53 protein-coding genes and 1 riboswitch (2 of these 54 running past the window's edge) are annotated in these 56,233 nt (G+C 63.8%); of the genes, 28 read left to right on the top strand and 25 right to left on the bottom strand.

Translation table 11 applies throughout. The features are described from left to right. Positions 1-897, top strand: partial view of an EAL and HDOD domain-containing protein gene (locus AC1DZ5_RS18205; RefSeq protein WP_477891623.1) — the 3' portion only. 345 nt of this gene lie to the left of the window's left edge; 897 of the gene's 1,242 nt are visible here — the last part of the coding sequence; its start codon lies off the left edge, out of view; it ends in the stop codon at positions 895-897. A gap of 11 nt (positions 898-908) precedes the next feature. On the opposite strand, the gene xerD is transcribed toward AC1DZ5_RS18205, so the two are convergent. Both xerD and AC1DZ5_RS18195 read right to left on the bottom strand, forming a co-directional pair. After that, positions 909-1,817 carry a site-specific tyrosine recombinase XerD gene (xerD, locus tag AC1DZ5_RS18200; protein WP_477891621.1) on the bottom strand — a complete coding sequence of 303 codons (909 nt, stop codon included), beginning with the start codon at positions 1,815-1,817 and terminating at the stop codon, positions 909-911. Beyond that, complete coding sequence (locus tag AC1DZ5_RS18195) at positions 1,814-2,773, bottom strand: tripartite tricarboxylate transporter substrate binding protein BugE (RefSeq protein WP_477891619.1); 960 nt, start codon at positions 2,771-2,773, stop codon at positions 1,814-1,816. The genes xerD and AC1DZ5_RS18195 overlap by 4 nt, the downstream gene beginning before the upstream one ends. Positions 2,774-2,887: 114 nt before the next feature. Between AC1DZ5_RS18195 and AC1DZ5_RS18190 the strand changes: the two genes are divergently transcribed. After that, positions 2,888-3,799, top strand: coding sequence for an AEC family transporter (locus AC1DZ5_RS18190; protein ID WP_477891617.1), 912 nt, complete (start codon positions 2,888-2,890; stop codon positions 3,797-3,799). Between the two features lie 7 nt (positions 3,800-3,806). Here the strand turns inward: AC1DZ5_RS18190 and AC1DZ5_RS18185 are convergent, their stop codons facing one another. After that, positions 3,807-4,817, bottom strand: coding sequence for a M14 family zinc carboxypeptidase (locus AC1DZ5_RS18185; protein ID WP_477891615.1), 1,011 nt, complete (start codon positions 4,815-4,817; stop codon positions 3,807-3,809). Positions 4,818-5,056: 239 nt separating this feature from the next. Between AC1DZ5_RS18185 and AC1DZ5_RS18180 the strand changes: the two genes are divergently transcribed. Both AC1DZ5_RS18180 and AC1DZ5_RS18175 read left to right on the top strand, forming a co-directional pair. After that, the gene (locus AC1DZ5_RS18180) at positions 5,057-5,185 is read left to right on the top strand and encodes a hypothetical protein (protein ID WP_477891613.1); all 129 of its coding nucleotides are present in this window, start codon (positions 5,057-5,059) and stop codon (positions 5,183-5,185) included. A 15-nt stretch (positions 5,186-5,200) separates the two neighbouring features. Next, positions 5,201-6,217, top strand: coding sequence for an MBL fold metallo-hydrolase (locus AC1DZ5_RS18175; RefSeq protein WP_477891611.1), 1,017 nt, complete (start codon positions 5,201-5,203; stop codon positions 6,215-6,217). Here the strand turns inward: AC1DZ5_RS18175 and AC1DZ5_RS18170 are convergent. Both AC1DZ5_RS18170 and queG read right to left on the bottom strand, forming a co-directional pair. Further along, positions 6,210-7,010, bottom strand: coding sequence for a cysteine hydrolase family protein (locus AC1DZ5_RS18170; RefSeq protein ID WP_477891609.1), 801 nt, complete (start codon positions 7,008-7,010; stop codon positions 6,210-6,212). The two genes, AC1DZ5_RS18175 and AC1DZ5_RS18170, sit on opposite strands and share 8 nt — an antisense overlap. 14 nt (positions 7,011-7,024) lie before the next feature. Then, positions 7,025-8,086, bottom strand: a complete 1,062-nt coding sequence (gene queG, locus AC1DZ5_RS18165; RefSeq protein ID WP_477891685.1) for a tRNA epoxyqueuosine(34) reductase QueG — start codon at positions 8,084-8,086, stop codon at positions 7,025-7,027. A gap of 45 nt (positions 8,087-8,131) precedes the next feature. Here queG and tsaE point away from each other — a divergent pair, with 45 nt between their 5' ends. The 3 genes from tsaE (at position 8,132) to AC1DZ5_RS18150 (ending at position 10,962) form a co-directional block, all read left to right on the top strand. Continuing rightward, complete coding sequence (gene tsaE, locus AC1DZ5_RS18160) at positions 8,132-8,641, top strand: tRNA (adenosine(37)-N6)-threonylcarbamoyltransferase complex ATPase subunit type 1 TsaE (protein ID WP_477891607.1); 510 nt, start codon at positions 8,132-8,134, stop codon at positions 8,639-8,641. After that, positions 8,638-10,050, top strand: coding sequence for an N-acetylmuramoyl-L-alanine amidase (locus AC1DZ5_RS18155; protein WP_477891605.1), 1,413 nt, complete (start codon positions 8,638-8,640; stop codon positions 10,048-10,050). Before tsaE ends, AC1DZ5_RS18155 begins: the two co-directional genes overlap by 4 nt. A gap of 132 nt (positions 10,051-10,182) precedes the next feature. Beyond that, a complete protein-coding gene (locus AC1DZ5_RS18150) occupies positions 10,183-10,962 on the top strand; it encodes an N-acyl amino acid synthase FeeM domain-containing protein (RefSeq protein WP_477891603.1) in 780 nt (259 codons plus the stop codon). A 15-nt stretch (positions 10,963-10,977) separates the two neighbouring features. On the opposite strand, the gene AC1DZ5_RS18145 is transcribed toward AC1DZ5_RS18150, so the two are convergent. The 4 genes from AC1DZ5_RS18145 to AC1DZ5_RS18130 all read right to left on the bottom strand — a co-directional run bounded on the left by AC1DZ5_RS18145 (position 10,978) and on the right by AC1DZ5_RS18130 (position 16,053). Continuing rightward, positions 10,978-13,917, bottom strand: coding sequence for a putative bifunctional diguanylate cyclase/phosphodiesterase (locus AC1DZ5_RS18145; RefSeq protein ID WP_477891601.1), 2,940 nt, complete (start codon positions 13,915-13,917; stop codon positions 10,978-10,980). A gap of 68 nt (positions 13,918-13,985) precedes the next feature. Then, on the bottom strand, positions 13,986-14,630 hold the full coding sequence (locus AC1DZ5_RS18140; RefSeq protein WP_477891599.1) for a VTT domain-containing protein: 645 nt from the start codon (positions 14,628-14,630) through the stop codon (positions 13,986-13,988). A gap of 70 nt (positions 14,631-14,700) precedes the next feature. Continuing rightward, complete coding sequence (locus AC1DZ5_RS18135; protein ID WP_477891597.1) at positions 14,701-15,162, bottom strand: hypothetical protein; 462 nt, start codon at positions 15,160-15,162, stop codon at positions 14,701-14,703. Positions 15,163-15,252: 90 nt separating this feature from the next. Next, entirely contained in the window at positions 15,253-16,053 is an 801-nt protein-coding gene (locus tag AC1DZ5_RS18130) for a sterol desaturase family protein (RefSeq protein WP_477891595.1), read from the bottom strand. Positions 16,054-16,125: 72 nt separating this feature from the next. On the opposite strand from AC1DZ5_RS18130, the gene mutL reads away from it, so the two are divergent. From mutL to AC1DZ5_RS18100, 6 genes are all read left to right on the top strand, one after another. Continuing rightward, positions 16,126-18,108, top strand: coding sequence for a DNA mismatch repair endonuclease MutL (mutL, locus tag AC1DZ5_RS18125; RefSeq protein WP_477891593.1), 1,983 nt, complete (start codon positions 16,126-16,128; stop codon positions 18,106-18,108). Between the two features lie 73 nt (positions 18,109-18,181). After that, entirely contained in the window at positions 18,182-18,307 is a 126-nt protein-coding gene (locus AC1DZ5_RS18120) for a hypothetical protein (protein ID WP_477891591.1), read from the top strand. 59 nt (positions 18,308-18,366) lie between these two features. After that, the gene (locus AC1DZ5_RS18115; protein WP_477891589.1) at positions 18,367-19,170 is read left to right on the top strand and encodes a gamma-glutamyl-gamma-aminobutyrate hydrolase family protein; all 804 of its coding nucleotides are present in this window, start codon (positions 18,367-18,369) and stop codon (positions 19,168-19,170) included. Between the two features lie 24 nt (positions 19,171-19,194). Next, positions 19,195-20,346, top strand: coding sequence for a YbdK family carboxylate-amine ligase (locus tag AC1DZ5_RS18110; protein WP_477891587.1), 1,152 nt, complete (start codon positions 19,195-19,197; stop codon positions 20,344-20,346). A gap of 5 nt (positions 20,347-20,351) precedes the next feature. Next, positions 20,352-21,080 carry a DNA alkylation repair protein gene (locus AC1DZ5_RS18105; RefSeq protein WP_477891585.1) on the top strand — a complete coding sequence of 243 codons (729 nt, stop codon included), beginning with the start codon at positions 20,352-20,354 and terminating at the stop codon, positions 21,078-21,080. Between the two features lie 13 nt (positions 21,081-21,093). Next, the gene (locus tag AC1DZ5_RS18100) at positions 21,094-21,612 is read left to right on the top strand and encodes a tetratricopeptide repeat protein (protein ID WP_477891583.1); all 519 of its coding nucleotides are present in this window, start codon (positions 21,094-21,096) and stop codon (positions 21,610-21,612) included. A gap of 22 nt (positions 21,613-21,634) precedes the next feature. On the opposite strand, the gene AC1DZ5_RS18095 is transcribed toward AC1DZ5_RS18100, so the two are convergent. From AC1DZ5_RS18095 to AC1DZ5_RS18085, 3 genes are read right to left on the bottom strand one after another with little or no spacing between them, the layout of a single operon-like run. After that, on the bottom strand, positions 21,635-22,681 hold the full coding sequence (locus AC1DZ5_RS18095) for a cytochrome d ubiquinol oxidase subunit II (protein WP_477891581.1): 1,047 nt from the start codon (positions 22,679-22,681) through the stop codon (positions 21,635-21,637). After that, positions 22,674-24,008 carry a cytochrome ubiquinol oxidase subunit I gene (locus AC1DZ5_RS18090; RefSeq protein WP_477891579.1) on the bottom strand — a complete coding sequence of 445 codons (1,335 nt, stop codon included), beginning with the start codon at positions 24,006-24,008 and terminating at the stop codon, positions 22,674-22,676. Before AC1DZ5_RS18090 ends, AC1DZ5_RS18095 begins: the two co-directional genes overlap by 8 nt. Continuing rightward, positions 23,995-24,585 (bottom strand): GbsR/MarR family transcriptional regulator, encoded by a 591-nt coding sequence (locus AC1DZ5_RS18085; RefSeq protein WP_477891577.1) that lies wholly within the window; start codon positions 24,583-24,585, stop codon positions 23,995-23,997. The genes AC1DZ5_RS18090 and AC1DZ5_RS18085 overlap by 14 nt, the downstream gene beginning before the upstream one ends. A 700-nt stretch (positions 24,586-25,285) precedes the next feature. Here AC1DZ5_RS18085 and AC1DZ5_RS18080 point away from each other — a divergent pair. Then, entirely contained in the window at positions 25,286-26,410 is a 1,125-nt protein-coding gene (locus AC1DZ5_RS18080; protein WP_477891575.1) for a dipeptidase, read from the top strand. Between the two features lie 591 nt (positions 26,411-27,001). On the opposite strand, the gene AC1DZ5_RS18075 is transcribed toward AC1DZ5_RS18080, so the two are convergent. Further along, positions 27,002-27,436 (bottom strand): hypothetical protein, encoded by a 435-nt coding sequence (locus tag AC1DZ5_RS18075; protein WP_477891573.1) that lies wholly within the window; start codon positions 27,434-27,436, stop codon positions 27,002-27,004. Positions 27,437-27,466: 30 nt separating this feature from the next. Further along, positions 27,467-30,280 carry a bifunctional diguanylate cyclase/phosphodiesterase gene (locus AC1DZ5_RS18070; protein ID WP_477891571.1) on the bottom strand — a complete coding sequence of 938 codons (2,814 nt, stop codon included), beginning with the start codon at positions 30,278-30,280 and terminating at the stop codon, positions 27,467-27,469. 113 nt (positions 30,281-30,393) lie between these two features. Here AC1DZ5_RS18070 and AC1DZ5_RS18065 point away from each other — a divergent pair, with 113 nt between their 5' ends. From AC1DZ5_RS18065 to AC1DZ5_RS18045, 5 genes are read left to right on the top strand one after another with little or no spacing between them, the layout of a single operon-like run. Further along, complete coding sequence (locus AC1DZ5_RS18065) at positions 30,394-31,287, top strand: DMT family transporter (RefSeq protein WP_477891569.1); 894 nt, start codon at positions 30,394-30,396, stop codon at positions 31,285-31,287. Between the two features lie 35 nt (positions 31,288-31,322). Then, the gene (locus AC1DZ5_RS18060; RefSeq protein WP_477891567.1) at positions 31,323-32,738 is read left to right on the top strand and encodes an MATE family efflux transporter; all 1,416 of its coding nucleotides are present in this window, start codon (positions 31,323-31,325) and stop codon (positions 32,736-32,738) included. Next, positions 32,735-33,709 (top strand): tRNA (adenosine(37)-N6)-dimethylallyltransferase MiaA, encoded by a 975-nt coding sequence (gene miaA / locus AC1DZ5_RS18055; protein WP_477891565.1) that lies wholly within the window; start codon positions 32,735-32,737, stop codon positions 33,707-33,709. The genes AC1DZ5_RS18060 and miaA overlap by 4 nt, the downstream gene beginning before the upstream one ends. Further along, on the top strand, positions 33,706-34,380 hold the full coding sequence (locus AC1DZ5_RS18050; protein ID WP_477891563.1) for an ABC transporter ATP-binding protein: 675 nt from the start codon (positions 33,706-33,708) through the stop codon (positions 34,378-34,380). Before miaA ends, AC1DZ5_RS18050 begins: the two co-directional genes overlap by 4 nt. A gap of 45 nt (positions 34,381-34,425) precedes the next feature. Further along, positions 34,426-35,262 (top strand): substrate-binding periplasmic protein, encoded by an 837-nt coding sequence (locus AC1DZ5_RS18045; protein WP_477891561.1) that lies wholly within the window; start codon positions 34,426-34,428, stop codon positions 35,260-35,262. Positions 35,263-35,320: 58 nt separating this feature from the next. On the opposite strand, the gene AC1DZ5_RS18040 is transcribed toward AC1DZ5_RS18045, so the two are convergent. The 9 genes from AC1DZ5_RS18040 to AC1DZ5_RS18000 form a co-directional block, all read right to left on the bottom strand. Beyond that, positions 35,321-36,070, bottom strand: coding sequence for a PEP-CTERM sorting domain-containing protein (locus AC1DZ5_RS18040; RefSeq protein ID WP_477891559.1), 750 nt, complete (start codon positions 36,068-36,070; stop codon positions 35,321-35,323). A 97-nt stretch (positions 36,071-36,167) separates the two neighbouring features. Continuing rightward, positions 36,168-36,836: an ABC transporter ATP-binding protein gene (locus AC1DZ5_RS18035; RefSeq protein WP_477891557.1), complete on the bottom strand. Its 669-nt coding sequence runs from the start codon at positions 36,834-36,836 to the stop codon at positions 36,168-36,170. Beyond that, a complete protein-coding gene (locus AC1DZ5_RS18030) occupies positions 36,829-38,409 on the bottom strand; it encodes an ABC transporter permease (protein WP_477891555.1) in 1,581 nt (526 codons plus the stop codon). The genes AC1DZ5_RS18035 and AC1DZ5_RS18030 overlap by 8 nt, the downstream gene beginning before the upstream one ends. Before the next feature lie 31 nt (positions 38,410-38,440). Continuing rightward, positions 38,441-39,472 (bottom strand): thiamine ABC transporter substrate-binding protein, encoded by a 1,032-nt coding sequence (locus tag AC1DZ5_RS18025; RefSeq protein ID WP_477891553.1) that lies wholly within the window; start codon positions 39,470-39,472, stop codon positions 38,441-38,443. A gap of 60 nt (positions 39,473-39,532) precedes the next feature. Further along, positions 39,533-39,625: riboswitch (TPP riboswitch) on the bottom strand. A 41-nt stretch (positions 39,626-39,666) separates the two neighbouring features. Next, a complete protein-coding gene (locus AC1DZ5_RS18020; RefSeq protein WP_477891551.1) occupies positions 39,667-40,143 on the bottom strand; it encodes a DUF2269 family protein in 477 nt (158 codons plus the stop codon). Continuing rightward, complete coding sequence (locus AC1DZ5_RS18015) at positions 40,140-40,505, bottom strand: DoxX-like family protein (protein WP_477891549.1); 366 nt, start codon at positions 40,503-40,505, stop codon at positions 40,140-40,142. The genes AC1DZ5_RS18020 and AC1DZ5_RS18015 overlap by 4 nt, the downstream gene beginning before the upstream one ends. A 3-nt stretch (positions 40,506-40,508) precedes the next feature. Then, positions 40,509-41,627, bottom strand: a complete 1,119-nt coding sequence (locus tag AC1DZ5_RS18010; protein ID WP_477891547.1) for a saccharopine dehydrogenase family protein — start codon at positions 41,625-41,627, stop codon at positions 40,509-40,511. A gap of 4 nt (positions 41,628-41,631) precedes the next feature. After that, positions 41,632-43,110: a DUF1501 domain-containing protein gene (locus tag AC1DZ5_RS18005; protein WP_477891545.1), complete on the bottom strand. Its 1,479-nt coding sequence runs from the start codon at positions 43,108-43,110 to the stop codon at positions 41,632-41,634. An 8-nt stretch (positions 43,111-43,118) separates the two neighbouring features. After that, positions 43,119-44,942, bottom strand: coding sequence for a DUF1800 domain-containing protein (locus AC1DZ5_RS18000; RefSeq protein WP_477891543.1), 1,824 nt, complete (start codon positions 44,940-44,942; stop codon positions 43,119-43,121). 107 nt (positions 44,943-45,049) lie between these two features. On the opposite strand from AC1DZ5_RS18000, the gene AC1DZ5_RS17995 reads away from it, so the two are divergent. Further along, positions 45,050-47,635: an ABC transporter permease gene (locus AC1DZ5_RS17995; RefSeq protein WP_477891683.1), complete on the top strand. Its 2,586-nt coding sequence runs from the start codon at positions 45,050-45,052 to the stop codon at positions 47,633-47,635. Here the strand turns inward: AC1DZ5_RS17995 and AC1DZ5_RS17990 are convergent. Then, positions 47,619-48,812, bottom strand: a complete 1,194-nt coding sequence (locus AC1DZ5_RS17990; protein WP_477891541.1) for a GGDEF domain-containing protein — start codon at positions 48,810-48,812, stop codon at positions 47,619-47,621. The genes AC1DZ5_RS17995 and AC1DZ5_RS17990 overlap by 17 nt on opposite strands. Positions 48,813-48,951: 139 nt before the next feature. Continuing rightward, on the bottom strand, positions 48,952-49,485 hold the full coding sequence (locus AC1DZ5_RS17985) for a DUF2917 domain-containing protein (protein ID WP_477891539.1): 534 nt from the start codon (positions 49,483-49,485) through the stop codon (positions 48,952-48,954). A 115-nt stretch (positions 49,486-49,600) separates the two neighbouring features. Between AC1DZ5_RS17985 and AC1DZ5_RS17980 the strand changes: the two genes are divergently transcribed. The 8 genes from AC1DZ5_RS17980 to AC1DZ5_RS17945 all read left to right on the top strand — a co-directional run. Continuing rightward, positions 49,601-50,602, top strand: coding sequence for a LysR substrate-binding domain-containing protein (locus tag AC1DZ5_RS17980; RefSeq protein ID WP_477891537.1), 1,002 nt, complete (start codon positions 49,601-49,603; stop codon positions 50,600-50,602). A gap of 40 nt (positions 50,603-50,642) precedes the next feature. Beyond that, entirely contained in the window at positions 50,643-51,239 is a 597-nt protein-coding gene (locus AC1DZ5_RS17975) for an SH3 domain-containing protein (protein WP_477891535.1), read from the top strand. After that, entirely contained in the window at positions 51,236-52,180 is a 945-nt protein-coding gene (locus AC1DZ5_RS17970) for a M48 family metalloprotease (protein ID WP_477891533.1), read from the top strand. Before AC1DZ5_RS17975 ends, AC1DZ5_RS17970 begins: the two co-directional genes overlap by 4 nt. A 12-nt stretch (positions 52,181-52,192) precedes the next feature. After that, entirely contained in the window at positions 52,193-53,281 is a 1,089-nt protein-coding gene (locus AC1DZ5_RS17965) for a lipocalin-like domain-containing protein (protein WP_477891531.1), read from the top strand. A gap of 148 nt (positions 53,282-53,429) precedes the next feature. Continuing rightward, entirely contained in the window at positions 53,430-55,208 is a 1,779-nt protein-coding gene (locus tag AC1DZ5_RS17960) for an ABC transporter transmembrane domain-containing protein (RefSeq protein ID WP_477891529.1), read from the top strand. 95 nt (positions 55,209-55,303) lie between these two features. Then, complete coding sequence (locus AC1DZ5_RS17955) at positions 55,304-55,498, top strand: hypothetical protein (RefSeq protein WP_477891527.1); 195 nt, start codon at positions 55,304-55,306, stop codon at positions 55,496-55,498. Between the two features lie 35 nt (positions 55,499-55,533). Next, positions 55,534-55,953, top strand: coding sequence for a hypothetical protein (locus AC1DZ5_RS17950; RefSeq protein WP_477891525.1), 420 nt, complete (start codon positions 55,534-55,536; stop codon positions 55,951-55,953). Positions 55,954-56,057: 104 nt separating this feature from the next. Further along, a protein-coding gene (locus AC1DZ5_RS17945) for a Glu/Leu/Phe/Val family dehydrogenase (protein ID WP_477891523.1) crosses the window boundary here: on the top strand, positions 56,058-56,233 show its 5' end (the start). Its footprint extends 1,150 nt past the window's final position; the window shows 176 of its 1,326 coding nt (coding positions 1-176); its start codon is at positions 56,058-56,060; its stop codon lies beyond the right edge, outside the window.

Here is a 56,233-nt window from a genome sequence, read left to right as displayed (position 1 = left end):
ACCATTCGCGACCGCGGTTTCCGGCTGGCGTTTGACTACTCGGTGCTCACCCGCTCCTACGAAGACTGGCTGCCCCTGGCCTCCTTTATCAAGTTCGATCTGTCGGTCCTCAAGCCGCAGGCGGTAGCCTCATTCATCAAGCTGGCCCGGGCAAAGTCCAGTGCCGTGCTGATTGCCGAAAAGGTAGAGACCGCGCAGCAGCACGAGATGCTGCAGGAGCTGGGCATCACCCTGTTCCAGGGCTACTGGTTTGCCAAACCGGTGCTGGTGGAGGGCCAAACCATTCGGCCCGCGCAGGCCACCATCCTGCAGCTCATCAACCTGGTGCGCAAACAAGCCAGCACCAATGAGATCGAGGAAGTGCTCAAGCGCGACCCTACCCTGTCGTTCAACCTGCTGCGCTTCATCAACTCGGCGGGCTTTGGCCTGCGCACCGAAGTCACCTCCTTCAAGCATGCGGTCATGCTGCTGGGACTCAAGAAGCTGTTCAAGTGGGCCGCCTTGCTGCTAACCACCTCGCAGGCAGGTGACACACCACCTGCCGTAGGCACCACCGCCGTGGTGCGGGGCCGGCTCATGGAACTTCTAGCGGGCGAAACTTTGCCCGCCGATGAATGCGATAACGCGTTCGTGGTGGGCGTGTTTTCGCTGTTGGATACCTTGCTGGGCATTCCCATGCCTGCCGCCCTGGCCACACTCACACTGCCGGAATCGGTCACCAACGCCCTGCTCTACCGCACCGGTCCGCTGGCGCCCTACCTGCTGCTCACGGAAGCCTGCGAATCGGGGGACGATGACGCCTTTGCCCAAACCACAACGGCCTTGGGTCTGAGCAGCAACCAGGTGAACTGGGCCCACCTGCAGGCACTGGCCTGGGCCGAAACCTTGCTCGAATAAGCGCTACGCCGCTAGCCGCGCGGATGGTGCTGGGCGTGCAGCGCGGCCAAACGTTCGCGCGCCACATGGGTATAGATGGTGGTGGTGGAAATATCTGCATGGCCCAGCAGCATCTGCACCGAGCGCAAATCGGCCCCGTGGTTCAGCAAATGCGTGGCAAATGCATGGCGCAGCGTGTGTGGCGACATCGGAACGCGAATACCCGCCGCCAGCGCATATTTTTTCACGATACCCCAGAACATCACGCGGGACATGGCGCTGCCCGCCTGCACGCCGCGCGAGGTGATGAACAAGTCCTGCGTTTGTTTGGGGCCCAGCAACTCCGCGCGCGCCTGGCCCAGGTAGCGCTGCAGCCACTGTGCCGCCACTTCGCCAAACGGCACCAGGCGCTCCTTCGATCCCTTGCCCAGCACGCGCAGCACGCCCTCATTCAAGCCCAGGTTCAGCGTGCGCAGCGTCACCAGTTCACTGACACGCAGCCCGCTGGCGTACATCAATTCCAGCATGGTGCGGTCGCGTATTCCCAGCGCAGTACTGGTATCCGGCGCGGCTAGCAGGGCCTCTACCTGGGCTTCAGTCAGGGTCTTGGGTACGCGCAGAGCCTGCTTGGCGGCCTGCAGTTTCAGCGTAGGGTCGGCCGCCACCAGCCCCTCGCGCAGGGCCCAGCGGAAGTAGCGCCTGAACACGGTCAAGCGCCGGTTGGCCGTGGTGGCTTTGGTGCGTGCGTGCTGTGCGCCAAAGTAGGCCTGGATGTCGTGCTCCTGCACGCTTGGCAAGCTGCGCCCCTGCAGCCATTGGGCAAACAGGGTCAGGTCACGCCGGTAGGCCTGCAGGGTATTTTTGGACAGGCCCTCTTCCAGCCACAGAGCATCGATGAAGGCGTCCACCGACGCGGTGTCGGCGGCGACACGCTCGGTCATTCCAATTTCAGTTTGGCAGTCTCCACCACTTTCTTGTACACCTCATACTCGGCTTTGATCTGGGCCGTGAATTGCTCGGGCGTATTGCCCACGACCAAGGAGCCCGTCTCTTCGATGCGCTTTTTCACGGCCGGATCTTCCAGCACCTTACGCACCGCGGCATTCACCTTGTCCACCACTTCCTTGGGCAAGCCCTTGGGGCCGTAAATGCCGTAGAACGCCATGCGGTTTACCGGCTCCAGCCCCACCTCCTTGAAGGTGGGCACATTGGGCATCTGGGGCAGGCGCTGGGGCGCCGCCACCACGATGGGCACCAGCTTATTGCTCTGGATAAAGGGCAAGGCCGATGGCAGGTTGTCAAAAATCAGCGGCACCTGGCCGCCCACCGTGTCGTTCAGGGCCGGGCCGGCGCCGCGGTAGGGAATGTGCGTGATGAACACACCGGCCAGGCTCTTGAACAACTCGGTCTGCATGTGACCAATGCCCCCTGTCCCCGACGAAGCGTACGAATACTGCCCGGGATGGCTTTTGACCTCAGCCAAGAAGCCCTTGTAGTCCTTGGCCGGGAAGCTGGGGTGAACCGCAATCACATTGGGCGTGGCCGCAATGTTGACGATGGGCGTGAAGTCGGTGAGCGGGTTGTAGGGGTTCTTGGGGTTGATGGCCGGATTGGCCGCCACGGTGGACACCGTAGCAATGCCCAGCGAATACCCATCGGGCACTGCCTTGGCCGTTTCGTTCGCACCCACTACACCACCACCACCCGCCTTGTTTTCCACAATCACGCTTTGGCCCAACACCTTGCCCAGCGGATCGGCGATCACGCGGGCAATGATGTCGGTGGTGCCACCGGGTGCAAACGGCACCTGCAGCTTGATGATTTTGTTGGGATAGCCCTGTGCCAGCGCAGCACTGGAGGCGGCCACCAGGCCCAGGGTGAACAGCAGACGACGCATGTGATTTCTCCTGTGGAATTTGCCGAATGGTACCCCGCGCGCTTGCTTTCGCCATGCTGATTTGCGCGTACGTGGAAACCCGGGTGCCTGCACCCTGGCTGCTATCCTTGGTCTGTGAATTACGCCCAACTCCTCTTCCCTGATTTCTCCCTGATCCTGTGCGGCTACCTGGTGTGCCGCTACACCGCATTGAACCGGCCCGTGTGGGAGCAGGTGGAGTCGCTGGTGTATTACTTTCTGTTCCCGGTGCTGCTGTTCCAGTCCATCGTCAAGAGCCCGTTGGATCTGGGTGCGGCCTCCAGCCTCATTGGTGCGGGTTGGGCCAGCGGCCTGGCGGGCATTGGGCTGGCCTATGCCATTCCGCACCTGCCCTGGCTGCGCACCCATGTGGATGCGCGCGACCATGCCTCCAGCGCGCAGATTGCATTTCGTTTCAATTCCTTCATCGGCCTGGCCATTGCCGATCGACTGGCTGGTCCGCAGGGCGTGCAGCTCATCGCGGTGCTGATTGGTGTCTGTGTGCCGGTATTCAATGTGGCTGCGGTATGGCCCATGGCGCGCCATGCGCAGCGTGGCTTTGCGCGCGAGCTGCTGCGCAACCCGCTGATCATTGCCACGGCCACCGGCCTGGTGGCCAACCTGCTGGGTTTTGCAATTCCGACATGGCTGGAACCCACGGTGACACGCCTGGGCGCAGCATCGCTGGCACTAGGGCTGATGGCTGCTGGGGCCGGCATGCAGCTGGGTGCGCTGGCACGCGGCAAGGTGCTGGCCGTGGCGGTGATTGCCATTCGCCACCTGCTGACCCCTATCGTGGCCTGGGCCATTGCACGCGCCCTGGGCCTGAGCCCCACCCAGACCACCATCCTGCTGGCCTTCTCGGCCCTGCCCACAGCCTCCAGCTGCTATGTGCTGGCCGCGCGCATGGGCTACGACGGCGCCTACGTGGCCGCCCTGGTCACCGTGTCCACGGTGATGGGCATGGTCAGCCTGTCGTTTGCCCTGGGCGTGTTACAGCGCCTCTGATGCCGCGCTAGTACCAGTGCTGCAGCGCCTCGGCGTGCAGCACATGGCGCTGGCCATCTTGCGGCGCCCAAGACTCTGCGCTGCACGCCGCACGGGTCAGAAAATCCAGCATCCACAAATGCCGGCGCAACACACGCTGTTGGCGGTGGCCAATCAGCGGATTGAAGATGCCATGGCGGCTGAACAGCTGGCGCGGGTTCTTCTTGATCCACAACCATGAGCCCATTTCCAGCGTCAGCGGCAGAAACACGCGCTCTGGCGCCTCGCGCGACTGCAGATACAGGTGGTCCCACAGGTCGCCATGGGTCAGGTACTGCAGACTTTGCGGCTCAAACAGGTAAGGGTGGTGGTTGTAGGTCTGGCGAAAAATCACCTGCAACGCGTACATCTCGGCCAGGTGGTGCAGTGGCTTGCGCGTGTGGGCAAAGGGGAACCAGAGTCGGTCGCTGAGCCCAAAGCCCGAATGGCAATCCACAGACATGCTGAAGGGCCGTGGCAACAGCTCCTGCGCCACCACCTCGCACACGGCCTGGCTTTCCTCTTCCATGGGTGCGCCCGCCACACCGCGGTACCAGGGCAGGCGCGAACTCAGGCGCTGGCCGCCCACCCAAGTGGGCACCGGCTCCAGCGCGTCCACCGGCGCATTGCGCATCAGGTCCACGCCACGCGGGTTGGCGCGTGTGCCCAGCGCCATACCACCGGGGTTCACCAGCGGCATGAACACCAGGCGCAACGACTCCAGCTGGCGGTGCAAGGTGTGGTCCCAGTTCAAGCGCATGACGATGCTGAGCAGGTAGGCCAGCACCACCTCGGCCCCAATGCGCTCCAGCCCATGCACACCACCAAAAAAACCGATGGCGGGCACCTGCGGGTCCGGGTTGCCCAGCGCAACGGTGTAGACCGGCAGATTCACCCCGCGGCAGTCCACCTGGCGCACCACGCGGGTCTCCACACGGTCCCCCGCGAGCTGGAGAATCCGCTCCAGTTCGGTCAATGCGGCGAGTGCGCGGTGTTGCAAAACCTGGCTCCTTGTTGGGCGCCAGCATAGCGGCACGGCACGAATTTTCAGCATCCTGAACGCACTTGATGACAATGCACCACACTGCCATGAAACCGTCACACAGGACTCCTAGAGTGGCTGCATCTGCAACCCACCGGGAGCCCACCATGATCCTCAAGCTACTAGGACTGCAACGTTTGCTGGATGAGCTGTTCGAAGACAACTGGCTGGAGCCAGTGGCCTTGATCGAGGTCTGAATGCGCAAGCGCTCCACACCCTCGCGCCCCTTTCTGCTGCCCTGGCTGGCCGTCACTCTGGCGCTGGTGCAGGGCGTGGGTGAACTGCTAGCCTTGCAACGCACCCACCTGCCCCGCAAGCGCCGCTGACCCTACACTGCCCGCATGAAAATTTTCAAGCGGCTGGTTCTGGGGTTGTTGGTATTGCTGGTTGTCGCAGTGGCGGCGCTGGCTTGGATGCTGGGCCACCCGCCCAGCCTGCGCGGCCTGGACCGCTTGCGCTGGTCCGCCCCCCCTCCTCCGCCCCAGGCACCATTACGGGTCAGCTTCCTGGGCGTGGCCACCGTGCTGCTAGACGACGGCGAGACCGCCCTGCTCACCGACGGATTTTTTTCCCGCCCGGACAAGCTCACCACCTTCCTGCGCAAGGTGGAGCCCGATGTGGCCGGCATTGCAGCCGGATTGCAGCGCGCTGGCATCCCCCAGCACACCGGCAAGCTGGCAGCGGTGATTCCCCTGCACTCGCATTACGACCACGCCATGGATGCGCCTGAAGTCGCCAAGCGTACCGGTGCCCTGTTGCTGGGCTCGTCCTCCACCGCCATGGTGGGCCGCGGCTGGGGCCTGCCCGAGGCGCAAATACGTACCGCGCAGCTTCGCACGCCCTATACCTTTGGTCGTTTCACCGTCATGCTCTACCCCGCACTGCACACGCCCACCGGTTTTACCGGGGGCGAGATCACCACGCCGCTGGTGCCACCCGCCCGCGCAACCGACTACAAGGAGGGCCAGAGCTATGTGGCCCGCGTCGAACACGATGGCCGCACGCTGCTGATCACCAGCACCGCAGGCTTTGTGCCCGATGCGCTCAAGGGCGTGCAGGCCGACGTCGTGATGCTGGGCATAGGCGCCATGGGCCCGCGCAGCGACGAACACAAGGAGGCCTATTGGCGCGAGACCGTGGCGGCTGTGGGTGCGCGCCGCGTGATTCCCATCCACTGGGATGACTTCTGGATTCCGTCCACCCTGCCCATGCAACCCATGCCTCCACCGCTGGACGACTTTGAGGCCTCCATCGCCTTTCTGCAACGCAAGGGCGCGCAGGACGGCGTGGAGATTCGCCTGCCTCTGGAGTGGAAGGCGATGGACGTGTTTGCCGGGCTGCCGCCGCGCCTCAAGTAAGCGAGGCCAGCGGCACTGTAGCCAGGCCAGCCGCGCGTGCCTGTTGCAGAAACGCCTGGCCCGCCGCTTCAAAACCGCTCACAGGGCTCATGCAGTCGGTCAGCAGCACGATCTGCTGCAGGCGGGGCGTTGGCAAGTTCGCCATCATGTCCGTCACAGACGCAGCCACACAGTGGCTTAACGCCTCGCCCGCTACCAAAAGCGTAGCGCCTGGCGCAGACAGCGTGCGGACTAGCGACTGATTGAGCAGTGTGCGGTCATCATCGGCACGCGGCACCTCGGCCTTGAAGGCACTGTACTGCTCGGTCATGGGGTTCTGCCCCTTCAACACCTTAAGGCAGATGCGGCCGGTTTCCTGCTCCCAGCGGGCAATCGCCTCGCCCAAGCCGGCGTGGATGTTGTGGCCCCAGGTGCCCAGCACACAGTGCACCGGCCACACGATGAGCTGGCGCTGGCTTGTGGCTTCCAGCGCTTGCAGGTAGGCCACCACCTCGTCGGTGCGCCCGGCATGGCGCGGCTGGTAAGTGCCCCGCTGCACCTGCGCCACAGTGATCAGCGTGAACGGCGCCACCGCGCTGCCGTCGGCCTGCTGCCAAAAGGTGGTGCGCTCCACGCCCACGCTGGCATGCGAATCCAACGTCACAGTCAGGCTGCGCACCTGCGCCGCGTGCGTGTGCAGCCACGCGGCCAGGCGGTCCATGTCGGCGTTGGCGCCGGGCACGGGCAAGGCAGCGCCTGCAACGTCCAGAAAATCGTTTTGCGGGTCAATCACCAGCAGGTCGTACAGCGCCATGGCGTCATTCCTCTTCAAGGGGTTTGTTGCAGGGCCCACTGCACGTGCTCTTGCACCAGCGGGTCGGGGTGGTCGGTGCGGCGTTGCAAGGACTGCACCAGGGTCTGGCGCTGTGCTGCAGGCAGTGAACTGCCCGCCAGCGCGTTGCCCATGGCCACGGCCACATTGCGCAGCCAGCGCACGTGGCCGATGCGGCGGATCGGGCTGCCCTCGGTGTGCCGCAGGAACGTGCCCTCGGTCCAGTCCAGCAGCGTGGCCAGCTGCATGCCGGTCAGCCCCTCGCGGGCGTCGAAGTCGGGCAAGGCGCTGCGCTGGGCAAACTTGTTCCAGGGGCAGACCAGCTGACAGTCGTCACAGCCGTAAATGCGGTTGCCAATCAAGGGGCGTAATTCCAGCGGGATGGTCCCGGCGTGCTCGATGGTCAGGTAGGAGATGCAGCGCCGTGCATCCAGCCGGTGCGGGGCGATGATGGCCTGCGTGGGGCACACCGTGATGCAGGCGCTGCAGCTGCCGCAGTGCGGCTGCACGGGCGCGCTGTCGGGCAAGGCCATGTCCACATAAATCTCGCCCAGAAAAAACATGGAACCGGCCTCGCGGTTCAGCAGCAACGTGTGCTTGCCACGCCAGCCCTGGCCGCTGCGCGCGGCCAGTTCGGCCTCCAGCACCGGCGCGCTATCGGTGAACACGCGGTAGCCCAGCGGTCCCATGTGGGCGGCCATGGTGTCGGCCAGCTTCTGCAGGCGGCTGCGGAGCACCTTGTGGTAGTCCCGCCCGCGGGCGTAGACCGACACAATGCCCTCGCCGGGGCGCTGCAGGCGCGCCAATTCGGTGTCCTGCCAACCCTCCGCCGTGTCGCGCGGCAGGTAGTCCATGCGTGCAGTGATCACGCTTACCGTGCCCGGTACCAGCTCGGCCGGGCGAGCGCGTTTGAGGCCGTGGTGGGCCATATAAGCCATGTCACCGTGGAATCCTTGCGACAACCAGGCCAATAAACCGGGCTCGGCCGACGACAAATCCACACCAGCCACGCCAATTTGGGAGAATCCAAGTTCCCGGGCCCAGGCCTGGACCTGCACAACCCACGGGTTGCCCTCTTGCCCACTGTCAGATTGAGCGTTGATTTGAGTGCTGTTGATCGTCACCACCCCATTGTAGAAAGCAGCCTGACCCTCGCATGGGCGGACGAATCGGCCACCCACGCGTTTGCCGCCCACTGGGCCGCGCAGCCCGCGCTGGCCAACGCCTTCATCGCGCTGCATGGCGACCTAGGCGCCGGCAAAACCACCTTGGTGCGCCACCTGCTGCAGGCACTGGGCGTGACCGGCCGCATCAAGAGCCCCACCTACGCCGTGGTGGAGCCCTATGAGCTGGACGCGCTCAACATCTGGCACTTTGACTTCTACCGCTTCAGCGACCCACGCGAGTGGGAAGAAGCCGGCTTTCGCGACATCTTCGCCAGCCCCGGCCTAAAGCTGGCCGAGTGGCCCGAGAAGGCCGCCGGCATGCTGCCCGTGGCCGATGTGGACCTGCACATCCGCACGCTGGACGACGCGAGCCGCTTGGTGACTCTGACGTCCCACACCGCCACCGGTACCGCCTTGGTGCAGCCCCTATCTAGGGCAAGCGCATGAAGCGGCGCACGCTATTGCAGGCCGGCAGCGTCGTGCTAACCCTGGGCGCTGCTGAGCTGGCCCGCGGCGCCACCATCATGACCGTGCGGGTCTGGCCCGCGCCGGAATACTCGCGCGTCACCATCGAGTCGGATGCCTCGCTGGTGACCAAGCAGCTCTTTGTGCCCAGCCCGCCACGCCTGGCGGTGGACATTGAGGGCATCACGCTGAACCCCGCACTCAAGGAGCTGGTGGCCAAGGTGCAGGCGGACGACCCGAACATTGCCGGCATCCGCGTAGGCCAGTTCACACCCACGGTGGTGCGGTTGGTGGTGGACCTGAAACACGCCATCCGCCCCCAGGTGTTTTCGCTGAGCCCGGTGGCTGCCTACCAGCACCGGCTGGTGCTGGACCTGTACCCGGTGAACGAGGTGGACCCGCTGGAGGCCCTGATTGCCGAGCGCCTGACGGACAACGCCAAAGCCGCGGCAGCCAGCCCACCCAAACCCGCCGCCAGCAACGACCCGCTGGACGCGTTGATCGCCATGCACACGCAGCGCGCGGCATCCAGCCCCGTGGTGCCGGGTACGGCCACCGCCCAGAATGCTCCTAAAACAGGAGCTACTCGCGCAGATTCCACGGGGGTTAGCGGCCAAAATGGCACTAAACCCCCGTTACCAGCCAGCCCCACAACGCCCACCACCGAGCGACTGATCATCATCGCGCTGGACCCCGGCCATGGCGGGGAAGATCCGGGCGCCATCGGCCCTGGCGGCACCAAGGAAAAGGACGTGGTGCTGAAGCTGGCCCACCTGCTGCGCGAGCGCATCAACAACGCCAGCGTCAATGGCAACGCCATGCGCGCCTACCTGACGCGCGATGCCGACTTCTTTGTGCCGCTGGGCACGCGCGTGCAAAAGGCGCGCCGCGTGCAGGCCGACCTGTTTGTGAGCCTGCATGCCGACGCCTTCTTCACCCCCGACCCGCAAGGCGCCAGCGTGTTCGCGCTGAGCCAGGGCGGCGCGTCGAGCAGCGCGGCGCGCTGGATGGCGGCCAAGGAGAACAAGGCGGATTTGATTGGCGGCCTGAACGTGAAAGCCAAGGACGCCACGGTGCAACGCGCGCTGCTGGACATGAGCACCACCGCCCAGATCAACGACAGCCTGAAGCTGGGCAGCAACCTGCTGGGCGAGATCAAACGCGTGGGCAAGCTGCACAAGCCCAAAGTCGAGCAGGCCGCGTTTGCCGTGCTCAAGGCGCCCGACATTCCCAGCGTGCTGGTGGAGGCCGCCTTCATCAGCAACCCCAGCGAAGAGGTCAAGCTCAACAGCGAGGACTACCAAAACCAGCTGGCCGATGCACTGATGCGCGGCATTGAGAGCTACTTCGCCAAGAACCCGCCGCTGGCGCGTAACCGCACGACCAGCTAACCCTCCAGCCTGCTCCGCAACCAGCCGCGTCAGACCCGAAAAGGCGGCCAAATTACCGCTTAATTCGGCGATTACAACTAGGTGCTAACCCTAGACTGATTCCCTCAATAACGTTACCGAAGGGAGGTTGTCATGGTTCAGGCAAGCTGCGTTTCAACGCTGGGGTTTCCATCCGAGATTTTGCCGTTCAAGGTGGAGATCGCGTCCAGGGCGCAGATGGAGGGAGTGATCCAACTCCGCGCTGCCTCCTACGGCAAACACCTCCCCGAACTGGGCGCCAAGCTGCGTGAAGCCGAAGCCGCGGACTTTGAGCCCGGCTGCGAAGTGTTCGTCGCCACCTCCAAGCTGGACGGCTCCATGCTCGGCACCCTGCGCACGCATGCCAACCAGATCAAAGCCCTGCCCTTGCAGCATTCGCTGAAACTGCCCGCGCGCTTTCACGGCAGCCGCATGGTGGAAACCACCCGACTGTGCGTGAAGGGCAACCCCCAGTCCTCGCTGGTGCGCACGGCGCTGTTCAAGGCGCTGCACAGCTACTGCCTGGCGCAAGACGTGGACTGGATGATGGCCACGGGCCGTCGCCCGGTAGACCGCATTTACGACAGCCTGTATTTTTCTGACGTGGGAGAAGCGGGTGTCTTCTACCCCATGACCTTCACGGGTGGTGTACCGCACCGGGTGATGCAACTGGCGCCCCGCGCCGTGCAGCCACTGTGGCACGCATCGCAGCACAGCCTGCACCGCTTCTTTTTTGAAGCCCATCACCCGGACATTGACCTGTCCCGGGCCAAGCCCCTGGTACAGCCCTGGCACTGCCCAGAGATCGATGCCCCGCACACCACCACCGAGGACAGCATGGTGCTGACGGACAGCGAGGCCGAATGGAAGGTTTCTGCCGCCATGGCCCTGTAAGCGAGAAGCGTGGGGTCAGTGCAGGGTGCCCAGAGTCGATTCCGGGAACAGGGACATGGTGGCATCCGCATTGGCTTGCAGCAGCTTGACGAAGGCGAGGATCTCGGGGTCCTCGATGAAATCGGCACCGCTTTGGGCTGCCAGGATTTTCTCGGGCATCACCGGCTTGCTGATGCCATAGCCCTGCGCGTAATCAATGCCAGCATCCGCCAGCGCACGGATGGTGGCCAGGTCTTCAGCAAACTCGCCCACCGACTTCATGCCCAGGCTGCTCACCAGGCCCCCAATGGCCACAATGATGGCCATGCCGGACTGGCTACGTGCCGCGTCGCGCACCAGTGAACCATCGAGCTTGAGGGCATCCACCGACAGCCCCTTGAGGTAGCCGAACGAGGAATACCCGGCACCGAAGTCATCCAGCCCCACCTTGGCGCCCATGGCGCGCACGCGGTCAATAAAGCGCTGCATGTTGCGCATGTCGGTGATGGCCACGGTCTCAGTGATCTCGATGCAGATCTTGGACAAGGCCAGCGGGTGCTGCTCGAACAACGCAAACAGCTCGGCCGTGAACGACTCGTCGTTGAGCGAGCCACCGGACAGGTTCACGCCCACAAAATGGGTCTGATGCAGGTTCTGGGCATGCTGCTCCAGCCAGTCAATGGCCGTGGTCACCACCCAGCGGTCAATGATGGCGGTTTTGCCATGGGCCTCAGCCGCTTCGATGATGGTGCCCGCGCCCACCACACTGCCATCGGGCTTGCGCAGGCGCACCAGCATTTCAAAATTCAGCGAATCAAACGGCCGGCTCAATGACAACTCGGGCTGCATCATCAAGAAGAGGCCCTGGGGCGTTTCGCCGCGCTCCAGGCAGTTGATCAGGTCCAGCTCGTCCTGGTGCTGCTGGAAGAAGCGGTCGCCCGACTCCATCACCACCAAACGCTGGTTGCTGCGCTTCTTGGCCATGCGGCACAGTGTGTCGGCCGCCGACACGATGTCTTTCAACGGCGACTGGCTGAACTGCGCGGTCTCCACCAATCCGCCCGACACGTCCAGCGAAAAGCTTTGGTTGTCAATCTGGAACGGGGCCGAGCCAATCAGCATGGCAATGCTGTTGCAGCTGGCCTCGCTGTCGGCCATGTTGGCGCGCGAGAACACCACCACAAACTCGTCCCCCCCCACACGGGCCAACATGTCGTGGCGCTGCAGCACGCTGCCCATGCGCTCGGCCACCTGCATCAGCACGTTGTCACCGGCGGTGTGGCCATACAGGTCGTTGATGAGCTTGAAGCGGTCCAGGTCAAAGTAGGCCAGCGCGGTGAACTGGTAGCCCACCTTGGCTGTCTCCAGGGCCAGGCCGCGCAGGTTCAGGCAGCCGGTCAGTGGGTCGTGGCTGGCCAGGTACTCCAGGCGCTCGGTCACCTGCACGCGCTCGGTGATGTCCTGCAGCGAGCATTCGATGGTGTTGCCATCCACCGTCGAGGCCTTGATGGCAAACCAGCTGTTGCCCGTGGCACGGGGCAGCAGGGTCTGGGTTTGCAATTCAATCGAAGTGCTAGCCCGCGCGCTGTGCAAGGCCACAATTTTTTGCACCAGGTCCGCATCGAACAACTGCTGCAGCGACAAGGGGCCATCCACCGCAATGCGCCGAACCATGGCATGGAAGGCCGGGTTGGCCTTCATGATCTGCGCGCCCACGCCAATGGTGAACAAGCCAATGGGCGAGTCCTGGTAAGCCGCTTCCAGTAGCTTTTGTGCGCGCTGGTTTTGCAGGCGGTGCGAGCGCATGTGCTCTGCCACCGCGGCAGACGCCAGCAGCGCCGAGGCGATGGCGGCGGTCACGCTGTTGAGTCCGGACAGCAGCAGGCGCTGCCCGGTGGCCGCGGCCACCACTTCGTTCATGCTGGCCACCAGCGTGACGATGATGGAGGCGGCATACCACGCCGCTACACGGGAATGCGTGTGGCGCAGGATTTTGGCCAGGTAGACAATCATCAACATCACCACCGAAGCAGTGGCAACCCACAGCGTCGGCAAGACGCGTTCGTACGACAGGAACGGGCACGCCACGATCACGGCCACCGCGCTGAGCTGGTGCAACCTCAGCAGCCAGCCGGCCTTAACGTCCTGCAACTCGGCTTTGAACAGCGCACTGAACAGGCCAATCGTCATGGCGTAGTACATGCACAAGGTCCATTGGCGCATGGGCGTGAACCAAGCCGGGTCGAGGGCCCCGCCAAAGAGCTCTATGTCGGTGCCTGCCGACAGGCCCGCCATGCGCATATTCAGCAGCAGCCAGCCCACAAAGGTCCAGTACAGCGCGCTGCGGTTCACCACGGCGGTGAGCAGCATGAAGATGGCCAGCACGCCAATGCCGGCCTCCAGCATCACACCGGTTTTCTGGTGCGACACCTGCGCCATGTCCAAGGCATGCGGCTCCCAAGCATCCGCAGAAATCTTGGCAGGCCCCCGATAAACGGCCCGGCACAGCAGGCTCCAGGGCGCAGCAGACTCAGCGGGCTGCAGTGAGAAACCAGCGCGGCTGCGCTGCATGCCACCAGAAACGGCAAAGCGATTGGCATCGCCCAGCGGCAGGCCGGTCTGCAGGTTCCAGCAGCTCAGTGCGGTGGCGTGGCGCGACGGGAAATCAATCTCCCATGGGTGATCCACCGGGCTTTGGGGGACCTGCACCGCAAACCAGAAGTTGTTGGTAGAGAGATGGGTTTCTGCGGAAGCCGTGGCTGGCACGGCTTCCAGATGCTGGCGAACACGGTCCAGGGCCGCCACATCCACGGGTTCGGATTCCTCCCACACCTGGATGGGCAAAGGAATGCCTCTTGCAATGTCCGAGTGCCCCAATTGCCACAACAGCGCCAGACCAGCCAGCGCGACCAGCACGGCAGGAAACACCAGGGTGGTTAATCGGTCCAGCAGGGTTTCAACGACTTTTCCCGCCATGCTTTTTTTTGGTTCGTGGAAGTAACGCGTTACCGCGCCTGTCTTCTACTATGCCATGAGAAAGAAGCTCAATTTGCGGTCTTGAGGCGCGACTTGAGTGCACCAGCACAGATGATCAGGCCCGGGATCAGGATCATGGCCCAGATGATTTTGTCCAGATGCGCTTTCACCCAAGGGAAATTTCCGAAAAAGTAACCGATGGTGACAATGCCGCCCACCCACAGCGCCCCCCCCACCACATCAAACAAAGTGAACTTGGAGCGTGTCATCTGCGCCACACCGGCCACAAAGGGCGCGAAGGTGCGCAGGAACGGCATGAAGCGCGCGGCAATGATGGTGACGCCACCATATTTTTCGTAAAACGCATGGGCCTGGTTGAAGGCCTGCTTGTTGAAGAAGCGCGAGTCTTCCCACTGAAAGACCTTGGGGCCGACATAACGGCCAATGGCGTAGTTGCTCTGGTTGCCTAGCACTGCCGCCGTCAATAGCAGCCCCACCGAGGTGGTGTAGTCCATGAGCCCCACGCCACACATGGCGCCCACCACGAACAGTAGCGAGTCACCCGGCAAAAACGGCATGATGACCACGCCGGTCTCAACAAAGATGATGGCAAACAGCAGCGCATAGACCCACAGGCCATAGCTCTGCACAAACACTTCCAAGTATTTGTCTACATGCAGGATGAAGTCGAGAAGCGAGGCGATGAGTTCCATGGACGTGGATTATCCCTGTCCGTCACGGCATGGCCATGACACCCCAGCCACCGTGGGGCTTATCGCGGATTCAGGCGAAAACGTTGAGCTTGGCAACCGCTTGCTTGAAGCCACCAAAACGGCTGGCGGGCAGCGCTTCGGCGCTGCCGCCCGAGGTCGATGCGACGCCCATGCCCAGCTTGTTCGCATCAAAGTCACGCAGGGTGTTCACCGCTGAGGCCACAAACTGCTCGGCCGGGGTCTGGTCCACCGCGGCACTGGCGCGGCCGGCGACCACGCCGCTGCGCGTGTAGACGCCGCTGGCCGCTGCTTTCTGGGCGCTGCCCAGCTCCAGCGTCACGCCGGCGGGTGCTGCGGTTTCAGGGGTGTTGCTGGGCTCCACCGCGGCCACCGCCTTGCGGGCAGGCGGTGCGGCCAGGCCTGCGGAGCGCGCGCTGCCCGCCTCGGGCTTCAGCGCGTCAGGCTGCGCCGATGCGCCAGGGGCACCGGGTGTGGTGGGAGGAAAGATCAGGTTCAGGCGGTTGATTTGCATGGCGGGCCCCACAAGGGATGTGCTCCCCCACAGTGTCGCCAGGGCTGCGGCCGCCCAGCCGCAAAATAAAGCCCGAAAAGCGCCGTTTTTCTATCCCTTGGGCTGGGACGTAACCTGCGCAAAGCGCTGCTGGTAGTGCGGGTTTTCGGTTTTGAAGACACGGTCCCACCAGGTGAACCACAGGCCGTAGTTGCCGTGGGCTGTCTCGTGGTGCAGGTGGTGGTGGGTGGTGGTGGTGAAACGCCCGCCCAGCCAGTGGGTGGCGAAACCGCGCGGCATGGTCTCCACCGCGGCGTGGCCGTGGGCGTTGCGCGTGATCTGGTGCACCGCAAAGGCCAGCAGCACGCCCACGTGCAGCGGCACCACCAGCAGGGCCAGCGGCGTGACCAGCGCATTCACCAGTGCCTCCAGCGGGTGAAAGGCATAGGCGGCCCAGGGCGAAGGGTGGCGTGACCGGTGGTGCAGGCCATGCACATGGCGGAACAGCCAGCGCGTGTGCAGCAGCCGGTGGGTGACATAGAAGTAGAAGTCGTGCCACAGCAGCATGGCTGGAAAGCTCAACACCAGCCACCAGATGCCATATTCAGTGGGCCGGAAATACACCGTCACCCGGTTGCTTACCACCGCCGCGGTGATGACCATGGCCAGCGCGGAAAAAATCAGCAGCGTGGAGATGGAATAGCGCATTTCGCGCCGGATGTCCTTTTGCGCGGGCCACTGGGCAATCAGGCGGTGCGCCAGGCGCTTGCGCAGCAGCACATGCAGCAATAACCATACGCCCAGTACGGCAGTCAGGTAGAAGGTGCCTTCGTGGATCAGGGCCTGGCTATACACATGGGCCAGCCAGGCCAGCGCCTCGGGGTTCTGCCAGTTGCTGAAATCAGGAAGCATGCCGCGCCTTTGAAGTCGCCACAACGCTGTGGCCGGCGCATGCTACCCGACTTCGCCCCCTAAAATGAGGCGGTGAACGCTTCGTTACCTTCTTCTATCGCAGCCGCGGCCCGCCGCCCCATCCGCGAACTCCCCGACGAACTCATCAGCCAGATTGCGGCCGGTGAGGTGGTGGAACGACCGGCCAGCGTGGTGCGCGAACTGGTGGACAACGCGCTGGACGCCGGTGCCACACAAGTGACGCTGCGGCTGTTGGCCGGTGGCGTGCGCCTGATCAGCGTGGAAGACGACGGCCAGGGCATCTTGCGCGACGAGCTGCCCATTGCCTTCAAACGCCACGCCACCAGCAAGATCGGCAGCCTGCATGACCTGGAGAGCGTGGCCACCATGGGCTTTCGCGGCGAGGCGCTGGCCGCTATTAATTCCATAGCTGATTGCGCAATCTTGTCGCGGGCTAGCGGCCTGAATGATGCGTATCTGCTGGACGGCCGTACCGGCGAACTCAAACCCGTGGCGCGCAGCCAAGGCACCACGGTCGAGGTGAAAGAGCTGTTCTACAGCACGCCAGCGCGCCGCAAATTCCTCAAGACCGACGCCACCGAGCTAGCCCATTGCATCGAGGCCGTGCGCCGCCACGCATTGGCCCGGCCCGACGTGGGCTTTGCCATCTGGCACGAAGGCAAACTCGTAGAACAGTGGCGAAAGTGTGAACATGCCGACCTGCTGGCCGCTCTGGACCAACGGCTGAGCGACGTGCTGGGCCCCGAGTTTCTGGCGCAAAGCGTGCGCGTGGACTGGCATAGCAAGCAGGCCAACGAATACGGCCAGCCTGCACTGCGCGTGTGGGGCCGTGCCGGAGTGCCGGACGCCGCCCGCTCGCGTGCCGACCAGCAGTTTTGCTATGTGAACGGCCGCTTCGTGCGCGACAAGGTGCTCACCCACGCCGCCCGCAGCGCCTACGAAGACGTGCTGCACGGCCACCGCCAGCCGGTCTACGCGCTGTACGTGGCCATGGACCCGACGCGCGTGGACGTGAACGTGCACCCCACCAAGATCGAAGTGCGCTTTCGCGACAGCCGCGAAGTGCACCAAGCCGTGCGCCACGCCGTGGAAGACACCTTGGCTGCACCGCGTGCCGCGGCAGCAGCAGGTGCAGTGGATGGTCAGGCGCAAGCCCCCTCGCTACTCGCCCAGCCCGGAACTTATGTACCTAAAGTGCCTGTAGCCCCCATGTACAGTGCGCAACCAGCTATCAAATTTGAAGCAAATACAGGCTTAATAGGCCACCGCGTAAGCGACGTAGGCGCCCTCTGGCAGCGCAGCACAACGCCGACGCAAGAAGGCTGGGCGGCAGTGGGCTCTGCGCAGGTCAAGGAGGAGCCCGCAAAGCGGGCGGGGGACACGGAGCAGAGCACGCTGCCGTCCAGCCGCCCCGCGAGCGAAGAAGAAGCTTGGCCCCTAGGCCGCGCCATCGCCCAGCTGCAAGGCGTCTACATCCTCGCCGAAAACAACCAAGGCCTGGTCATCGTAGACATGCACGCCGCGCACGAACGCATCGTCTACGAACGGCTAAAAACCCAAATCAGCCTCACCGCACCCGACGGCACCGTACACCCACTGGCCAGCCAGCCCCTGCTGATTCCGGCCACCTTTGCCGCCACGCCCGACGAAGTGGCCACGGCAGAGGCGCATGTGGCCACGCTGAACACACTGGGCCTGGAGATCAGCCCCTTCTCGCCCAAGACCCTGGCCGTGCGCGCCGTGCCCACCACGCTGGCACAAGGTGATGCGGTAGAGCTGGCGCGCAGCGTGCTGGCCGAACTGGCCCAACACGACGCCAGCACCGTCATCCAGCGCGCGCAGAACGAAATATTGGGCACCATGGCCTGCCACGGTGCCGTGCGCGCCAACCGCAAACTCACCATCGAAGAAATGAACGCGCTGCTGCGCGACATGGAAGCCACCGAACGCAGCGACCAATGCAACCACGGCCGCCCCACCTGGCGCCAGCTCACGCTCAAGGAGCTGGACACGCTGTTTTTGCGCGGCCGATAGACGAGTCCACAATGGGCCGAAACAACCGGAGGCCCTTCCACGACTTTGCGCGCTGCTGTTTTACTGGCCGTCTTTGCCTGCCCAAGCCGCTGAAGCCAACCAGCGTGCCTTGTCGGAAGCGACCCACTCGCTCAGCGCGCATCTGGGTGAGATGGACGACAAGCTGGACAAAGCCATTGCCTCGTCCACCCGAAACTGACGATTGGCGGACAAACCTACACCGAGCCGGGTTTTCATTGGCTTGCGTATAGTGGTGCCATGCCTTTTCAATCACCGGCATTACTCATAGGTGTTTCGGCGCGCATCTATTACCCGTCCGGCCCAGTGCTGGACCTGGGCGGTGTGTGGACCAAAACACTGCACTTCCTGGAGCAGTCCGTGGCCCAGTGGCTCATGCGCGGCGGCGCGCTGCCCGTGATGGTTCCTGCGGTGGATGCGCAAAGCGTGGTGCAGACCGAAGAACTGAACCTGGGCCACTACGCGCAAGCATTGGACGGGTTGGTTCTGCAAGGCGGAAACGACGTCGCTCCGGCCTCTTACGGCGAAGTGCCAATAGCCCCTGAATGGGCCGGCGACCCGGTGCGTGATGCATACGAGAAGAGCCTGATCGAGGCCTTTGTCAAAGCGGGCAAGCCCGTGTTTGGCATTTGCCGCGGTCTGCAAATGCTCAATGTGGCTTTTGGCGGAACCATGTGGCAAGACATTGGAACGCAGATGCCGCAGGCCTTGCCGCATGTCCGCTCCGAGATGTATGAACGCAACGTCCACGCAATCGAAATTGTGCCAGGTACGCACATGGCTGCGTTGTACCCCGGTCTGCAGCACGGGATGATCAACAGCATCCACCACCAGTCCATCAAGGACTTGGCGCCGGATTTTGTGGTCGAGGCGCACTGCCCGGATGACGGCGTGATCGAAGCCATTCGCCGTCGCGGGCCAGGCTTTGTTGCCGGGGTGCAATGGCACCCGGAGTTTCGCCAGAAGAACTGCCAGGTTATCTTTGATGACACCCCGCTGCTGCGCGACTTTCTCGCATTCGCTCGGGCTCAACAAAACATTTAGTCAGTTGATAAAAAAGGAGTTCCGATGGAATTCAAAAAATCGCAAGCCCTCACCTTCGGAATGGAACTGGAGCTGCAAATTGTCAACGGCTCCACAGGCACGCTGTCCCCCTCCAGCCTGGAGTTCTGGGAGATCGTCAAACGGCGCACGGATGCGGAGCGCTTCTCTCTGGAGGCCACGCTGTCCACCATGGAACTCAATACCTCGGTGCATACAGATGCGGACGAGATGGCGGCAGAAGCCATGGCCCTGACGCAAGTGCTGTGCGATGTGGCCGCGCCCATGAATCTGATGATCCGGGGCGGCGGAACGCAACTGACGCAGTTTTGGAACGAGCGCGTGCTCGCGCCCACCGACCGTGCGGCCGAACTGAGTCGCCGCTTTGGCTATTTGCCAAAGCGCTTTTCCACCTACGGTATGCACGTCCATATCGGCGCCGCCAGTGCCGATGACGCCATCCACATGGGCAATGGCTTGCAGGCCCTGGTTCCCCTGTTCATCGCCATGTCTGCTGCGTCGCCCTATCTGCAACTGGAGGACACGGGGTTCTGCGCCTCCCGGCCTTTGGAACCCCTGATCTACCCCCATGGTGGCCCCATGCCCAGATTTAAGAACTGGACAGAGTTTGAGTGCCATGCCCAAGATATTTTCTCCACGCAACTGGCCACTTCCCTCAAGGACGTGTACTGGGATGTGCGCCCCAAACCAGAGTTCGGCACCATCGAAGTGCGCGTGTTTGACACGCCGCTGTCTGTCGCCAAGGCGGTGGGCCTGGCGGCATTCACCCGCGCCTGCGCAGCCTTGATACTCCACGGCAAACTGGCACTGCCGACCACGCCATCGCCACCGACAGCCGAACGCGTGAGCCGTTTTTTTGCCTGCCGCGACGGACTGGACGCGGAGTTGTTCGATCCCTTCACCCAGCAATGGAAACCCGCACGAGACTGGTGTGCCAGCCTGATCCAGAGCATTGAACAGTCGCCCGTGTGCGAGGCCGATGTAGAACACATCCGCCGCCTACACGCCCACATCGACAACGAACAGGACGCCACCCTCATGCGCAATACCTGGGAAGAAACTTTGAATGTGGACCATCAGGTCCAGTCCAAAGACGATGGCCTGGTGAACAACTCCAAAGCACTGAGTCAGCATTTGCTGGCCCCGATGCGAGGCTAGGGGCCATGGACTCCGGGGCCGACGCCAATGCCGTGCTGGCCGAGGACGCCCTGCGTGCGCTGGCCGACCCCGGCAAGGCCCGCACGGCGGCCGCCTATTTCAAGACTGGCCCCGGCGAGTATGGTGAGGGCGACCGGTTCTACGGCATCCGCGTGCCGCAGGTGCGCGAAGTGGCGCGCCAGTTCAATACCTTGTCACTGGACGACTGCGCGGCCCTGCTGCAGTCCCCTTACAACGAAACGCGGCTGTTGGCGTTGGACATCCTGACGCGCCGCTTTGCCAAAGGCAAGCCCGAGGTGCAAACTGCGGTGTACAACACCGTGCTGCAACACCGCCACCGCATCAATAACTGGAATTTGGTGGACGGCGTAGGGCCATACATCACCGGCCCGTATCTGCTCAAGCGTGACCGCAGCATCCTCTGGCAGTGGGCAAAGTCCCCCGTGCTGTGGGAGCGGCGTTTGGCGGTGCTCAGCACCTTTGCCTTCATCCGTGCGGGCGACTTTGGCGACGCGCTGAAGCTCTATGCCCAGCTGCTCACCGACCCGCACGACCTCATGCACAAGGCCTGCGGATGGATGCTGCGCGAGCTAGGCAAGCGGGACGAGGCACGGCTGCTGGCGTTTCTGCAAACCCACTACGCCGCCCTGCCCCGCACCACGCTGCGCTACGCCATCGAGAAGTTCACGCCGGTGCAGAGAAGCCAGATGTTGAAGGGTTACTTCCACGCATAGCATGACGACAACAATGCACCGACTCCACCCGCCCCTCATCTTCACGCTGTGCCTCTCGGCTCTGCTCGCCACACTGGCCCTTTGCAGCATGTCGGCCCACGCCCAGACCCTGAGCTACACCCAGGCCCAGCAAGCATTGCAAGCGGGCCAGTACAGCGCGGCCTTCAATGCCTTCCAGACCCTTGCAAGCCAGGGCGACGCGGCCAGTCAGTTCCAGCTCAGCCTGCTGTACCGCACTGGCAAGGCTGTGGCACCCAATGGACCACTGGCCCTGCAATGGCTGCAGCGTGCTGCACAGGGCCGGTATGGGGAAGCGTTGTCCAACCTGGGTGGCGAATACGCGCGGGGGCAGGCACTGCGCCAGGACAAAGTGAAAGCGCTCGCGCTCTTCTTGCTGGCGCAAACCCAAGGTGTGGATGTGGCTGGCACCAATGCGCAAACGGTGGCGCGCACACTCAATGCGCCCCAGATTGAGCAGGCCAAAGCGCTCGCGCAGACCTGCGCGCAGGGCAGCATGCGGCCCTGCCTCTGAGCCCGCTACACCGCCGGGCCGCTCAGTACTTCAGCGCCGTGCTCTTGCCCCAGAACACGCGGTAGGCATACACCGTATAGCCAATGATGACCGGCAACACCACCACCACGCCATAGAAGATGACCTGCAGCGCCTCGGGTGCGCTAGCGGCTTGCCAGACCGTGAGCTTGTCCACCACCAGCCAGGGGAACAGGCTGTAGGCCAGGCCGTAGAAGGCCAGCAGAAAGATGCCCACGGTGCTGGCAAATGGCACGGCTGCGCCGTACTGGTTGTTTTGCGCCAGGCGCGTGGGCAGGCGCTTCAGGCTGCGCGCAATCACCACAAACAGCGCCACCGTCATGGCAGGAATCGGCAACAGCATCACCACATTGGGGAAGCTGAACCACTTGTCAAAAATGCGCTGACTGACCCAGGGCGTGGCCAAAGAAATGGCGGCCACGCCAGCGGCGGTGAGCCACAGGCTGCCCTGCGCCCAGCGCACGGCCTTGAGCTGCAGCGCGCCCTCCGTCTTCATGATGAGCCATCCTGCGCCCAGCAGGCAGTAAGCCGCCACCAGGCACAGGCCAATCAACGCATTGAACAACTGGCTGCCCCAGTCCGTCGCAAAGCCGGTGACCAGGCCACCGAGCATGAAGCCCTGCGACCAGCCGGCCAGCATGGAGCCCACATAGAACGCGCGGTCCCACAGCGGTTTGTGCTTGTCGCGCGCCTTCACGCGAAAGTCGAACGCCACACCGCGCAGCGTGAGCGCCACCAGCATCAGCGCCACGGGCAGATACAGCGACCCGAGGATGACGCCATGCGCCATGGGGAAGGCCACCAGCAACACACCCACGCCCAGCACCAGCCAGGTTTCGTTCGCATCCCAAAACGGGCCGATGCTGGCGATCATGGTGTCTTTCTGCTCCACGTCATCGGCCCGGCGTAGCAGCACGCCTACGCCCAGGTCGTAGCCATCCAAAATGACGTAGGCCAGCATGGCCAGCGCCATCACTAGCGCGAACACCAGGGGCAACCAGCCTGCGGGCTGGCTCAGGTCAGGCATGGTCAAAGCGGTCGTATCAAGCATGGGCCACCTCCGGCAAAACGGGTTCTGGGCTACTGGCCTTGCGGGCCAGATAAAACAGCACACTCACATAGGACGTGAGCAGCACGGCGTACAGGCTCAGGTACATCACCAGCGTAAAGGCGATGTTGCGAGCGGGCACTTTGGACGCGGCCTGCGCTGCCGTCAGCACACCCTGCACCAGCCACGGCTGGCGGCCAATTTCGGTCACATACCAACCCGCCACCAGCGCCACCCAGCCGGCAAAGGTCATGGCCACCAACACGCGTGCCAGCCAGGGTTGCAGCGCGTCCTTGCGCACTTGCCAGCTGCCCAGCCAGCTCACTGCCAGCATCAAGAGCCCGACGCCCACCATGATGCGGAACGCCCAGAACACGGGTGCCACGGGCGGGTGCTGGTCGCCAAATTCCTTGATACCCTTGATCTCGCCATCCCAGTCGTGCGTGAGGTACAGCGAGGCCAGCTTGGGGATGGCAATCTCGTACTTGTTGGTTTGCGTGGCCTTGTCTGGCATGGCAAACAGCACCGCGGGAGCGCCCTTTTGTGTTTCCCAAATGCCCTCCATCGCCGCAATCTTGGCGGGCTGGTGGTGCAAGGTGTTCAGGCCGTGCTGGTCGCCCACCAAGATTTGCAGCGGGATCAGCGCAGCCGCTACAAACAGGCCCGTGCGCAGCGAAGCCTGTACCGCCCTGCCCTTGTCACCCTTGAGCCAGCGGTAGGCACTCAGCCCCGCCAGCAAGAACGCTACGGTGAGGCCCGATGCGATCAGCATGTGCGTCAGGCGGTAGGGGAACGAGGGATTGAAGATCACCTCCAGCCAGCTCGTCACATGCGCCTTGCCGTCAATCATCACAAAGCCGGTGGGCGTGTGCATCCACGAGTTGAGTGCCAGAATCCAGAAGGCCGACAGGGTGGTACCCGCTGCCACCAGAAAAGTGGCCGTGGTGTGCACCCGTTCGCTCACGCGCCCGCGGCCAAACAGCATGATGCCCAGCATGGTGGCCTCTAAAAAGAAGGCCGTCAGCACCTCATAGGCCAGCAGCGGCCCGGCCACGTTGCCCACGGTGTTCATGAAGCCCGGCCAGTTGGTTCCGAACTGAAAACTCATGGTGATGCCGCTGACCACGCCCAGCGCAAAGGTCAGCGCAAACACCTTGACCCAGAACTGGTAGGCGTCCATCCAGTGTTGTTGCGCGGTGGCGATGAAGCGCGTCTTGAAGAACAGCAGCACCCAGCCCATCGCGATGCTGATAGTGGGGAACAGGATGTGGAAGGTCATGTTGGCCGCAAACTGGATGCGGGCCAGCACGACGGGGTCAAAGCTGTCCATGGTCGGCTCCTTCGGTGCTGGGCTTGGCGGGGGTGAACACGCTCTTCACCCGATCTTTCATCTCCAGCAGTTTTTGCACCTTGGCGCCCATCTGCATCAGGCTGACCAGCGTTTCAGAATCCATTTTCTGCACATCGTCCAGCCAGTCGGTCATCAGCTCAATGAAGGCATGCATCTGCTTCATGCGTTCCTGTGCGTGGATATCTTCGGCCACGCTGGGCTGCTCCATGAGTGCGTCGCGCAGCATCGAAAGCGTCGGGTCAATCTCGCGCTTGCGCCGCTCGGCCGCCAGCGTGCGGAAGATGGCCCACACATCCTCGGGCGCCTGAAAGTACTCGCGCCGGTCATTGGGCTGGTGGATCAGCCGCACCAGGTTCCACGACTGCAATTCTTTCAGCCCCATGCTCACGTTGGAGCGGGAAAACGCCAGCGCCTCCCCGATCTCGTCCGCATTGAGCGGCTTGGCCGATACATAGAGCAACGCGTAAATCTGGCCCACCGTGCGGTTGATGCCCCAGCGGCTGCCCATTTCGCCAAAGTGCAGCACGAAGCGCTGCGTGAGCGGAGGAAGGTTCATGGCTCTGGTCTTTCCTGAATTTTCAGTATTTTCTGAAATATCAGGAATTAACGGAAATAGGCCTGTTTAACCTTGACTTGGCACAAGGGGTATTCATTGGGCAGTTTGGGGATGGAATTGGCCTCTATCCCCCGTGGAATATGCGCTAGCAGCTATTGAATCTGTAGCATCCAAAGCGACCCGAGCCACCTGCTCGTCGTCATCGCCCCCAGCCCCGACAACATCCCGGCCATTGGCCGCGGCCTGAGCCAGGGGCGCGATGCAGCCACCAGAGTGCATGCACAGCAGAGTGGCCGGTGGTCTTCTGATGCATTGGCACCGAAGGCGATAGTCGACCCAAAGTAGAAATCCTTCAAGTCAAATTCGACGTCTAAATGCAGACATTCGAGAGTGCAGAGCCAGTTGTTGGGGCCGATTGGCTGCAAATAAAAGAGGGCAATGGACAGGCTATCGCTCCCCCGGGGAGTGTCAATGCAGTCAATCAATACTGCAGCTTCATCATCAAATTCCACGCCGAACAATTGCCGTTTGCGGGCGTCCCCCTTGAAGTTCTACAACGACAGTCAACTGCAACCCACGTTGGGATTCATCGTTACCATGCAATTGGAGGAACGCTGGGACAACAATTAGAGGTCGCATAATTAAAAACCAAAGTGGGACGAAAACCAGTGGCAAGTCCACTTCGCTGAAGGAGAGCAGTATGACGCTTGCATACGATGATCAAATTCCATCCACTCTTTTTAATCGACGTCGCCTTCTAATGGGGGCTGCGAGCTTCGCTGCGGTATGCGCTGCCGCTCCCAAAACAAGCTGGAGTCAGACTCTCACTAAACCAATGATCATTGCGGACATGCATTCGCACCTTGGCTTGCATGATCGACAGAGGTTTCCTGGTGACCTTGCGGCCGAAATGCGAATCAACGGTGCAACCTTAGTTTCGTGGGCGTTGTCAAGCGATAGTCCGTGGATTGTTGCAACCCCAACTGGCATAGAGCAGCGCGGTTTTCCCACGGCCGCCGAGTTACTGGCCTACTTTGAGAAACAATTTCGTGAAATGGCTGCCTACGCGCAACGAAACCAACTCAGCATAGTCAGGAACGTTGCGGATGTGGACCGTGCACTTGCCGGGCAAGCTTCGGTTGTGTTTGCAAGTGAAGGTGCCGATTTTTTGGGTGGGCAGGTTGCAGGGCTTGGCAAAGCCTTTGACATGGGACTTCGTCATCTTCAGTTAGTGCATTACATCCGTTCTTTAGTGGGGGACCATTCAACAGAAGCTCCGGTGCACGGCGGGCTGAGCGCCATGGGGAGAGACCTCATTCTGGCTTGTGAGCAAACGGGCATTCTGGTCGATTTGGCGCACTGCAGTGACATGGCTATCACACAAGCCCTGCAAGTCGCCAAAAAGCCCATGGTTTGGTCCCATGGCTGGGTGGAAGGGGACGGAGGCTCCTACCAGGATCGCTACGGGTTCCTCAAAAGACGGCTTTCCGTAGTCCAAGCCAAGAAGATTCGAGACAGTGGTGGAGTCATAGGCCTGTGGAGCCTTGGCCTGGATCGACCGGGACTGGGCTGGAATGTGTCGCGTCGCGATGCCGAAGGCTATGGGCGTGAACTCGCGAAGCTCATCAATCTGCTTGGTCCTGACGGTGTCGCGCTTGGCACGGACATCGCCGGTGTTGGGGACAACTGGTCTGTGGGCAGTTATGCGGATGTTCGCAAAGTCATAGATTTTCTTGAAATGCAAAAGCTGGATGCCGCCACTATTGAAAAAGTCTCCTGCCTGAACTTCGCTAGGGTGTTAAAAGCAACGCTGCCAACGACTTGACGCCGCCATGTTCGTCGCGATGCGGGACTAAATGTCGTACAGCTTGTAGTCACTGCCTGGATTACCGCACGGCAGTCCAGCTATTGATCTAAACAACTATCCACCGATGGAAGTGACCAATGCTACAGAGTCAGTAACACAGAAAGCCGTGCCTGCGGCACAGCTCTCCAACTGATAGAGTCCGCTTCAGCTTCACGCATGAAGCCAATTGCGTATTCCTGTTCAAAGCAGCCACCGATTCCAATCCAGTCACTTGGGTAGCCGCAATTGCGCGGAAAACCCACCGGCGACACGACGAAAGTTGCCAGCATTGATCGTTGCGATAGAGGGTCTAGCCTTGTCGACGGGCAAATACTGGATCGGCTGCCGTATACGAGTAACTCGCCTATGACTTCATCTGGCCCCGAGCTGAAGCAAATACGACCGATCAACACCTGCTCGCAGCCTAAGTGCGTGACAGCCTTCGGTGTCAACAACCGCCGCACTGAATTGCTTGCGAGATGGCGCATCCAAGATCAATTCGAAAAGAGTATGGGGCGCAATAGTCGTGAGAGCGTAACCCCAAGCAGCGCGGCAACTCATCGTCAGGTATTAAGGCTGGAGACTTGCGATCAAGTAGCGCAGTACCAGTCCCGCTGCGTGGCTACCGCCGCCAATTTCCAGAAGGTTGCCTTCCTTATCGCGCTCTTCCATCTCGCCATCGGCATTGAAAGAAAACGTCCCCAGATGTTTGATGGGGTCCACTGAAAATTCGTTCCTCACATAGGCGTTGACATAGCCCCTGGTCGCTCCTTGCGCATCGATACCAACCGTCAGCACAAATTGAACGACAGGACCATGGCGAAGTCGTGCGCTGAATCGGCCTGGCTCCAAATCCAGCTTGACTTCAATGTCGCGAATCTGAAAGGCTTTGCCTGTCAACACCTCGTGCGCGCGCACCGCAAATTCTTCGAACTCTCGTGACAGCTTGTTCATCTTTTCACTGGCGCTGACTCCCGTGTTGATGAGTGCATCAAGATCTAGCATGGCGGCTCCTTGTGACGTTGCGGACCGATCTCACGGTACCACATGGGCCTGCCTACTCTCAAGCCCGATGTGCAACACCGACGCCTCAAACGCCGCTACATCCATGGGCCGCCCAAACAGATATCCCTGATAAGCAAAGCAGCCTTGGGCTGCCAAAAACTCACGCTGGGCTGCGGTTTCCACGCCTTCGGCGATCACATTCAGGTTCAGGCTGTCAGCCAGTGCGATGACCATCTTGGCGATGGCGGCGTCGTTGTTGTCCACCAATATGTCGCGCACAAAGCCCTGGTCGATCTTGAGTTGGTCCAGCGGCAGCAGCTTCAGGAACGAAAGCGACGAATAGCCGGTGCCAAAGTCGTCCATCGAGAAGCCGATGCCGCGTGCGCGCAGCGCGTGCATCTTGGCAATGGTGTTGTCCACGTCAGACACCAGCACGCTCTCGGTCAGCTCCAGCTTCAGCCGCTTGGGGTTGGCGCCGGTCGATGCCAGGATCACCTGCACCATGTCAACAAAGTCGGCCCGCATGAGCTGGCGGGCACTCACGTTGACCGACACCGTGAGCTGCTGCAAGCGGGGGTCGTTGGCCCAGGCCGCAATTTGCAGGCACGCGGTCGCCAGAACCCACCGCCCCAGCGGCACGATGAGGCCGGTGTCCTCCGCCAATGCAATGAACTCGGCTGGCGACACCATGCCGCGCTGCGGATGGCACCACCGCACCAGTGCCTCCGCGCCCGTGACGTGGGCCTGGGCATTCACCTGCACCTGGTAGTGCAGCACAAACTGCCCTTGCACCACGGCCTCGCGCAGGGCGGCCTCCAGGTTGGCTCGGTGCGACACCGCAGCTTGCATGTGGGCATCAAAAAATCGCAGTGTGTTGCGCCCGGCAGCCTTGGCCTGGTACATGGCCAGGTCCGCACGTTTGAGCAGTTCGTCCAGTGGCTCCTGCTTATCACCAAACAGGGTGATGCCGATGCTGGGTGTGCTGCGGTAGCCAGCCTCGGTCAGCATGTAGGGCTGGTTCAGCACCTCCAACACCTTTTCGGCCACCTGCTCGGCCTGGGTGACGGCGACATAGTCGTCCTCACTCAACTCCTCCAGCATGACCACAAACTCATCGCCCCCCAGCCGGGCCACGGTGTCGCCCTCACGCACACACGTCAGCAGGCGCTGCGCCACCTGTTTGAGCAGCTCGTCGCCCTTGTCGTGGCCCAGCGTGTCGTTCAGGTCCTTGAAGTTGTCCAGGTCCAGAAACAGTAGCCCGCCCTTGCGCTTGTGGCGCGTGCTGTGCGTCAGCGCGCGACCCAGGCGGTCCATCAGCAGGCGCCGGTTGGGCAGGCCGGTCAGCGGGTCGTAAAACGCCAGGTTGCGGATCTCGTCCTCGGCGGCCTTGCGTTCGGTGATGTCCGTCATGGTCACCACGTAATGGGTGACCGCGCCCTGGTCATCGTGCAGCGCCGTGAGGATGAGCCAGATGGGAAAAACCACGCCGTCCTTGCGGCGGTCCCACACCTCGCCCTGCCAACTGCCATCGCGCTCCAGGCTGGTGGTCATGGCGGCGTAAAAAGCATCGTCCTGCCGGTTCGAGCCCAGCAGCGTCTGCGGGAGCTGGCCCAGCGCTTCGGCGGGGCTGTAGCCGGTCATTTGGGTGAAGGCGCGGTTGACCTTGAGGATGGCCCAGCGGGCATCGGTCACAAAAATGCCCTCTTGCGACTCGAAGGCCGCTGCGGCTATGCGCAGCTCGGTTTCGCGCTCCTTGAGGGTGGCCAGCAAGGCGTTGAAACCCTGGATCAGGTCACCGATTTCATCGTCTGACTCCACAGGCAAAGGGCGTGTGGGCCCAGCCGCATGCCGCTGCTGGGCCAGGCTGCTGGAGGCCATCAGCAGAGGCGCCAGTTGGCGGCGCAACAGGTGCCAGGTCAGCAGCCCCGCCACAGCGGACAGCAGCAGCGTGGCCAGCCCCATGCGCCACCGCACCGCATTCACCAAGGCAAAGGCCTCCTGCGCAGGCATGCTCACTATCACGTACCAGTCCACGGCGCTCAAGCCCTTGGCCGACACCAGCACCTCCTGGCCCAGTGCGTTCACCGTCAGCCCCGCGCCCTCGCCACCGGCGATGAAGTGGTCTATCAAGGGGCTCACACCCGGCATGGCCGCAGGCGTCATGACGCGTGCTCTGTCGGTGGCCGTCACCACCATGCGGCTCTGCCGCGAGACCAGCAGGTAGCCGCCCGTCTCGCCGTAGTGGTTCTTCATGATCTGGTCCAGAAAGCCGGACTCTCCCAGATTGACCACACCCACCAGCACACCCAGCGCCACCCCCTTGGGGTTGCGAATAGCCACGGCCACGGCAGTCACCGGTGTGTTCAGCCGTCGGCCAATGATGGGCTCCGCTACCACGGGCTGGCTAGACCGCAAGGCGTGCTGAAAATATTCGCGGTCCTGGTACGACACCCCGACGCGCTGCGCCGATTCGGGCAGAGAGGCCAACGTCATGCCCCGCGCATCGGTGATGAAGGTGCCTCCATTGAATTGGCCCTGCAATATCGGGTGGTGCTCCAGATAGCGCTGCAGACTTGTGCCGTCCAACGGGGCAGTCTCCAGTTCATTGGCTATCAGCTGCAGCGAGCGCTTGCGTTCTTCGATGTGATCGCTGAGTTCATTGGCCACCAGCCGCGCGATGGACGACTGCTGGTCCATGGCCTGCTTTTGCAGGCTGTCGCGCATCACCTGCGTCACGTAAAAGGACAGCGCCCACAGGCTTGCCAGAAAGCAGGCCAGCATGGACAGGGTGACCCGTGTACGAACCGAGCGCCACAACGGAAGCACAGCTTTCAACCCGGTCATATGTCTCAAATTCCCCGAAATATGCAACCCCGACACCGTAACCGATTTGTAACGGACGGAGACGCAACATCGCTGGAAATTTGTGGCCCAGCCTGCATGACAATGACCCATCCATGAAAACCAAATACTTCGCACAACTGGTTGTGCTCTCGGCCCTATGGGGCGCCTCCTTCCTTTTTATCCGCATCGCCAGCCCCGTGTTTGGCCCCAATGTGCTGGCGCTGCTGCGGGTGAGTCTGGCCACGGCCACACTGGCGGTCCTGATGCGTGCCATGCGCCAGCCCTGGGCCTGGCAGCACTGGCGCACGCTGGCCGTCATCGGTGCGCTGTCGGTGGCAGTGCCATTTTTGCTCTTTGCCTGGGCCGGGCTGCAGTTGCCCGCGGGCTATAGCGCGCTGCTGAATTCCACCGCGGTGATCTTTGGCATGTTTGCCTCCGCCCGCATGGGCGAGGACACCATCACCACGCGCAAGGTGCTGGGCTGCGTGTGCGGTTTTGCGGGGGTGGCTTTCATCGTCAGCCTGGGGCCGGTGCAGCTTTCCTTGCGGGTGATGCTGGCGGTGCTGGCCTGTGTGCTTGCATCGGCCTGCTACGGTTTTTCCACCCCCATTACCAAGCGGGCCGTGGGCTACATGCAGCCGCTGCAAATTGCGGCTGGCATCCACGTGCTGTCGTTGCTCATGCTGCTGCCCGGTGCGGCCTACAGCTTGCCGCAGGCGCGCTTTACGCCAGCCGCTCTGCTGGCGGCAGCGGTCATGGGCATCGTGACTTCGGGCCTGGCCTACTGGGCGCACCTGCGCATCATGCGCCACGTCACCCCCGTGGCCGCCATGAGCCCGATCTTCATGATTCCGGTGTTTGGTGTGCTGTGGGGCCATCTCTTTCTGGGTGAAGAGCTGGGCAGTGGCCTGCTGATCGGCGGCGCGCTGGTGCTGGTGGCCAGTGCCCTCATCACGGGCTTCAACCCACTGCAGCGCTGGCTGGATTTGGTCGACGCCAAGCCCTGAGTGCGGCCCAGGTGCACTCGTAGAATGGCAGGCCGATGACCCTTGCCTCCCCTCTCACACCCCCCAGCCGCACGACCCGCGCCCGCACTGAACTGCTCGCCCTGTGGCAGCTGGCCTGGCCCATCCTGATCGGGCAGCTGGCCAACGTGGGCATGTCGGTGGTGGACGTGGCCATGGCGGGCCATGCCTCCGCGCACGACCTGGCCGGCATCTCGCTGGGCGTGTCCATCTGGAACATCACCATCATCACCCTCATGGGGCTAATGATGTCGGTCGCGCCCCTGGTGGCCCACCACGTGGGTGCCAAGGAATTTGACAAGGTGCCGCACCTAGTGCGCCAGGGCCTTTGGAAGGCGCTGGGCGTGGGCCTGTGCGCCATGGTGCTGGTGAATGTGGCGGCGCAGGTGTTTGACCACATGGACATCGAGCCCCATGTGCGCGAGGTGGCCAGCGGCTTTGTTTTCATCATCAGCTTTGGCCTGCCAGCCTTCACCTGCTACCGCGTGCTCTACGGCTACAGCGCCAGCCTGAACCAGACCAAACCCATCATGGTCATGTCGCTGGCCGCGCTGGGGCTGAATGTGCTGGTGAACTGGTTGCTGGTGTTCGGCACTGGTCCGTTCCCCCGCCTGGGCGGCCTGGGTTGTGCCTGGGCCACGCTGCTGTGCGTGTGGCTCAACTTTCTGGGCCTGCTGCTGTGGATGCGCTTCGCACCGGCCTACCGCAGCACCTGGCCCTTTGGCCAATGGGAATGGCCGCACCCCGAAAAGCTTAGCGCGCTTTGGAAGCTGGGCTTTCCCATTGGCGTGACCTACTTTGCCGAGACCAGCGCGTTTGGCCTCATCGCCCTGCTGATTGCCGGGTTTGGCAGCCGTGAGGTGGCCTCGCACCAGATCGCGCTGAACTTCACCTCACTCGTGTTCATGGTGCCGCTGAGCCTGGGCATTGCCCTGCTCACGCGCGTGGGCCAGTCGCTGGGCGCGGGCGACCCGGTGGCCGCGCGCTTTCGGGCGTGGGTGGGCGTGAATGCGGGCTTGGGTTTCGGATTAGCGTCAGCCATAGGCATCGCGCTGTTTGCGCACCAGATTGCCGGGGCCTATACCAATGACCCCGCGGTGGCCGCGCTGGCCGCCCACCTGCTGTTCTTTGCTGCGGTGTTCCAGCTGTCCGACTCCGCACAGGTGGTCATCAGCTGCGCCATCCGCGGCTACAAGGTCACACGCGCACCCATGGTCATTCATCTGACTGCCTTCTGGGTGTTCTCGCTGCCGCTGGGTTGTGTGCTGGGCCTGGCCCCGCAGTGGCTGCCCTGGCACCCCGCCCAGGCTATGGGCGCGCAGGGCTTCTGGATCGCGCTGGTGGTGGGCCTGACGGTGGCCGCCGTGGGCCTGGTGTTGCTGCTGCGCAAGGTGGCGCTGGACCACCTTCCCCGGCAGGCCCGCAGCGCATGAGCACGCCCCTGCCCTTTCACATTTGCCTGGCCGGCCCCACCGCCAGCGGCAAGACAGCCGCCGCGCTGGCGATTGCCAAGCGGCACCCCTGCGAGATCATCAGCGTGGACTCGGCGCTGGTATTCCGCGGCATGGACATTGGCACGGCCAAGCCCAGCGCGACCGAACTGGCCGCTGTGCCGCACCACCTGATCGACATTCGCGATCCGCTGAACGCCTACAGCGCCGCGGAGTTTGTGCGCGATGCGCAGGCGCTCATCACCGATATTGCCGCACGCGGCAAGCTGCCACTGCTGGTGGGCGGCACCATGCTGTACTTCAAGGCCCTGTTCGACGGGATAGATGACATGCCCGCCGCCAACCCCGAGGTACGTGCCGCGCTGGACGCCGAGGCCACGGCCAAAGGCTGGCCCGCCATGCATGCGGAGCTGGCCTTGGTCGATCCCATCACTGCAGCCCGCCTGGCCCCGGCCGACAGCCAGCGCATCCAGCGCGCGCTGGAGGTGTACCGCATCTCAGGCCTGCCGCTGTCGCACTTTCATGCGGCCACATCTGCTATCAAAACAGAAGCTGCTCGCGCAGATTCCACGCGGGCTAGAGCCCTAATTTCCTTGGAGCCGGCAGACCGCGCCTGGTTGCACGGCCGCATTGCCCAGCGCTTTGACGCCATGCTGGCCCAAGGTTTTATGGACGAGGTGCAAGCCCTGCGCGCGCGTGGTGATTTGCATCTGGACCTGCCCAGCGTGCGCTGCGTGGGCTACCGCCAGGCCTGGGAGGCACTGGACGGCCTGTGGCCCCTGGCCGAGCTGCGCGACAAAGGCATCTTCGCCACCCGCCAGCTGGCCAAGCGGCAAATCACCTGGCTGCGCTCCATGCCGCAGCGGCAAGTGGTGGCTGCGGATGCACCCGATGCGCTGGCGCAAGTGCTGGCGTTGGTGGACGCCACGTTGGCAAAGCAAGCCGTCCCATGACCCTGCGCGTCCAGAACCTAAGCAAGCACTACGGCAGCACGCCCGTGTTTGCCAATGTCTCGCTGGATGTGGCACCCGGCGAGTTTGTCGCCATCGTGGGCGAATCAGGCGTGGGCAAGTCCACGCTGCTGAACTGCATGGCCGGACTGGACCACTGGGACAGCGGCAGCGTGCAGCTGGCCGGGCAGGACCTTGCTGCATTGAACGACGACGCACGCGCCCTGCTGCGTCGTGAGGCCGTGGGCTTTGTGTTCCAGGCCTTCCACGTGCTTCCGCATCTGGACGTGGCGCAAAACGTGGCGCTGCCCTTGCTGTTGCTGAACCGGCCCGACCCGGCGCGGGTCGAGGCGCTGCTAGAAGCCGTGGGCCTGGGCGGCTTGGGCGCACGCCTGCCGCAGCAGCTCAGCGGCGGGCAGTTGCAGCGTGTGGCCATTGCGCGTGCGCTGGTACACCAGCCCGCCCTGCTGCTGGCGGATGAACCCACCGGCAACCTGGACCCGACCACAGCCGCCAAGGTGATGGACGCGCTGGTGGCGCAAACGCGCCAGCATGGCACGGCGCTGGTGCTGGTCACCCATTCGCTGGCCGCCACGGCCCAGGCCGACCGCGTGCTGCACCTGCGCGCTGACGGCATAGCGCCACAAACAGCCACCACTACGCCCCGCCACTGAGCAGTTGGCAACACAGACCGCGACGCTTACGCTAGACTGGTTTGCATGGTGAAACACCGCCTTGTAAACACACCGTTCCGCGCCCTGCTGATACCAGCCCTCTGCGCGCTGGCCACTGCTGCTGCACAGGCAGGTTGCAGCCGCCCGATGAACGTACCCATGTCGGCCACGGGGCAAAGCGTGATGATTGCCGACAACGAGATCACCGGCATTTACCCAGAGCTTCTGCAGTCCCTGACCAAAGAGGGCTGCGAATTCGTCCTCACCGCCGTGCCTCGCGCCCGCCAGGAACTCATGTTTGAAACTGGCAAGGCCGACCTGCTCATTCCGGCCAGTAAAACGCCACGGCGCGATGAGCTCGGCATCTTTGTGCCACTGATCCGCAGCCGGGCCACCGTCATCTCGATTGACAGCAAGCGCCCCCCGCTCAAAACCGCCTACGAACTGCTGGAACGCAAGGACACCCGCGTGGTACTGGTGCGCGGCTTTGACTACGGCGTGCCCTACCAAGAACTGATGGAGGCGCTGGCCAGGCAAAACCGCCTACTGCTGGAGTCCGATCCGATTGCGGTGGCCCGCGTGCTCAAGGCCAACCCTGGCGACGTGACCATCATGGCGCCGAACATCTTTACCGGCGCCATCCAGGACGACCCGCGCGTGAGCGACTTGGCCGACAAGCTGCGGCTGGAGCCCATCAACGAACTGCCCTGGGGCGAGAGCGGTGTCTACCTGTCTAGGGCCGCGCTCAGCAAAGAAGATATGGCCACGCTGCTGACCATCCTGAACCGCGCATCACAGTCGGGCGCCGTGTGGAAGAGCTTTCAAACCTACTACCCGGCCAACGTGCTCAAAGAGAGCATCAAGCCGCGCGACGCCAAATAAAAACGGCCCTTGCAAGGGCCGTTTTCTTATCTGTGCCAGAAGAACTGGCCCAAGCGTATCAAGCCCGTTTTTTGCGGCGTGCCACCACACCGATAGCGGCCAGACCGGCGAGCATCAAGGCGTAGGTCTCGGGTTCTGGCACCGCGCTCACGCTGATCAGCGTGTAGTCAGACTGGTTGGTGCCTGCACCGCCGGCAGTGCCTTTGACACCGGCCACGGCTCCAAACGCAATCGATTTGACCAGCGCATTGCCGAAGGGGTTGCTCACCTTCCAGGCGCCACCTTGGCCGTCAGACGCAGCGCTGAGGTTGAGTACCGAGCCATTGCTGCCCGACCAGATGGCGGTGTTGATGCCGGTGGCCTTCAGGGTGAACGACGCCACGGAATTGTTGGCAAAGGTCACACTGATCTTGGCCACTTCGTTCACGTCGCTGTACTCGGGGCCGTCAAACAACAGGCCCAGCGTGAAGCTGGTGACCTTGATGCCGCTGGAAAAGCTGCCCACGATGGACTCGCCGATGTCAATCTCGCCCGAGGTGCGTTCGCTGCCTGTGAAAGGCGAAACGCCCATGCCCTGGTAGCCACCCTGGCCGGCCTTGGTGGTGAACTTGGCGGCCGAGGTACCCACCAACGCGTTGAAATTGGCCGTCACACCGCCCAGAAAAGTGGTGCTGTAGCTGCTGCCCGCACCGAAGTTCACACCGTACAGCGTGTTGTTGGTGTTGGTGGGGTTGGACGCCGCAGCGCCAAAGCTCAAGCCGGCAGCCAACAGGGCCACGGCGGTGGTTTTGAGAAAAGAGGTGTTCATGGTCCCTGCGATCAAGTGGTTTTATATGTAACTGTACGTTACACATATTTACAGGTTCTGGCGATAGGCCAATCGGACTAGGCCGCCACATTCTCTGTCACCACTGCGGTGCCAGCGCCCCGTCCACCAGCCGGTAGCCGCGTGTGCCCATGGCGCGCGCTTCAGTTTCGTCGTGGGTCACCAAAATCGTTGCCATCTGGAACTCGGCAATGCGCTGCACAAACTCCTGGCGCAGTTGCAGACGCAGCTCGGCGTCCAGCGCCGAGAAAGGTTCGTCCAGCAATAGCACGCGCGGCTGGGTGATCAGCGCACGCGCCAGCGCCACACGCTGCTGCTCACCGCCCGAGAGTTGCCACACCTTCGATTTGGCGTATGCCTGCAGGCCAAAGCGCTCCAGCATGACCACGGCCTGCGCGCGGGCATCCGCCTTGCGCCGGCCCTGCTCCACCAGACCGAAGGCCACGTTGTCTTGCACGTTCAAGTGCGGGAACAGCGCAAAGTCCTGGAACATCAGCGCAAAGCCGCGCCGCTCGGGCGGGGTGTGTGTGATGTCCTGGCCGGCAAATAACACACGCCCGCTTTCGGGCGGCTCCAGCCCGGCCACGATCTTGAGTAGCGTGCTCTTGCCACTGCCAGACGGCCCCAAAAGCGCCGCCGTTTCGCCAGGGCGCACCTGCAGCGCCAGGTCTTGCAGTAGCGGGCGTGGCGCGGCGTGCCGGGGGGCATAGGGCTGCCAGTGTTTGCAGATGGCCTGCAGCTCAAGCATGGTCGCGATCCTCAGAGGGCTTGGTTTCAATCAGCACAAAGGCCAGCAATGCCAGCCCCATGAGCACACAGGCCAGCACCAGCGCGGCGCTGCGGTTGGCCGCACCGGGACGGCCCAGGTGCTGGTAGATCAGGGTGGTGAGTGTGGCCCATTCGGGGCGCGACAAAAACAGCGTGACCGCAAACTCGCCCACCGCCGTAGCCGCAGCAAACGCCATGCCGCGGCGCAGCGCAGGCGCCAGCAGCGGCAGCGTGACGCGCACAAAGGCGCGCCAGGGGCTGGCGCCCAGGCTGCGTGCGGCGTCCAGGTAGTGCTCTGGCAGGCTGTCCAGCGCCGAGGCGATGGACTTGGCGACAAACGGATACGCCAGCAAGGCATAGGCCGCCACCAGCAGGCTGAAGCTGCCGGTCCACGCGGGGTACAGCAGCAGCAAGCCAAACGCCACCATCACCGGCGACACCATAAAGGGCAAGAACACCAGCGCCCGCAGCCACAGCACGCGCCGCGCCGCCAGCGCATGCGCGAGGCCCAGCAACGTGGCCAGCAGCAAAGACAATGCGGTGAAGCGCGCGGTGTTGTACAGCGCAGCCAGCGTGTCGTCTTCCAGCAGTACGGCCCATGCTTCCGCTCCTGAATTCATAGCGCCTTGCACAATGGCGACGAGGGGTAGCGCACAAATCAGCATGTAGACCGCGACCATGGCGAGCACCGCGATCCATTGCACCGCACCCTGAGGCTGCACGCGCGGCACGCGATCGGCGCGGCCGGGCGCAGCCAGGCGGCGTTCGATGGCGGCGTAGGCCAGCGCCACCAGCGCGGTCAGCAGCAGCATCCACACTGCCAGCACACCGGCCTGCTGCAACTGCAGCTCGTGCGCCACCAGGGTGTAAATCTCCACCTCGGCCGTGGCGTAGTCTTGCCCGCCCAGCACCAACGCCAGGCCAAAGCCTGCAAAGCAATAGAGGAACACCAAACACAGCGCCGAGGCCAGCCAAGGCGCAATGGCCGGCCACTCCACGCGCCAGAAAGCGCGCCAGGGCGTAGCGCCCAGCGTGCGCGCCGCGGCCACGCGCGAGGCACTCACCTGCCCCAGCGCGTCCGCGCCCGCACGCACCACCACGCAGAGGTTGAAAAACAAGTTGCCGTAGAGCAGCAGCCAGGGCGTGTCTTGCAAGTCCGGCCCACCGAAACGGACCAGCAGGCCCTGCGGCCCCAGCAGCGCCAACACCCCCATGGCCGCCACCAGCGTGGGCACGACAAAGGGCAGCATGAGCCCGCGCAGGATCAGCGTGCGACCCGGGAAATCAAACCGCGCCAGCACCCAGGCCATGGGCAAGCCGAGGATAAGAGAGGCGATGCAGGTGATGGTGGCCTGCCAGAACGACCAGGCCATGCGCCAGCGCAGGTACGGGTCTAGCCACGGCGCCAGCAAGGTGCCCACACCGGCATCGCCACGCCCACCTTCCACCAGCAGGCGCAGCGCAGGCGCTACCAGCACCACTAGCAAGAACACCAAGGGCAGCACAGGCAGCACCCAAGCCGCCCAGGGCTGCGCCGGGTTGCGGCTTTGCATGATCAAGCCTGCAGACTTGCGTTGCGGGGATTTACTTCAGCACCACCTTGGTCCAGCGCGCCACCCATTCGGCGCCCTTGGCGGCAATGTCGGCATCGCTGGGCGCGTGGAAGGCGGTGGGTTCAGGCGCGAACTTGAAAGCGTCGGACTTGGCCACACCGGCTTCTGTGGGGTACATCCACATCTCGGTTTGCATACCCTGCTGCACCGCGGGCGAACGCAGGAATTCGACGAACTTCTCGGCCGCCGCACGCTCCTTGCCGCCCTTCACCAGCGCCACGCCTTCCACTTGGCGGAACACGGCGCCGGGCAGGCTCAGCGATGCGGTGGGTGGCTCGGCCAACTTGGTCTTGGCGTAGAACACCTCAGCCGCTGGGCTGGCGGAGTAGCTCACCACGATGGGGTGCTTGCCGCCGTTCTGGCTGAACTCGGTGTAGTAGGCCTCGCTCCAGCCCTTGGCCACTTTCAGGCCGTTGGCGCGCAGCTTGGCCCAGAAGTCAAAGGCCTTGTCTTCACCCATGGCGCCTATGGTGGCCAACAGGAACGCATAGCCGGGGCTGCTGGTTGCGGGGTTTTGCACGACAAGCAATTTGGCATATGCGGGCTGGGCCAGGTCTTCCAACGCCTTGGGTATGGCCACGCCGTTCTTGGCAAACCAGGCTTTGTCGTAGTTGAGCGTCACAAAGCCGTAGTCCACGGGCACCAGCGGTGCGGGCAGCTCAGCGGCGGGCTTGCGGCTGGCAGCGGCTCCGGCGTAGCTGTCCAGCACGTCGGCCGCCAGGGCCTTGGGCGCCAGCGCGTTATCGATGCCGTAGACCACATCGGCAATCGGATTGGCCTTGGTGAGGATGAGCTTGTTGAGCATCTCGCCAGCGTCACCAGCCTTGGTGATGCGCAGCTTCACGTCGTTGTCTTTTTCAAACTGCGCCAGCAGGGGCTTGGGCACGGTGAAGGAGCTGTGGGTGAGTACGCGCAGGTCGGCAGCGTGGGCGGCGGTAAGACCCGCAGTCAGCAGGGCTGCGCCCAGCGTGGTCTTCAGAAAGGAAAAAATCCCGTGTTGCATGGTGTGCTCTCTTTCAATGCGCCAGCCTCGGGTCGCATCAAAAACCGGCACCCGCAAAGGGAAACAGGCTTCTCACACTTCCTACGCTGGCATAACCCAGATCAGGTACATGGGGTATTTCTCAGTCCTGGCAGGACACCCCCGGTGGAAGCGTGGATTGTAGGCTTTTGGGTCGTTGAGGCACCTGCGCAGGCCTAAGCCCACAAGGCTGGCTTGGCCACCATGAGATAGAACACTACCAGCATGGCGATGAATGCGGGATAGCCCAGCGCCTCCCAGCGGCGCGCGTACTGCCAGTACATCTCCGGCAAGGGTTCGTTCTTTTCATGCGCGGTCTTCGCCATATCCGCCATGCGCAGTTGCAGTGCCACCACGGGCGTCCAGCAGGCGCCAGTGAACAGATAGAGCGCAACCGTTAGCAGCAGCCACGGTGTGGTCCAGGGGTAGCCAGCCAGGTAGGCCATCCACAGGCCCGTGACCGGTTGGATCACCACGGCGGGCGACGTGAACCACATGTCCGCTCGCACCACCAGGCGCGACACCACGGCCTGCGCAGCCACGACTCCACTGCGGTTGGCAAAAAAGAAGAAAAACGCCGTGCCAAACCCGGTGCCCACCAGCACCACGCTGGACAAGATGTGCACCCACTTCAGAAACAAATACAGACTCACTGCGACCTCCGCATCAACATCCACAACACCACCGCGATAGGCACGTTTTTGGTCAGGGGGCCCAGCGGATGCAGCCACAGTGCAGGCAGCATCACCGTCGCCACCACCGTCATGCCCAGCATCACCAACAAGGCCAGGCCGTAGACACGCCGCACCGGCCACACCAGCAAGAGCAGCCCCAGCAGGGCATCCACTGCGGCCCCCGCCCACACCAGGGCATCAGCCACGCGCAGGTCGCTCACCCCACTGGCCACCAGCAGCGCCCGGCTTTGACCATGCAACTCCTGCACACTGACCAGCGCCGTGGCCAGCCACACAAAAACCAGGCTGTAGCGCAGCCAGCGCGACTCACCGTGCTCCATGGATCAACCCTCTTCCACCACATCCGTCACCATGCCCCACTTGGCGAACTCGGGGGTGAATTCGCTGAGGGCATGCAGGCCCACGCAGGGTCGGGCTCCGGGTGGCATGGCCTCGCCCGCGGCCAGACGTCGGGCCAGCAGGATGGCGGCCATGCAGGGGATTTCGGGGCCGTGGTCGTTGTCGGCGGCGATATGCCAGGCGCGCTTGGTCGGTGCGCCGTCGGTGTTCAAGCCTGCTACGCGCACCACCATACCGCCCAGCGCAGAACCCAGGGGGTCGAACAGCTTGGCACCTGCGTTCAGCAGCCCCGCCAAAGAAGACGGATTCTTCAGCCAGCCGTGTTGACGCAACCAGGCCAAGACCGCAAACGCCCGCTGGGACAAGCCCACCTCCAACGCCGCGCGAAACACTGTGCGGCCCTGCACTTGGTAGTGCGCGGGAAACAGCTCCAGATCCGGGATGTCACACACCGCGCCCAGCCGGGCCTTCAGGCGCTGAAACTCCACCCGCTGCGGATGGGCCCAACCGATCTCTGACTGCCACTGCCCTTTGCGCCAAACCTGCACCGGCACCCCGCAATAGCTCAGCACGGCCTCCAGCGTGGCCACACCACGCGGCGCTGTCTGGGCGGGCGCAATGCAGATGTCGATGCTGTCAACACGTTGCCACCTATGGCACAAAAAATCCACCACGGCAGAGGACAGCGCGGGCACGGTACTGGCGCCACTGATGGCCACGCGGTCGGCCGCAGCGAATGGCGCTTGCATGGCCTGTGCAAAGTCGCACACAAAGCGCCGACCATCGGCCAGGTCGATGTAGTGCGCACCAGCCTGCGCGCACGCCTGCGCCACCGCATAGTTTTGCCCCTGAAATGGGCCCGCCGTGTGAATCAGTAGTTCCACCCCATGCCCGCGCAAGGCTTGCGAAAAATGCGAGCTCTGCCAGTCCACGGCCACACCGCTGGCCTGGCCACCATGGGACCGGTTCAACTCCGCGGCAAAGGCGGACGCCCGCGTTGCGTCCCGCCCACCCACCAGCAGATCGATAGACGCATCTGCCACCAGCGCCCGGCAGATGCGCGCACCAAAGTTCCCGTAGCCGCCCAGCACCAGCACGCGCATACGGTCAGCCCAGAAAACCGAGGTTCACCGGATAGTCCGGCCGCTTGGCTATGTCGCCAAAATGGCGCAGGTTAGGCAGGATGGTGAGCATCTCTTTGGGCCCCACGCCAAACCAGCGCGCCAGTGTGGCGGCGTACTGGTCGACCGAGGTACTGGGTAGCAGGCGGCCCTGGCCTACGTGCCACTGGTCTTGCGGGGCTGCCGTGTTGCCCACGCTGACGGGGGGCGGTGCGCCGTAAAAGGCCTGCCCTTTGACCGCGCCGCCGACCACGATGTGGTGACCGCCCCAGCCGTGGTCAGAGCCGTCACCATTGGAGGTGAGCGTGCGGCCAAAGTCGGACGCAGTAAACGTGGTCACGCTGTCGCTCAGGCCCAGCTCTTCGGTAGCCTTGTAGAACGCGGTCATGGCATCGCTCACCCGGCCCAGCAACACGGGCTGCTGGGCGATGAGGTTGTCATGCAGGTCGAACCCACCCAGCGACACCAGAAACACCTGGCGCTTACTGCCCAGCACCGATCGGCCCTTGATCAAACGGGCCACCATCTTGAGCTGATCAGCCAACGGATTCTGGGTGGGGAACTCGGTGGCCAGCGGGCTACCCGTGGCGCCTGCCTGGCTTTCTGCCAAGGCAGATGAAATGTGCACCTCAGCCTCACGCGCACGCTGGGTAATGCGCACGTATTCGTTTTCCAGCATGTGGCCGCTGGGCTGAGAGATCATGCTGGAGAGCAAATTCTTCACTGCGGACGATCCGTACACCGCGCCATCGGTGGCACCGCGCACGCGCACCGCACCACCGGTGCTGACCTGGTACTGCAGGGCTGCGTCGCCCGACAAGAACACGGCGTTGCCGGTGACCGACACGCAGGTGAACAGCGACTTCTCGTTGCTCGCCATGGCCATGTCGCCCAGGTGGCCGCCCCAGCCCACGGTGGAGCCCTCAGGCGAAGACGACTGCCAGATGGACTGCTGGTCGTTGTGCGAGAACAGCTTGGGGGGCAGCGGGTAGGTCTTGCGGTCCGGGCTGTTGTACTGCTCGCGTGTGAGCGGCACCACCAGCGGGCCCACGTTGAACTGCACCGCCGCCTTGCCCGCGTTGAACAGGTCGGCCAGCCCGGTCATAGACGGATGCAACGCGTACTGCCGGCCACCGGCCAACGGCGTGCTCGGCTTGAGCAGTGTGCGCTCCAGGTCTGCCCGCGCCAGCGCAATGCCGCCACCGGCCTCACCTGCGCCGCCGCGCACCGTGGCGTACTGCGCATAGCTGGGCTCGTCATAGGTGACCACGGTGTTGGCGTAGTCGTTGCCCCCGTAGAGGAACACGCACACCAAGGCCTTGTAGTCGTTGGCACCGGCCGCGGCGGCTTCGCCCAGGGCAGCCAGGTTCATGGCCATGGGCAAGGCGGTGCCCGACAGGGCCAACTGGCCGGCACGCTTGAGGAAGGCGCGGCGGCTGTGGGGAGGAAGTTGCAGGAAGTCCATGGGGGCTCCTATTTTTGAACCAGGTACTGGGGTGCCGCCATGGCCAGGAACACCGCCGCGGCCACGCGGTCCAACCGCTTGTCGGGCGGGCTGGTGGCGGTTAGCGGCATAGCGTTGAGCGCGGTCACCATCTGCCCTTGCAGCACTGCTGGCAGTTGCCCCGCGCACAGCAGCAGGTTCAGGCGTGCTACCAAAGCTTTGGCGTCCGCAGCCAGCGCCAGCTCGGTGCTGTAGCTGGCCTTGATGTCGTAGCCGTTCTTCGGATTTCTGGAGTTGTTGATGTTGTTGGGCAAGTCCGGGTCATTCACGTAGATGCCATTGCGGATCACGTTCTGCATGAAGTTCAGGTAGCCCGCCACACTGCTCTCGGTCACGATCTGGAATTCCGGTGCCATCGCACCGGTGCTGGCCATTTGGGTGGACGGCGGCACATAGCCGGGGCGGAAGAAGTTGAACACCGAAGGCGAACGCAGCGGGCTTTGGCCCAGCTGGGTGGCGGGGTTGCTCAGGTCGTTAATCTTCCAGCTGCCCTGGGCCGACGTGACACCAAAGGTGCGCCCCCATTGAACAAAACGCAGCATGGGCTCGCGCAGGCGGCCAAACTGGGCCTGCTGCAGCCCCGTGGGGCTGCGCGCCTCGTCGTCCAGCAGGATGGCGGCGAACACCGCACGCAGGTCGCCGCGCACGCCGGCGCCGTTATCGGCAAACACGGCCGACACCCGCGCCACATAGGCCGGGCTGGGGTTGCTGGTGACCAGGCGCTGAATCATTTGCTTGCCGAAAAAGGGGCCGACGTTGGGGTGGTTGAACAGCGTATCCAGCGCAATCTTCAGCGCCTGCGGGCCCGGTGTGTTGGCGGGAATGCTCACGCCCAAGAACTGCGCCGGCAGGTCGGAGTGCCGATTGGCCGTGAGCGACATGCGCTGCCTGGCAAAGTTGGTGTTACCCACCTTGCGCTTACCTTCGGGGTCAAACGGCGTCACCACGTTTTGGCGCTGGTCAAAGTCGTAGCCGGTGAACACGCGGGCCAGCTGACTCACGTCGTTTTGTACATAGGTTTCGATCCGCGCGCCAGTGGCGTTGAGCTTTTCGCTGCCATCGGGATTGAGCTGGTACAGGCCAATGGAGAACAGCTGCATGACCTCGCGCGCATAGTTCTCGTCAGGCACGCGGCCCGTGGCGGGGTTTTCTTTCTGGTTGCCCTTGGTGTTGAGGTAGTGGCCCATGGCGGGGCTCAGCGACACCTCTTCGAGCAAGTCGCGGAAGTTGCCCAGCGCGTGCTGCACCAGCGTGTCCCAGTAGTAGGCCATGGCGTGGCTGCGCCAAGCCAGGTCCAGCCCCGTGAGCGACACCACGAAGAACTCCGAGAGTGCCAACGCCAGCCGCTTGCGCACGGCATCGGGCGCAGTCATGAGCTGGTTCCAGATCATGTAGTCGCCGGGGTAGAAGTGGTCAAAGTAGCGCGTGTCGTTGGCAATGGTGCCGTAGCCGCGCGCGTTCAACCAGTCCCAGCCGGTTTGGCCCAGCGGCGTGGCAAACTGCTGGGCCAGCCAGTCGGCATAGCCCTGTTTTTGCACCGCGGCAATCTCGGCGTCCGACGCCGAGAACTGTGCTTGCAGCAAAAAGCGGGCGGCCGCTTCGGGTGTGCTCGCATCGGTGTAGTGCTGGCTGGGCCGCTGCAGCGGTACGCCACGGCCAAAGCGTGCACCTGGTGCGGCGCAGGCCGCCAGCAAGGCGCTGAGCCCAGCCAGTGCCGCGTGCTTGGCCCACTGGGGGGAGTTGGCAGCGGCCGTGTCAACGGCTGCGGAATCTTTGAGCGAATCTTCGGTCATGGGACATTCCATGGCGGCCGGTGGCCGCACAACCGCGCCATGGTAACCAAGCTTGTGTCAACGCTGTGTGAAGCTTGCAAGGCAGATGCGCTAGGCTCGGGCGCATGTTGATGGCGCTGTTCACCACTTTTTCCTGGCAAGAGCTGCGCCACCACCCGTGGCGCAATGGGGCAGCCGTGGTGTCGGTGATGTTGGGGGTGGCGCTGGCGTTTGCGGTGCACCTGATCAACGCCTCGGCGCTGGACGAGTTCTCACAAGCCATACGCTCGGTGGGCGGCCAACCCGACCTGGAGCTGCGCAGCACCGCTGGCGGTAACGCAGCTGTGGACCTGGCCCTGTGGGGTCGCCTTTTGCAGCACCCGGATGTGGCGGTGGCATCCCCCGTGCTGGAGCTGAGCACCTATGCCGTGCAAGACGGCCGCAAAGTGCTGCTGCGCGTGGTCGGCATCGACCCCTTGCAGGTGGCCGGCGTGGCGCCGGACCTGCTGCCCCTGCCCGCAGCGGGCGCAGACCGACTGGCCTTGTTTGCGCCTGACACGGTGTTTTTGAATCCGCTGGCGCGCCAGGCGCTTAAAGGTAACAGTTTGCAACTGCAACAGGGGCTGCAACTGCGCACGGTACAGGTGGCGGGCGGTGTGCAGGCCGGCGGCGCCCCGCTGGCGGTTATGGACATTGCAGCCGTGCAAGACCTGTTTGCGGTAGGTGACCGCATCACCCGTGTGGACCTGCGGCTGCGCGCCGGGGTAGACCGCGCGGCCTTTGTGCGCGCCGCCCAGGCCGCGTCCGACTGGCCCACGGGGGCGACGTTGCGCGAGCCGGGCGATGCGGTAGCGCGCATTGGCAATCTGTCGCGCGCCTACCGGGTGAACTTAACGGTGTTGGCGCTGGTGGCGCTGTTCACGGGCGGGTTTCTGGTGTTCTCGGTGCTGGCCCTCAGCGTGGCGCGGCGCGCACAACAATTTGCGCTGCTCGGCGTGCTGGGCCTGACGGGCGCGCAGCGCCTGCGGCTGGTGCTGCTGGAGGCCGCTGCCCTTGGCACCGTGGGCAGCGTGCTGGGCCTGGCGCTGGGCGCGGGCCTGGCCGCTCTGGCGCTGCGCCTGCTGGGGGGTGACCTGGGCGGTGGTTTTTTTGCGGGCAGCGCACCCGCGCTGCAATGGAGCCCGGGCGCGGCCCTGGTGTTTGGGCTGCTGGGCGTGGCCGCAGCGCTGGTGGGCGCCTGGACACCCGCACGGCTGGCGCAGCAGCTACCCCCGGCGCAAACGCTCAAGGGCCTGGGCAGCCTGACGGGCCGGCGCAACCAGGCCTGGCTGGGCGTACTGTTGTTGCTGGCCGGGGGGCTGATGGCGCTGTTGCCGCCCGTGGCAGGCATTCCGCTGGCGGCGTATTTCAGTGTGGCGCTGCTGTTGCTGGGCGGCATCATTGCCCTGCCCGCGGGCGTGGGCAGGGTGCTGGACGCCGTGGCCCCACTGGTGGCGAGCCGCGCGCTGCCGCTGCTGGCGGTGGAGCGAGCACGGCGCGTGCGCGAGAGTGCGGCCGTAGCAGTGAGCGGTGTGGTGGCCTCGTTGAGCCTGGCCGTAGCACTGACCGTGATGGTGGCCAGTTTTCGCCACTCGGTGACCCAATGGCTGGACACCGTGCTGCCCGCTGCGCTGTATGTGCGCGGTGCCGGCAGCGGTAGTGCGCTGGATACCGCCTACTTTGACCCGGCCTTTGTGCAAGGTGCGGCCCAGGTGACCGGTGTGGAACGCCTGACCACGCAGCACAGCCTGCCGCTGACGCTGGACCCAGCCCAGCCGGCCGTGGTGCTGTTGGTGCGGCCCCTGCGTGACGCGCAGACGGGCGCAATCACCCTGCCGTTGGTGGGTAACGCCCTGGCAGTGCCACCGGGCCGCACCGGTGTGTATGTGAGTGAAGCCATGCTGGACCTGTACGGTGCGCGTCCGGGGCAGGACTTACCTGCACTTTCAGCATCTTTTAGGGCTCTAGCCCCCGAGAACACTGCGCCAGTAGCTCCTGTTTTTGTAGCAGGCGTGTGGCGCGACTACTCTCGCCAGTTTGGCACCGTGGCCGTGGAGCAAGCCGACTTTGCCCGCATCAGCCGCGACACACGGGTGAACGACATCGCCTTTTGGCTGGCACCCGATGCCAAGGTGGCCCAGGTGCAAGACCGCCTGCGTGACCTGGCCAACCAGCTCGCCAAGACGCCCGGTGGTGAGGCGGGCAACTTGCTGGAGTTTGGCTCGGCCGCCGAGATACGGGCCACCAGCCTGAAGATTTTTGACCGCAGCTTTGCGGTGACCTACTGGCTGCAGGCGGTGGCCATTGGTATCGGCCTGTTTGGCGTGGCGGCCAGCTTCAGCGCGCAGGTGCTCGCGCGGCGCAAGGAGTTTGGGCTGCTGGTGCACCTGGGCCTCACGCGCCGGCAAATCCTGCGCGTGGTGGCATTGGAGGGTGCAGCCTGGACCACGCTGGGTGCACTGGCGGGCATGGCGCTGGGCCTGGCGGTGGCCGTGGTGCTGGTGCACGTGGTGAACCCACAGAGCTTTCACTGGACCATGGAACTGGCCCTGCCCTGGGGGCGGCTGGCGGTGCTGGGGGCTGCGGTGGTTGCCGCGGGCACCATCACCGCCTGGCTGTCGGGCCAGGCCGCGGCAGACCGCGACGCGGTCATGGCCGTCAAAGAGGACTGGTAGAGCCAAATGCGCTGTTGGCGGGCGTAGAGGGACTGGCAAGGGCCTCTTCCACGCGGTTGCGCCCCAGCTGCTTGGCACGGTACAGGCCGGTGTCGGCCCGGTCGATAAGCGCGGTCAGGGTGTCCGGCGCGGCATGGTTGAAAGTGGCGACACCAATGCTGACCTGGCACACCGGCAATGCCGGGTCCGTGGTGACGCTTTGGCGAATGCGCTCGGCCACCCGCAGGGCCTCCTCGCGTGTGGTGTCGGGCAGCAGAGCCACGAACTCCTCCCCGCCATAACGCCCCAGGATGGCAGGGCGGCGCAACAGCGTCTGGGCGCGGTGCACAAAATCACTGATCACCAGGTCCCCCACATGGTGGCCATGCTTGTCGTTGATGTTCTTGAAATGGTCCAGGTCCATCATCAGCGCGGCCATCTCCGTGCCCAGGCGCTGGCAGCGCGCCACCTCGTTCTCGCCCAGTTCAAACAGGGCGCGGCGGGTGTAGGCCCCGGTCAGGCTGTCGTTGCTGACCAGATACTCCAGCTCCTTACGCATGCGCTCGGTGGCCATCAGCACGCCGCCAATGGACAGCAGCAGCAGCCCGAAGCTGAAGCTGGCGAAGTACACGACCTGGATGGTCGATGCCGCAAAAATGCTGGAGGCCGGTGGGTCCACCCAGGCCGTCACACCGCGCACCAGCATGACAATGGTGAGCAGCACCGACACGGTCAGCAGCACACGGCAGGCCAAGGACGCATTGCCATATTCCCCCACGACCGCCGCATGCGCAGCAAACAGCACGGCCATGGTGCCGCAAATGAACAGCAGCCGGTAGAGATACGGCGCGTCGCCGGCAATGAGCCAGACCATGGCTACCGCGGCGTACACCGCCACAGCCGGCACAAAGTAGCGTGGCAGCGCCACGTCCATATGGCGGCATGTGCCCACCAACAGATAGGCGCCAGACAGCACCAGCAGCACATTGCCCATGCCGGCAAAGACCAGCGTTTGCACAAGGCCTTGCAAACCAAACAACAGGGTGGAGAAAAAGGCCAGCAGTTGGCCGATGGCCCAGTGGTTTAAACCCCGGATGGAACGGGGGTAGGTGCGCGCCTGGAAGAAAAGCAGCAGCGCCATCAGCAAGGCCATCAGGCCATTGATCAAGATGAAGATGCGCAGATCGGGAGCGGACACTGGCAGGCTCACAGCAGTTGGCGACGCGACCATGATAGTGGCAGAGGGCCTGCCAGCACTGCTTTTATCCAAAAACAACGCCCATGCCGGGAGGCATGGGCGCAGAAAATCAGAGGAACTTAGGGCGAATCAGGGCACATCAAGGTGAATTGGACTCCAGGCCGCACAGCACCCGGCCCCTGCCCGCAGCGAACACATTCGCATAGCCTGACAAGCCTGCCACGAGGCGCACCAAGGCGCGCGCCACCAACGCCAGGCCGTGGCCCACATCACGCAGGGGCTCCACCACCTTGGCTTGCCAGCGGGTGATCATGCATGGCTCGGGCTGCGCCACCCACTGCAGCTTGATGTCGTCCTGCCCCTTGTGTGGCCACGCTTCCACCACCACACGCTGCCCCGCGCGCAGTTGCAAGTCGTGGCCCAACGCCACGAAATGGTCACCGGTTTCCAGCAGCGGGGTGTGGCGGGACACATCCAACGTGGCCCAGGCACGGCCCGACACCACACGCAGCACACCGGCCGTGCGCGGACGCAGGGTGACCGCATTGCCCTTGGCCAGCACCCAGGGGGCGTCGGCAGACAGGGCTACCGCGTCGTAAGCGACACCAGCGGCAGGTTGTTGAAGCTGGGAAGCTTGTTGGGACTGTTGTAGCGAGGGACTTTGGACTTGCATGGTGGACTCCTGTTTAGGTGGTTGGGCAATGAATGATCGCGCCGCACCGCCACACCGTCCAATGAAATCGGGCTATGCTATTCATTCCATTCACGCATGAATCGACATTCCCGCCATGTCCTCCGCCGTCCCCTCCAGCACCGAGATCCGCCTGCGCACCCGGCCCATTGCTATGGGCCACCTGCGCGCCCTAGAGGCGGTGGCCCGCCACCTGAACTTCCGGGCGGCGGCGGAAGAGCTGTCGCTGACCCAAAGCGCGGTAAGCCGCCAAGTGCAGTCGCTGGAAGAAGAGGTGGGCGTGCCCCTGTTTTTGCGCCACACGCGCGCCGTGGAGCTGACCAGTGCGGGCGCCCAATTGTTGCGCGCCGTGGTGCCTTCGCTCGAGCGGGTGGACAGCGCGGTGCGCCTGATCCGCCGTACAGCGGGACGCAAGAGCGTGGCCATTTCCACCTGGGCCTCATTTGCCTCTATGTGGCTGATTCCGCGGCTCGAAGCCTTCCAGGCCGAGTACCCGGACATCGATATCCGCCTGGACGCCACCGACAACCCGGTGGACCTGGACACCAGCGACGTGGACCTCGCCATCCGCTACACCCGTCCCAGCAATGCAGGCCCTGACGCGGTGCGCCTGTTTGGCGAGCAGCTCACGCCAGTGGCCAGCCCCTGGCTGCTGAAAAGTGGCCCACCGCTGCGCAAGCCTGCCGACCTGAACCGCTTTGCGCTGCTAGAGGCCAGCGACAGCCACCGCCACCAAAACCTGGAGTGGCTGACCTGGCGGCGCTGGCTGGACGACAACCAGTTGCCCAAGCTGGAGCCCAAACGCTGGATGTATTTCAACTACGCCCACCAGATCGTGCAGGCCGCGCTGACCGGCCAGGGCGTGGCGCTGGCGCGCATGCCGCTGGTGGCCGACAGCCTGGCCAGCGGCGACCTGGTGGAAGTGCTGCCCAACGGACGCATCGACACGCCGCTGGTGTACTTTTTGATCGTAGGGCCGCGCAGCAGCACACGGCCCGAAATTCAGGCCTTTTGCGCCTGGCTGATGGCGCAGGCGGCGCTCACCCGCAAGGCCATTGGCGAGGTGCCCGACCCCGAAACCAACGCCCACCCCGACTGAACCATTGCCCGGCGCCACACCTTCCCTGACAATGGCACGCATGCGTATTCCCCATCGCCCTTTTACCTACCCCCTGGTGGTCCTGGCCGCGCTGGCAGCTTTGGCCAGCGGCCCCGCCCTGGCGCAAGAGTCCCTGGTCACCAAGCGCGCCTCGGCGCTGCGCGATGGCCCTGCCGACAGCGCCGCCACCCTGGTTGCCCTGCCCGCCCAAACCCCACTGACCCGACTGCCCACGCGCCAGGGCCCGTGGATCCAGGTGAAAACCGCCGCCGGCGCCAGCGGGTGGATTCACCTGTTTGACGTGGGCTCTCCCACCGAGCAGGGAACCGTGGCCAGCGCCGCCACCGGCGCGCTGCGTGGCCTGTCCAACCTGTTCAACCGCGGCAGCGCACAAAACCAAAACACAGGGGGCCCCACGGCCACCGTCGGCATACGGGGCCTGGGCGCGGAAGACATTGCCAACGCGCAACCCAATATGGCTGCGCTGACCCAAGCCGAGGGCCAGCGGCAGGACGCCGCGCAAGCCAAACGCTTTGCGGCCGATGCCAGCCTGACTGCCCGCGCGGTGGAGCCACTGCCTGTGCCCTCGCCGCCCGCACCGCTCCCCAATCCGAACATCAAGGGGGCCTTCCCATGAAGCGCACCGTCCTCGGCCTGTGTGTGGCCGCCTGCTTTGCCGGCGTACCCGTGTCACTCCAGGCGCAAGACGCCGGCAAGGCACTGGGCGGTCTGTTCCAGAACCTGCTCAAGCCCAACCAGGGCGGTGGTGGCGGCCTCGGCATCTCGCTAGGGGGCAACAACAATGCCGCCAACGCCGGCAATGCAGTGGACTTGGTGGGCCTGCTCTCGCAGTCGCTGGAGCAAATTGACGAACCCAAGGAAATCGAAATCGGCCGGCAACTGTCGGCCGTACTGCTAGGTACCAAGCCCTTGCACAAAGACGTGGCGCTGCAGCGGTATGTGAACCGGCTGGGTCGCTGGATCAGCCTGCAATCGGCCAGGCCCGACCTGCCCTGGACCTTTGCGGTGCTGGACGACACCGGCTTCAATGCCTTTGCCGCACCCGGGGGCTACATCTTCATCACCAAGGGCTTGGTAGACGCGGTGGCCGACGAATCAGAACTGGCTGGCATCCTTGCGCACGAGATCCACCACGTGGTGGGCAAGCACCACCTCAAGGCCATGCGCAAGACCGCGCAAACCGGGCTGTTGACCAAGGCCATCGCCTCGCAATTCAGCAACAACGTGCAAGGCATGGTGTCAGCCCAACTGCTGGCCCTGGGCAAGGACCTGTATTCCAAGGGCCTGGACCAGGAGGACGAGTTGGATGCCGACCGCAGTGGCGTAGCCCTGGCCGCGCGCGCGGGTTTTGACCCGTATGGCCTGGTGGCCGTGTTGCAGCAGCTGCGCACCGCCAAGCCCGACAACCCGGTCTTCACGCTGACCCTGAGCACCCACCCCGCCACCCAGGTGCGGCTGGACCAGTTGGAGGCGGCCATGGGCCAGCGGCTGGATGCCCTCTCAGGCCAGCCCTCGCCCACCGTCCCGCAGCGCTTGGCGCGTGCCGGCAACCACTAATCACTGCATGCCATGCTGAGCCGCCGCGCCTGGCTGGCGGCCCCGGTGCTGGCAGGCGCATGGCCCGCAGCGTGGGCCCTGCCCGCCACCACCCTGCGCTTCCCGCGCGATGCGGGTAGCCACAACGACTTTGCCACCGAGTGGTGGTACCTCACGGGCTATGCCAATGTGGCTGGCCAATCTGCAGCGTTAGGGTTTCAGGTCACTTTCTTCCGCAGCCGCGTGGCGGCCACACAAGGCATGCAGTCGCGCCTGGCGGCGAAGCAGCTGCTGTTTGCCCATGCGGCTGTCACCGACGTAGCGGGCAAAAAACTTTGGCACGACCAGCGCATCGCCCGTTGGTCTGGCGAGCCCGCGGGTAGCAACTCGGCAGATACGGCCTCCGCCAACCTGCAGGACACGGGCGTGCTGCTGCGCGACTGGTCCCTGCAGCGCCAGGGCGCAGACCTGCAGGTCCAAGTGGCGGCGGGCGACTTCACGCTGAACCTGAACTTCAAAGCCAGCCAGCCCGTGCTGCTGCAGGGGAAAGATGGCCTGTCCCGCAAGGGGCCTGAGGACAAGCAGGCCAGCTACTACTACAGCATGCCGCAGCTGCAAGTCAGCGGCAGCATTGCGCTGCAGGGCCAGACGCGCGCCCTGGAGGCCGGCAGCACCGCCTGGCTGGACCACGAATGGAGCCAGGAGGTGCTTCACCCGCAGGCCCAGGGCTGGGACTGGATTGGCATCAACCTGTTCGACGGCAGCGCGCTCACCGCCTTTCAGTTGCGCGACCGGCAAGGCGGCGCGCTGTGGGACGGTGGCTCCTTCCGCAGCGCGGCGGGTGTGCGCTACGCGTTCTCACGCGGCGAGGTGCTGTTCAAACCCACGCGCAGCTGGCGCAGCCCACTCAGCAAGGCCAGCTACCCTGTGGAATGGGTGGTACGCACGCCGGCCGACTTTTACACGGTGAAGGCCGTCCTCGACAACCAAGAACTCGACAGCCGCGGCTCCACCGGCGCCATCTACTGGGAAGGCCTCAGCGAAGTCTGGGACAGCAACGACAAGCTGGTCGGGCGCGGCTACCTGGAGATGACAGGGTATGCGGCGGCGCTGAAGCTCTAACCGTGCTGCAACAAACCGCAACAAACCGAAAACCGGTCGCTACAAATTCAATAGCTGCTCGCGCAATAATCACGGGGGCTAGAGGCTTGTTTCTTTATATTTCCTTAGCCACCTTGCCTCTACCCCCCTCACCCCCATCTAGGCAGCCATGACTTCTTCCGACCGCCCCAAAGCCACCAACCCCAAATCCCTCTCCGGCCTGCTGCCATTCCTGCGACCCTACCGGGGCCGTATCGGCATGGCGCTGGTGTTTCTGGTGCTGGCGGCGGGTGCCACGCTGGCGTTTCCGCTGGCGCTGCGCAGCCTGATTGACGGCGGGCTGGTGCAGGCCGACAAGGGCGCACAGGTGATGGCGCTGCGCGAACACTTTGCGGCGCTGTTTGCCGTGGCCGTGGCGCTGGGCCTGTTTTCGGCATGCCGCTTTTACATGGTGAGCTGGCTGGGCGAGCGCGTGACGGCGGACCTGCGCAACGCGGTCTACAGCCATGTGCTCAAGCAAAGCCCCGAGTTTTTTGAGACCACGCAAACCGGCGAAGTTCTGTCGCGCCTATCGGCCGACACCACACTGGTGCAGACCGTGGTGGGCTCCTCGCTCAGCATGGGGCTGCGCAACGCGGTGATGGGCGTTGGCGCGCTGGGTGTGCTGGTGTGGACCAACCCGGTGGTGATGCTGCAGGTGCTGGTGGTGCTGGTTTTGGTGGTGGTGCCCAGCCTGTGGTTTGGCCGGCGTGTGCGCAAGCTCTCGCGGGCGTCGCAAGACCGCATTGCCGACTCCAGTGCCATCGCCGCCGAGGTGCTGAACGCGATTCCTGTGGTGCAAAGCTACACCGCCGAAGGGCGCGAGACCGCGCGCTTTGTCACCTCCACCGACAACGCATTCGAGACCGCCACCAAGCGCAGCCGCATGCGTGCGGTGCTGGTCGCCTTCATCATCATTGCCACGTCTGCCGCGCTCTTGTGGGGCCTGTACCAAGGCACGCAGGCGGTGGCCGAAGGCCGCATCACGGCGGGCCACCTGGGCCAAACCGTGGTGTATGTGATCATCCTGGCCAGCGCGTTTGCAGTACTGGGCGAGGTGTATGGCGACCTGCTGCGTGCCGCCGGTGCCACCGAGCGCCTGATGGAGCTGCTGGGCACCCAATCGCCCATCACTTCACCATCAAAACCGCTGTTAGCCCCCATGCCTACTGCGGGAAGCGCTATCAAATTTGAAGCGATTGATTTCCACTACCCCTCGCGCCCCTTGCAACCGGCGCTGCAAAACTTCAGCCTGAACGTGCAGCCCGGCCAGACCGTGGCCATCGTCGGGCCCAGCGGTGCGGGCAAGAGCACGGTGTTCCAGCTGCTACTGCGCTACTACGACCCACAGAGCGGCGGCATTGTGTTGGACGGCGTAGGCACGCGCGACATGGCACTGGACACGCTGCGCCAGCGCGTGGGCATCGTCCCGCAGGACGCGGTGATTTTCTCCAGCAGCGCGTTGGAAAACATCCGCTACGGCAAGCCCGATGCGACCGATGCCGAAGTCAAGGCCGCCGCCCAGGCCGCATTCGCACACGAGTTCATCAGCGCCCTGCCCCAGGGCTACGACACCTTCCTGGGCGAGCGCGGCGTGCGCCTCTCTGGCGGCCAGCGCCAGCGTATCGCGATTGCGCGCGCCATGCTGAAAAACCCGCCGCTGCTGCTGCTGGACGAAGCCACCAGCGCGCTGGACGCCGAGAGCGAACGCATGGTGCAGGCCGCACTTGAATCAGCCATGCGCGACCGCACCACGTTGGTCATTGCCCACCGCCTGGCTACGGTGCAAAAGGCCGACCTGATCGTGGTGCTGGACCACGGCAAGCTGGTGGAACAAGGCACGCACGCCGAGCTGGTGGCGCGTGGCGGTGTGTACGCCGGGCTGGCGGCGCTGCAGTTCAACGCCTGAACCACCAGTAGCGCCTAGCACCCCTCCGGGCGGGTGATCCATTGAAAAGAAGGGCTTAGACCCCTAAAATCAAACGATCACCCTAGGAGAACTCTATGGACGTTAGCAAAGCCAAGCCCGCACAAGTGCAAGCGGCCCAAGCCCTCAAGCGCACCGACGAGACCCAGCAAACCCAGCGACGCGAAACGCAGGCCAAGGCGCAAGCCCCTAAAAAGGCGGAAGAGCCCAAGCGCCCGGTGGTGAATGCCCAGGGGCAGACCACGGGACGGCTGCTCAACGTCAGCGCCTGAGCCACAACACTCGCTTGCAACCCGGGTAGACGGCCATGGTCGCCATCACCGCCACCAACAGCACGACACCGTCTTTGCAGGCGTCGCTGAGCATGGTGCGCCTGGAGCAGGCCAAGCGGGAGGCGGACACCGCCGAGGCCAAGGCAGAAAACCTGCGTGCCGAGGCCAACGATGCAGAACGCGACGCACAAGACCGCCAAGACAATGTGCGCGAGCTGAGCAGCAGCGCCAGCAAGCCTGCCGAGACCCCGGCCAGCAGCACGTACAGTGCTCCCACCAAGTCGAATTTCGTTGCTGTGCCCACGGCCACCCAGGATTTTCTGGTGCGCATGTACAAGGCCACCAGCCCACAGTTTGCCGCCAGCGGCAACCCTCTCAAGGACGACAGCAAGGCCGCCCCAGCCATCAACACGCTGGGCCAAGCCACGGGACGCATCGTCAACCTCAGCGTCTGACATCGTTATTATTTTTTTGCATAGTTTGCAAAAGAAGTGGCCTTGGACAGGTCGCCGCGGCACGCCTACATTGCGGGCCATGACGACAACCATAAGGAGCTTTCATGTCGCAAATCCACGCTAACCCGGCGTCCCCTGCACAAACCGCAGCCACTACCCATGCGCTGCCTTCCTACCTGCAGGCCGACCACCTCGGCCCCTGGGGCATTTACCTGCAACAGGTGGACCGCGTTACGCCCTACCTGGGCCACCTGGCGCGCTGGGCCGAAACCCTGAAGCG

This window comes from Rhodoferax sp. P1_F3 (assembly GCF_056405715.1).
The sequence above is the reverse complement of the archived record's forward strand: the minus strand, read 5'-3'. Positions and strand labels throughout refer to the sequence as shown.

Bases quoted from the DNA above. Each gene is read 5' to 3' on its own strand.
- xerD (WP_477891621.1), bottom strand. From the start codon at position 1,817: ATGACCGAGCGTGTCGCCGCCGACACCGCGTCGGTGGACGCCTTCATC.
- AC1DZ5_RS18195 (WP_477891619.1), bottom strand. From the start codon at position 2,773: ATGCGTCGTCTGCTGTTCACCCTGGGCCTGGTGGCCGCCTCCAGTGCT.
- AC1DZ5_RS18180 (WP_477891613.1), top strand. From the start codon at position 5,057: ATGCGCAAGCGCTCCACACCCTCGCGCCCCTTTCTGCTGCCCTGGCTG.
- AC1DZ5_RS18175 (WP_477891611.1), top strand. From the start codon at position 5,201: ATGAAAATTTTCAAGCGGCTGGTTCTGGGGTTGTTGGTATTGCTGGTT.
- AC1DZ5_RS18170 (WP_477891609.1), bottom strand. From the start codon at position 7,010: ATGGCGCTGTACGACCTGCTGGTGATTGACCCGCAAAACGATTTTCTG.
- AC1DZ5_RS18155 (WP_477891605.1), top strand. From the start codon at position 8,638: ATGAAGCGGCGCACGCTATTGCAGGCCGGCAGCGTCGTGCTAACCCTG.
- AC1DZ5_RS18150 (WP_477891603.1), top strand. From the start codon at position 10,183: ATGGTTCAGGCAAGCTGCGTTTCAACGCTGGGGTTTCCATCCGAGATT.
- AC1DZ5_RS18145 (WP_477891601.1), bottom strand. From the start codon at position 13,917: ATGGCGGGAAAAGTCGTTGAAACCCTGCTGGACCGATTAACCACCCTG.
- AC1DZ5_RS18140 (WP_477891599.1), bottom strand. From the start codon at position 14,630: ATGGAACTCATCGCCTCGCTTCTCGACTTCATCCTGCATGTAGACAAA.
- AC1DZ5_RS18135 (WP_477891597.1), bottom strand. From the start codon at position 15,162: ATGCAAATCAACCGCCTGAACCTGATCTTTCCTCCCACCACACCCGGT.
- AC1DZ5_RS18130 (WP_477891595.1), bottom strand. From the start codon at position 16,053: ATGCTTCCTGATTTCAGCAACTGGCAGAACCCCGAGGCGCTGGCCTGG.
- AC1DZ5_RS18115 (WP_477891589.1), top strand. From the start codon at position 18,367: ATGCCTTTTCAATCACCGGCATTACTCATAGGTGTTTCGGCGCGCATC.
- AC1DZ5_RS18110 (WP_477891587.1), top strand. From the start codon at position 19,195: ATGGAATTCAAAAAATCGCAAGCCCTCACCTTCGGAATGGAACTGGAG.
- AC1DZ5_RS18105 (WP_477891585.1), top strand. From the start codon at position 20,352: ATGGACTCCGGGGCCGACGCCAATGCCGTGCTGGCCGAGGACGCCCTG.
- AC1DZ5_RS18100 (WP_477891583.1), top strand. From the start codon at position 21,094: ATGCACCGACTCCACCCGCCCCTCATCTTCACGCTGTGCCTCTCGGCT.
- AC1DZ5_RS18095 (WP_477891581.1), bottom strand. From the start codon at position 22,681: ATGCTTGATACGACCGCTTTGACCATGCCTGACCTGAGCCAGCCCGCA.
- AC1DZ5_RS18090 (WP_477891579.1), bottom strand. From the start codon at position 24,008: ATGGACAGCTTTGACCCCGTCGTGCTGGCCCGCATCCAGTTTGCGGCC.
- AC1DZ5_RS18085 (WP_477891577.1), bottom strand. From the start codon at position 24,585: ATGAACCTTCCTCCGCTCACGCAGCGCTTCGTGCTGCACTTTGGCGAA.
- AC1DZ5_RS18080 (WP_477891575.1), top strand. From the start codon at position 25,286: ATGACGCTTGCATACGATGATCAAATTCCATCCACTCTTTTTAATCGA.
- AC1DZ5_RS18075 (WP_477891573.1), bottom strand. From the start codon at position 27,436: ATGCTAGATCTTGATGCACTCATCAACACGGGAGTCAGCGCCAGTGAA.
- AC1DZ5_RS18070 (WP_477891571.1), bottom strand. From the start codon at position 30,280: ATGACCGGGTTGAAAGCTGTGCTTCCGTTGTGGCGCTCGGTTCGTACA.
- AC1DZ5_RS18065 (WP_477891569.1), top strand. From the start codon at position 30,394: ATGAAAACCAAATACTTCGCACAACTGGTTGTGCTCTCGGCCCTATGG.
- AC1DZ5_RS18060 (WP_477891567.1), top strand. From the start codon at position 31,323: ATGACCCTTGCCTCCCCTCTCACACCCCCCAGCCGCACGACCCGCGCC.
- miaA (WP_477891565.1), top strand. From the start codon at position 32,735: ATGAGCACGCCCCTGCCCTTTCACATTTGCCTGGCCGGCCCCACCGCC.
- AC1DZ5_RS18050 (WP_477891563.1), top strand. From the start codon at position 33,706: ATGACCCTGCGCGTCCAGAACCTAAGCAAGCACTACGGCAGCACGCCC.
- AC1DZ5_RS18045 (WP_477891561.1), top strand. From the start codon at position 34,426: ATGGTGAAACACCGCCTTGTAAACACACCGTTCCGCGCCCTGCTGATA.
- AC1DZ5_RS18040 (WP_477891559.1), bottom strand. From the start codon at position 36,070: ATGAACACCTCTTTTCTCAAAACCACCGCCGTGGCCCTGTTGGCTGCC.
- AC1DZ5_RS18035 (WP_477891557.1), bottom strand. From the start codon at position 36,836: ATGCTTGAGCTGCAGGCCATCTGCAAACACTGGCAGCCCTATGCCCCC.
- AC1DZ5_RS18030 (WP_477891555.1), bottom strand. From the start codon at position 38,409: ATGCAAAGCCGCAACCCGGCGCAGCCCTGGGCGGCTTGGGTGCTGCCT.
- AC1DZ5_RS18025 (WP_477891553.1), bottom strand. From the start codon at position 39,472: ATGCAACACGGGATTTTTTCCTTTCTGAAGACCACGCTGGGCGCAGCC.
- AC1DZ5_RS18015 (WP_477891549.1), bottom strand. From the start codon at position 40,505: ATGGAGCACGGTGAGTCGCGCTGGCTGCGCTACAGCCTGGTTTTTGTG.
- AC1DZ5_RS18010 (WP_477891547.1), bottom strand. From the start codon at position 41,627: ATGCGCGTGCTGGTGCTGGGCGGCTACGGGAACTTTGGTGCGCGCATC.
- AC1DZ5_RS18005 (WP_477891545.1), bottom strand. From the start codon at position 43,110: ATGGACTTCCTGCAACTTCCTCCCCACAGCCGCCGCGCCTTCCTCAAG.
- AC1DZ5_RS18000 (WP_477891543.1), bottom strand. From the start codon at position 44,942: ATGACCGAAGATTCGCTCAAAGATTCCGCAGCCGTTGACACGGCCGCT.
- AC1DZ5_RS17985 (WP_477891539.1), bottom strand. From the start codon at position 49,485: ATGCAAGTCCAAAGTCCCTCGCTACAACAGTCCCAACAAGCTTCCCAG.
- AC1DZ5_RS17980 (WP_477891537.1), top strand. From the start codon at position 49,601: ATGTCCTCCGCCGTCCCCTCCAGCACCGAGATCCGCCTGCGCACCCGG.
- AC1DZ5_RS17975 (WP_477891535.1), top strand. From the start codon at position 50,643: ATGCGTATTCCCCATCGCCCTTTTACCTACCCCCTGGTGGTCCTGGCC.
- AC1DZ5_RS17970 (WP_477891533.1), top strand. From the start codon at position 51,236: ATGAAGCGCACCGTCCTCGGCCTGTGTGTGGCCGCCTGCTTTGCCGGC.
- AC1DZ5_RS17965 (WP_477891531.1), top strand. From the start codon at position 52,193: ATGCTGAGCCGCCGCGCCTGGCTGGCGGCCCCGGTGCTGGCAGGCGCA.
- AC1DZ5_RS17960 (WP_477891529.1), top strand. From the start codon at position 53,430: ATGACTTCTTCCGACCGCCCCAAAGCCACCAACCCCAAATCCCTCTCC.
- AC1DZ5_RS17955 (WP_477891527.1), top strand. From the start codon at position 55,304: ATGGACGTTAGCAAAGCCAAGCCCGCACAAGTGCAAGCGGCCCAAGCC.
- AC1DZ5_RS17950 (WP_477891525.1), top strand. From the start codon at position 55,534: ATGGTCGCCATCACCGCCACCAACAGCACGACACCGTCTTTGCAGGCG.